The organism is Alginatibacterium sediminis, from assembly GCF_003610775.1.
Lineage (GTDB): Bacteria > Pseudomonadota > Gammaproteobacteria > Enterobacterales > Celerinatantimonadaceae > Alginatibacterium > Alginatibacterium sediminis.
Window position 1 is genome coordinate 57976 of sequence record NZ_RAQO01000007.1, and the last position, 57671, is coordinate 115646.

Here is a 57671-nt window from a genome sequence, read left to right on the forward strand (position 1 = left end):
ATCGATCTTCAGCTTAGATTTATACAGGGTAAAATTTGCCAAACTAGGTTTGATGCCAACGTAGGCTGAATACAAAAGCGCGATAACTGGGGTAACCAACTATCGCGCTTTGACTTAAGAATCACACCTTTGTTATCGGCTTAAAAAACCCAGGTCACACCAAAACGCCAACGTTTTTCTTCTGTAACATCGGGGGCACTAGCAGTACCTTTGTTGATGTTATCTAACAACTGAAATTCTAGGTACGGAGACCATGTTTCAAAGCCTGTGTATTTGGCTTGGAAGGTATGTTCCCACTTGTTGTCTTTCAAACTGCCATCGTTTTTAAAACTGACGTCATCGCGAGCGATGTAGGCTGGGTTATATTCAAGGCTAACGGCCTCAAAAGCATAACCAAACCAAGCATCAAACTGATTGGTATTGTTAGCATCACCCGTAGCGCTTTGATAACGATAGCGCCCTGCAATGTAGTAAGGACCCGGTGACCACGTTAGTTTCAGATAAGGGCGGTACTCTACATGATCACGCCCAGCCCAATAGACGAAACCAGGACTCCAAGTTAAATTATTAGCGGATTTATAGTTGTAGTTAACCTCGGTTTCAAACGCGCTAACACTTTGGGTTTTATCCGAAAATAAATCTTTACCATGACCTTGAGTCCCCTCAAGATGAACTTGCCATGCATCGGCAAAATCTAAACCAGCTCGGGCGCGATGTTCCCATTGCTTAGCTTCGGTTGCGTAGGCACCACGCAAATCCAAGTAAGCAGCTTGCGAGCTAAAAGCGGCAGCGAGTATCGGTGTAATTAGAACGTACTTTAGTGCTTTCATTTTGAACTCCATCTCTTTGCATACAATCAAATAATGATGTCTGAACCTTCTTAAACAGGTGCTTTGACATCAAAATCCAGTCTCAATTTTTAGCATAGGCAGTATATTAGGAAGTTGCAAAATACTTAACAAAAACAATACAGTCTAACTGTAAACTTCATGCTTAAATTGGCGGAGATAGGATTGCATATATTGGGTACGCGCTTTCGCTTCATTACGGCCTGAAACAGTATTCATCGTAGACTCCAAGTTTAGCAACTTGGTAAAAAAGTGATCTAGGGTAAATCTCGAGTCATCTGGATTTCTGTCTTCACAAAACGGATCGTTAACACTATATAGAGGCCGGTCTAACGCAGCGCTTACTTGAATGCAACGCGCAATACCCACCGCCCCTAGGGCATCAAGTCGATCAGCATCTTGCACAATTTGTGCTTCTAATGATTGTGGAGTTACTGCAGCACTATAGCTATGAGCGACAATTGCATGATGTATTTCAGCAATATATTGCTGTGGATAATCCAGGGTAATCAAGAATTGCTGGGCTTTTTTAGCAGCGATCAACGAGCTGTTACGCCGCTGAGGGTGATCTTTAGGGTAAGAGAAGCAATCATGAAGGTAAGCAGCTGGCATAACCACAGCCCAATTGGCTTTTTCAGTTTCACAAAGCTTTCTAGCACTGGCCACAACCCGCCGTACATGATTTAGGTCATGGGCTAGGTCTTGGGTCATTTCTTGCGCTATAAAACCTAATATTTGTTCTTCATGCTTATCAATATCTTGCACAGGAAACTACTCAGTAAACGCGTATTCTGAATTCAATTTACACTGGCATGCCACAATAATCTATCGCTGTACAAGGCTAAAACTCTCGGCTTTTGAGCGAAAACTCTAATACCTAAAAATGGTAATTAATTTCAAAAATAGCTATACATCTGCCGATATAACCAGTACATTACCCGCAGCTAGAAAGAAGTCTCCAATTTATATGCTACATTTCGCTGTCTTATTCGTAATACCTCGTCCTGCAGTTTTTAAGTTTAAGTCTACATTTTTAAGCGATTCAAGCCTCTCGGGGCACAACTAAAAATTATACAGGATATTTATTATGTCTAACACAGTTAAAGGAACCGTTAAATGGTTCAACGAATCTAAAGGTTTTGGTTTCATCGAGCAACAGTCTGGTCCAGACGTATTCGCTCATTTCAGCGCAATCGTTAGCGATGGCTTCAAAACTTTGGCTGAAGGCCAAGCAGTAGAATTCACAGTAACTGACGGCCAAAAAGGTCCTCAAGCTGAGAACATTCGCCCTGTTTAATTGCGAATAATTCTATTGAAAAGCAAATCTTCGGATTTGCTTTTTTTTTGCCTCTGATTTCCCAAATTTGATTGCAAAAAACTTACTGCCTGCTCAAAACAATTCTCAAGTCCCGTAATAAACCAGCTTAACCTTCAAGCTCCGAACTTTAGCTCTGCCTGCCCTTCTTGCCACAAGGGATATTTAGCCATCACTTTGGTAAACATCGGGCTCTGTAAATAGTTGCTGAGCCACAATCGCAGCTTTGGATACGCTGACTGCAAATACCACTGGCGCTCTACCCTTGCAAACTGGCGTATGAACGGGAGCACGGCGATATCAACTAAGCTTTCAGAATCTGACACAATATAAGCATGCTCATTTAAGCGCGTCTCTATTAACTGTAGGTATGGCTCGCATGCACTTCTACATTCAACGACATTCGGCTCTCGGTAACGTTTGGCACATTTGTAGTGATCAAGTACAGATTTAAACTCGGTATCGAATACGCGTATAAAATCCAACATTTCAGCCAAACGACTTGGGTGATCTTGTTGAAGTAAATTGCTTGGGTCACTTTGCTCCAGCGCCCACAACATGACATCTAAGCTTTCATCAATAACCTTACCATTGGCTAATACCAGAATCGGTACGGTTGCTTTCGCTGACGCAGCTAACATGGCTTGGGGTTTATCGCTTAACACAACATCTCGTAACACCACACTCTGCTTGGCTTTAAATACAGCAATTCGCGCTCGCATCGCATAGGGGCAGTTGCGTAGTGAATACAAAATGGGCTTGGTATTAGTAATAGTGTTGGTCAGTTCCATGCTTATTTGTAGCCCTATTTACGTGATAAGAAATGGTAATACCATTCCGATTAATTTGTTGGTCTTTATTAGTCGTATCTAGAATTGCTTAGTTCAAGGAAAAAATCGCAGTTACTCGTTGACCTAATGACACCGCTTTTGACGCTGATATAAGTGATTGTAGTCGGCTAGACTGACTAAATAATTATTGGGATTGGTATAATCAACTTTAGCGGTATTCATCTGCTTAATATATGCGTAAAATCGCTGCTTTAAAAAATAACAGCCTAAATTGTGGGCACTAAGTGAAAATGACTAGCAAAATTGAACTATTAGCGCCAGGTGGCGACATCGAAGCGATTAAAGCTGCAATCATCGCCGGAGCTGACGCGGTCTACTGCGGCTTAGATACCTTTAACGCCCGAAATCGCGCGTCTAACATTTCATTTGACGAACTAGTCGGTGTGATACAGCTGGCACACAATTTTGACTGCAAAATTTTCCTGACCTTAAACATCATTATATTGGAAAGTGAGTTTAAGTCGCTGGCAAAGCTGTTAAGCAAGCTAGCCAATACCACACTTGATGGCGTAATTGTTCAAGACATAGGGCTACTCTATGTGCTTAGAACTTACTTCCCAAGCTTAGATATTCATGCTTCTACTCAACTAACAACTCATAATGTAGGACAAGTTCCTTTCCTTAAAAAACTTGGGGCATCTCGGGTTAACCTGTCGCGCGAATTGAATCTTCGAGAAATCACAGCGATGACAGCGGTTGGGCACCAACACGATGTGTTGACCGAAGTATTTGTGCATGGCTCTTTATGTGTGGCTTTCTCGGGACTTTGTTATTCAACTTCAGCTAGTGCCGGAAATTCTGGCAATCGAGGCCGCTGCAGCCAAGCCTGTCGCGAAGAATACGAAACCACGCCATCGGGCAATAATTTCCCGCTAAACCTCAAAGACAACTCTGCCTTTTTCGACTTGCCCGCATTAATTGATGCTGGTGTTCACAGTTTCAAAGTTGAAGGGCGAATCAAAGGGGCTAGCTATGTGCATACTGTTATTGATAGCTTCCGTAAGCAGATTGACGGCTTTGTTGAAACCGGAGAATTGCTTGAAGATGGAGAGCGCCTCTATAAAGTCTTTAATCGTGATTTGTCTAACGCGTTTTTGCGCGGTGACCTTAACCAATCCATGTTTATTGAGAACCCCCGTGATAATTCCAAATATCACGCCTTAGCCAAAAACGAAGCGATATCGGTGGTACAGATCCACCAGGTAGAGCAAAATCTACAAGCCGAAAAACAAGCTATTAACGCCACCGTCTTCGACAAAATTAAACCGCTGAGTATAGAAAAACGCCACTTGAGTTTATCGTTTAAAGGACAGGCTGGGGAACCACTAACACTTTTAGCCACAAGCTTAGACTTTGCCAACGGTCGTAACCAGCCCACGGAGCAGTCCTTTACGCTTCAATCACAAAGCAAGTTGCAAGAAAGCGACAAAAACTGCATTGATAAAAGCGCTGTTGAAAAGCGCTTCAAAAGCTTTAACAACGCCCATTTTCAACTCACAAACCTTGATCTAAAGGATTTGCCCGAGGGACTCAGCTTAGCCTTTAGTCAACTGACCAACTTAAAAAACGAGCTACATTCACTACTTAATGCAAATACGCCGCTTCAAGCCGAAGTTAAACTTCCTAAGCTGGTTCGCCACCCTAAGCCAAGCGATCGCGACACCAATAGTGCCCAAGAAAAAACCAAAGCCAAACTCTCGATTTTGATTTGCGATGAAACCGACATCGATCTCAACACGCTTACCGATGCCGATATTTACTTTAAGCTCCCAGATGCTTATAAGCGTGGTTGTACCAAATACGTCGGTTTTCTTAAGCAAAACCCTCGACTTATCCCTTGGTTTCCAGCGGTATTGATTGGCAAAGACTTCGATGTTGCGCTTACTATTTTGGAGCAAGTGAAGCCCAAACTAATTGTCACCAATAACACCGGTATCGCGCATCGCGCCTTTGAACTTGGCATCGCTTGGATTGCGGGTCCGTTTTTGAACACCACCAACTCGTATGCTTTGTTGGCTTTAAAAGAAGCTTTTGATTGTGCGGGCGCATTTATCTCCAATGAGATTAACTATTTACAAATGCGCGCTATTGCACGGCCTGAAAACTTCAAATTGTTCTATAGCGTGTATCACCCCATTTTGCTAATGACTAGTCGCCAGTGTTTTTTCCAGCAGAGTGTCGGTTGCGACAAACCACGTATTGATAATGGCTGCATGTTGTCATGCGATAAATCAACCAGCATAACCAACCTTAAAGGCATGTCCTTTGCTATTGATAAGCAAAAAGCGGGCTACCCTAGTATTTACAACAACGATCAATTCTTGAATATGGAGATCATTAACCAGTTATCTGAGTTGTATGACGGCTTTATGATTGATTTGACCAACATTGGAGCTGGAGACAAAGTCACACCGGATAAAGCTCAGCTGATTCGACAATTTGAGTTGCTGCTCCAATCAGATACAGACGCGGGCGACGCTAAGCTTTCAGATACTCAGCAAGCACTTCAACATAGCATCAGCGCTATGGTTACCGATGCAACCAATGACCAATACCATAAGGGTTTGTAAGCCTAACTAAGTACAATTTTGGCAACCTTTTAAGCGCAGTAATTTACTGCGCTTTTATTAAGGACTTATACCATTGCTATTGATTTGTTGATCTTTATTAGTTGTATAAAGAATTGCGAAGGCCAAGGAAAAAATCGCAGTTATTCGTTGACCTAATGACACCACCTTTGACGCTGATATAGATGATTGTCGTTGGCTAGGCTGACGAAATAAGGTATTAACTGCCATGCGCTTGCCACACGCACTCAGCTAAGGTCATATCGGAAAAGCATGCTTCAAATGAGCTTTGCGAAGGACTACAAGCGTAAACACCAAAGCTTACCGCTCGCTTAGTTGCTAAGGGTGGATTAGCTTTTCCCATCTCAGCGGTGGTCTTACCTAAACGATGCAAATGGAAAACTCGCATTTGCTTAAATACGATGCCATCTAAAGAAGACTCAACTAGAAAGTCCGGCCCTCTGCGGCTTAAGCGATACCAGATAGAGCGTGGTAGCGCGATATCAACAGTTGCCCAATCTGAATAGCCCAAGTTAGTGACAACACTACCGAGGCGCGAGTAGCGTTGATTTTCAAACTCAATTGATGCTTTAAACCAATTTTCGCTGTCTAAATAGATAATCAGTCCACATTGGTCAAACTGAGACTGATAGTCAAAGCTAACCTTGGCCGTGAAGGTAAAATTTCGGTTCGAATCCAGCAGCAATGCTGGCGCATTGTCATTTTTGAAACCATAGTAAGAACGTTGCCAGAAATCAGTACCGGGGTCAGTGGTGATGGTTACCGATTCATCAGTCACTTGGTGGCGCTTTGGCTCAAAAATCCAACGTGCTTTAGTAAAATCTAACATCTGAAATTACGTCCTTTGATAGCGTTCAAAGCAATAATTATAGGTGTGCAAGACTATCGACGTCTTCGATCAAATCAAAGTGTGGGCAACAATATAACGATTGCTGACATTTAAGCTTGCGCATTCTTCAACTGCAATAAGCCGACACCCATACCGACAAATAAGCCACCGGTTAGACGATGAAACCATTTCAGACCAGCTTGGCTTAAGAAAGCTTTTTTGGAATATTTGGCCAGGTTTCCATAACTGAATAAGACCAAAAATGAAATACACATAAATAGACTTGTCATGATAAAAAACTGTGGAATAAGCGCAGCTTCTAGGTTTAGAAATTGAGGGAATATAGCGACAAAGAACAATATTGGTTTTGGATTAGTTGCCGCCAATAAAAAACCTTCATAAAAGTAAGAAAAAGGCTTTCTTAGCTTGGAGTTATCGCCATGGGGGTTTGTAAGGCTTATGTTTTTTGATGAGCGAAACTGTTTAAACCCTAAGAAAATTAAATACGCTGCACCAACAAGCTTCACTATCAAGAACAATAAAGACGATGCCAAAATCAGGGAGCCCAAGCCAATAATGGAAACAAAGGACAAGAAGAACAAACCTAGAATATTGCCCAAAGAAGACAAAACCACCGATTTGGTATCGCTACTCATACCATTAGACATTGCTAAAAATACAGCGGGACCAGGGCTAACAACATAAAAGAAAGAAACAACGGTGTATAGCGCTGCGGTATTGTAATCCATGTTTTCAATATCCTTATTTCAACATACGATTTACAGTTTATCCGATATCACAAAAAAGTCTTATTTCGGATATCGCTGACAGTATAAAGGGCTATCAAGCTATAACAATAACGCTTCTTCACGTCAGATAAGTCAGCGCAAATAGACAACATTCAATCGTCTACTTACGCTAAATTGCATAGGCTTGTTTACAAATACTTAATCCAAGCTTGCGTACTCGCACGTTTATAGCGCTCAAAGGCTTTGGTAGGTTTATACAGGGCAAGGGTTAACAGCCCACTGATAAGCCACAATTGCCAGACCTCATCGACACCAAAGTAAACGCCTTTGTTCGGTCCCCAAATGCTATAACAAATCGAATAAGCGATGAGTAAAAAGTACAGATGCACAATGTAGACAAACATAGGGGCGCCGCCATAGACCGACAGAATTTTGTTAGCTTTGGTCTCATAGCGCTCTAAGATCAGTAAGCCTAAGAACATCCCACCTAAGGTAAGCAGTGAAAAGTTCAAGCTGGGCGGGTATTTGGTTAAGTTGAAAAAGGACATTAGCGTTTGCGGTAAGCTTGCATAATGTTGCCACAAAGATGGCTCACCATAGAAATTATTACTACGTAGCAAAACAAACAGCGCTAAACTGCCAAGGCCTAGAGCTAATAGTGCCCGCTGCCGCGTTGAAGCAGCCATTGTTTGTGCATATAAAGGCCCAGCTGCGTAGCCTAATAGGATGATGCCAATCCAAGGTAGGACGGGATAACTAGCGCGGATGTTAAGTAAGTCGGACTCAAGTAACATGCCGCGGTCATGGAGAATTGTCCATACTGGATAAAACCAATGGCCCATTTCAAAACTAATTGGTGACAGCAAATTGTGTCCTGCGACAATAACTCCACCTACGCTTAGCAATAGCCACCTTGGCCAGCTAACACAGCATGCAAGCGCTAGCATCGATAAACCAATGGCCCAAATCACTTGCAGGTATAGAGTTTCGTAGTGCCCCATCCAAGAGAAATTGATAACAACTATTTCTAGAAAAACCAGAAATACACCACGCTTCAACAAAAAGCCACGGGTTGCCGATAGATCATGATCTCTAGATTGGGCAAACAGCCAAGCCGATAATCCCGTTAAGAAGACGAAGGTTGGCGCACAGAAGTGAGCAAGTAAGCGTCCAAAAAACAGGCCTTCGGTGGTAGTTTCTATAACCATGGGGTCAGCTAAAGGAACGTGCAGAAAGACGCGCTCTCGAACATGGTCAAGTAGCATGATGATAATAACGATACCGCGCATAGCGTCGATACTATTAATTCGTTTTCTAATCGTTTCAGATGTCATATTAAGCACTAACATTAAAATTCAGCAATACCTGAAGTTTAACCCACCTCGACACAGCAAGTAACACTAAATTCCAAATTTTTTTAAAAAATAGAACAAAACAGATCGTTATAACTAATAAGCAATCATATATAAGAACAAAAAACCAAAAAAAGCCCATGTGGATCGATTCACATGGGCTTGCAGGCGGAGTTAGCAGTTAACGAGAGTTATTTACTCCAAGCAAACTTCTCAAAAACGCTATCTACAGGTGTTCTTGCAATATGATTAGTGTAGTTACTCATTACTTTTTGTGCCAGTCCAAGTACGATTTCCAGCATCTGTTGCTGAGTATATCCGGCTTCAAAAAACGCGCTAGTTTGAGCATCACTCAGGTTACCTCGACCACGGGTCATTGCCAAAGTGGTGTCATGCAATACTTGCAGTTTTGTGCTTGGCATAGCTGTACTACTGCGCAATGCTTCTGTAAGTAGCGGATCGACGTTCATCATATTGGCAATGCCGGTGTGAGCGGGTACGCAATACCCACACTCGTGCTCTACGTTAATCGTTTGCCATACCACCGTTAACTCTTCAGCGTTAAAAGATGACTCGCTGAATAGTTTATGCAGTACTTGGTAGCCTTCAAATAGCCCTGGCGCTTCAGCCATCACTGCGTGCAATCCTGGTAAGAATCCATTGGCTTTTATAGAGCCCTCAACAAGTGCTTTACTTGCTTGCGGCGCAGATTCTAGGGTATGGGTTTTAAACTGGCTCATTTTTTTATTCCTATTCATTCATCAATGGCATTTCGTGGCTAAGACTGGCAGCTAGTTGTTTTGCCAACTTGGTATGGCGGTACTATAACCAAGCATGAACGATCGTTCAAGAATTATTTTGAGCGATCGTTCAAAATAACTGCCGGACCGAACGTCAAGCGGCTCAATAACTGATGAACTGGACTTAAATGCGCAGTCATACTAAAATTGAACAATCGTTCAGAATATAACTGTGGACAGCATCCGTGAGTAACAATGCAAAATTTGACCGTGAATGGGTCGTTGATAAAGCCACGCAGCTTTACTGGGAAAAAGGCTTCCATGCCACCTCAATGCGCAACTTACAAGATGTCATTGATATGCGCCCTGGCAGCATATATGCAGCCTTTGGTAGCAAAGAAGGTTTGTTCAAAGAAACCTTAGTGCGCTATACCCAACAAGGTATCGATAAACTACAGTCCTGCCGCAAGCAAACCAGCAGCCCGTTGAGCGCGCTTAAGCTATTTATGCGCCAGGTTGTGATTGAAGCGCAAACACAATCTCCTAATGGCATGTGTATGCTGGTAAAAACAGTCTCAGAACTTACCGATGAACAACCCGAGTTGTTACAAGCTGCAAAAGATGCACTAAAAACAATGGAAGCTGAGTTTGAGGCGGTTATTGTTGAAGCCCAAACTATCGGGGAAGTTGCAAACCACAAAAATGCCAAAGCCTTAGCTCGACATATTCAAGTACAGATCACAGGCTTGCGTTCTTATGCGCGCACTACCGATGGCGATGCCCCGCTTGCACAAATGATAGATGAGGTATTCGAACACCACCCCTTTGTCTAAATTAGCCCGCTTTACTCGGCTTTTATAGGGGGTGATTTGATACTGATACTAAATAAACAATCTGGCTCTAAGTCCAAATGGATTAGCCATAAACACTTATAGAGTCATAGGATAATAGGGAAACCAAAATTTGAACTGTTGCCTTTCTTACGTTAGGCCTGTAACAAACTTTTGCAATCAAACAAACGAGAGCTAGTAGTAACAACGCGAACAGCCAATTGTATTCCTAACACCCCCAATAAGAGTATGAGATAGAAGATTGCAGTTGTAATACCAATCCCATTATATTTAGTTATTTTGACCTGTTTGGTGTTTTAGTCAAACAATAGTGATCAAAAAATTACTGTGATTGGTATAAATCTTGAAGATCGACGCAACTAGATACCCCTAACATAAAGAAGTACCTAGCCTAGTTAATAATTACATAGCGTTCAGGTAGGACTTATAGCTGTGTAGACGCACTGCTGCTGCGCCAATGACGTCAATAAATCCAAAAAATGCATGTGGCTTATTAGCTGCTATCCATGCTGATCCGGTTGCCCCAATTGGAATAATTTTGCCTTCTGGCTCAATAATTTCAAGTATGACTGTGCGCCCATGGGTGCTGGTGTTAGACCCCACATGCTGACGTACGCTTTGTGGCCCCTGCATTGGCGATACTGAAGACTCACCTGTACCCGCGGTAAAGCTATGTACCCGAGCTCTAAATATTTCACCAGGATAAGCATCAACGTAAAACTCAGCAAACTGACCGGGCTCCACATAACGAAACGTCTGATCAGGGATCCGCATTTCTAGATACTTACGCGAGGTATCATATATATGCATGTTACCCACTCGGCTGCCATTGGCGACATTAACAACAGCAATCTGACCATCATAAGGCGCGCGTATTGTCTTTCGCTCTTGCTCAAATTCAACGCGTTTATAGTCCGCAAGTAAAGACGCTAGCGAGGATTCAGAGATGCGTAGCTGAGATTTGAAGCTTTCAACATCGCGATTTTTAAAGATCTCCGGCGAGCGTTTAGCCCGTTGTAAATCACGCAACATTTGAGCAATGGATTCTTCTTGGGTAACGATTGCTGATTTGATTTTTTCAAGTTCAGCATTCGAGCTGGTATCTACTAAGGTGTAGATAACATCTCCTTTCTTCACCACTTGGTTATGGTCAACATAGATTTGATCGATCTCTTCTCGCAATAGTGTTGATAACACTGAGTGGGGAGCTTTAATCGTTGATGAATAAGTTAAGTCAACCGGTGCCCACAGCCGTGATAGCACAACCAAAAAAACCAGAATAAATGCGCCACCGGAACAAATCCAAAAAGCACTTCTCATATTCCATTTAATCGCACCAGTTGAAACCAGTATCCACATCAGTAGTACATAGGGGATCATTACTTCTTTCATGATTTAGCCTCCGAGTTATCTGTCGTTTGCACAAGATCGTTTAGTTTGGTTGCTGATTCCAAACGACTGTTACGTATAACAGCGCTAATAGAAGCACCTATATGTTCCCAATTTGCAAAAGCAATCATAATCGCCAATACCCACCATGCTTTATGTAAAAACAGACCACAGAGTGACAAAGCAAAGACCAGTTGGATGTGTGAGCTTTTTTGTTTTTGTGCTTTGTGAACTGCTAGTTCATGGACTTCCCACAACAGGTAAACAACGAAGAGTACTAGAGCGATTGTCACAGAAAACAAATAGCCACTAAAGTATTCAGAGTTAAAAATGAGCATCATTGTCTCATTCGGAGTGTTGGTGAACGATCCCATGTCGATATCTTTGGAGTTAATCGTTCCCATCGGCGCAAGTACATATGCCCCAGCAAGCATGACCAACATAAAGCTGACAAATTTGAATATCACTTTAGATATTGTGAAAAGGACGCGCATAATGCTTTTTATGACGTTCATAATCTTGCCTCAATTAAAAAAAAGATAGCAAAGCTAAGGCTTGTCTCAGCTTGCTTTACTGTGAACTAATGCGTGTTTATCGCTACTGTGAGCATGCTCTGGTTGTTCTAATTCGCCTGCAAATATCTGATAGATATCTATTTGTTTTAAGCTTTGCTTACTAGAGCCTTTAGACACGTCAATTAATTCATCTTCGTTATGGATGTGAGGAATGCTCATTGAGACATCACCCCCACACGCCATTAAATCGAATGACAAACTTAGACATAAATAGGCCAATGACTGGTATTTACTCATCGATTTATTCTCTTTAGCACAAACCCCAGCGTTGCTGCGGTTTGCATAGTTTGTAGTTAGCGCAACGTTACTTTTGGATTTTCAGCTGGCTTGTCGAACATTGAGAAGAAGCTTGCAACTGACTTTACATCGCCATCAATCTGGATATAGCCATCTTGAACCGCTTTAACAAAGTCCACCTTTCCCACCAACAGGCCTAAGAAAATCGGCTTGGTCAAATGCACTGTTGCTTTTGGCTCACCGTCAAAATTTTCGTGGAACTGAGCAACACTTCGACGTATTTCAAGCGCATGGGTTTCATCTGAATCTTCAAAAGCAAATGCAACGGTAAAGTGCTGATCTTGGCTTCGTTGCGCATTCAATCCAAAGCGCATCCCGGCTACCAATTGTGACGGTTCAAATTCGGCCATCAAGTCAGGTGCTTGAAGGTTAATTTTCTTGGAGTAATCAATGGTGCCATCTAACTCTTTAGCTGATGTTAGATACCAGTTGCGCCAATTGTTGTTAGTTTCGCGGTAACCAAGTTCACGAAGCGCTCGCGCTTTAAGTAAACGTGGGCCCATGTCTTCTAAATCAAGGCGGATGATATGGGTGGTGAGCTCAGCTGACCATTGAAAGTCACCTTTATCAAAGGCTTGCTGAGCTATTCGCAACATTTCGTCCCTACCACCTACAAGCTCTACCATGCGCTTAGATGCTTCTACAGAGTGAGTTGGATTTAGTGTGGTAGGGTCACCATCGAACCATCCCATTTCTCCAACAAAGATTTGCTTAGCTGCATGCCGAATCGAACCGTAAAAGTCACCAAGCCATGGGTGGTTTTCAAGATGCTTTGGTAGCTTAATCTTACGAATTAAATCTTCTTGAGTTGCACCGTCGTTTATCGCTTTAATGGACTGGTCATAAGTGAATTGTATGGCATCGCGATACGCAGTTAGCGTGTCATCAACGTGTTTAGCACCAACCACCGGGCGGCCATGAGAGACCATCAAGGTTTCAGCTTGATACTCAAGTAATGTATCAACTCCTGGGAACCATATACTTGGGTCACGGTACTGTGTACCGCGAATGGTGTGTAGGTTAGGGAAACTTTCGCCTTGAATAACTTCAGAACCAAATAACAGCTCAAAATCTGGGAAGTAGGCCGTTATCTCATCAGAGGCTTCTGATGGGACGTGCTTAAACTCAACCTTAATACCTTCAATTTCCATATCCAATTGGCCAAATTTTCCTTCAACAAAGGTATTTGGTGCAATCAAACTGTGCTCCAAAATTTCAAAGTCCGGACCTAAACCACCATTAATACGTCCACCTTCTTCAACTTCAAGCAAGGTACCTAAGGAGTAATCAACACGAAAACCAAGTGCAGGACCGGTTCCGCCCATAGAGCCTTTAACCACGTTAGCCATAAACGTGTCATGAGCGATGATTTTTGCTTGTTCAGCTGCTTCGATTCCGCGAACACCAGCATAGTGATCAGGGTGCCAATGCGAGTACATTATCGCAGCAACAGGTTTTTGATTACCCGTTACTTTGCGAAAATCAGCCATAACAGCTTCCATTTTCTCAACCGATTCAACCGGGTCAAAAATGAGAAGTCCATTGTCGCCATCTACTATCATTGGCGAGGTCAAACCGTAACCGTAGACTTGGAAAAAAGTTTCTTTGTAAGCAAAGATCCCTTTTTCCATCTTCTGTGAATGTGCAGTTAGCTGCGGGTGAACTTTATCTGATACATCAAAATAGGCATTATTCCCGCCAGTAGCTGTCCAGGTCATATCTTTATTGTCACCATGCCAGAAATGGGTAGCACCTGAGCCTTCGCCCAAGTAGTAATCATGGGAAAGGGTTGGGATAGTCACGCTAACATCATCAAAACGATGACCATGGTTTGCACCTGCCTTGGCTGGTAGTGTGAGAGAACTTGCGAGGAGAACTGATAAAGCTAGGATAGATTTTTTCATATTGAACACGATTCACTAACAGAAATTGTTACAGTGATTTTATTGAAGTTGCTCAAAAGATGGCTGATATATGATATAAGATATTTAATATCACGCACCATTATTGATGGAGTTGTAAGTAATGAAGCATTCAGACTATAGCTTGATTCCAACCTTTGTCGCGATTGTTGAAGAGAAAAACTATACCAAGGCCGCGAAACGACTAGGTATCAGTCAGTCAGCAGTAAGCCAAGCGGTGATTCGGCTCAAGGAGGTGTTTAAGGATGCACTGTTTATACGCTCAAGTCATGGTGTAGAGCCAACTCAGTATGCCTTGGATATTTACCCAGCCTTAGCCAGCGCTGTCGAGAATATTGCGTATATGATGCCAGAGTATCAACGCTTTGACCCAAGAGCTTGCGACAAACAGTTTGGAATCTCATCGTTAAGCGTTTTTGGTTTTACAATTTTGCCTGAGCTTGCATCGCTTCTACGTCGCAGCGCGCCAATGGCAAGCATGAAGGTAGAGCCGCTGTATAATAATGAAGTGAGCAGTATGTTACGCTCACAGCATAGTGACCTCGTTATCGATGCGCATTCAAACCGCTATCCACAATTGCGATCTAAAGTCATTATGGAAGACACCTTAAGTGTCATGTGCCGCATTGATCACCCTCGCCTCACCGGCAACTCGATCTCCGTCGAACAGTTTCTAGCGGAAAAACATGTCACTCATTCACAGTTAGACCAAAAATCAGGATACCTAGTTGGCAGGGGACTGAAAGATGAAGCAATTTTAACGAAACGCAGTATCGCTTGGCAGTGCAGTAGCATTATGGAAATGCTACCGGTTGTAGAGCGCTGCGACTATATTGCTGTATTGCCGCAAAAATTGGTCGATCAATACCTGCATGTACACAAGCTAAAACAGCTTAAAGCTCAGTTTTTACTCGAGCCAATTCAAATTGCAATCTATTGGCATTCGTCGCGTACCAACGACCCAAGCCATCGCTGGTTAAGAAGCCAAGTAGAGCTTGCCGCAATGCAATACTCGAATCGTTAAAAGCGGCGATGTTAGATTTGTAAGTATTAGACAAAAATCTTAGCTTGCGAATACAAGACTGCATGACCTGAGACCAATACCCTGCCAGCGTCAATTTTACAGTAAAGCACACCACCGCGTTTTGAAGCTTGGTAGGCAATCAATTCATTTTTGCCAAGTGAGTTTGCCCAATAAGGTGCAAGACCGGAGTGAATGGAACCCGTTACTGGATCTTCATCACCACCACTAGCTGGCCAAAAATACCGCGAGATAAAGTCGTATTGTTCAGACGGACCCGTCACTACAACATCTAAGGGCGCTAAGGTCTTTAAGAGCTCAGATTGGTATTGAACTTTGTTGACGTCATCGGCTGTACTATATACAGCAAAGTAGGCTTGGCGATTTAAAAGCACTGTTTTGGGTGCTATCGATAAGCCTTTAAGTAAGGCTGGTGGAACATCGCTGCAAACTTGCGGGCATTGATTTGGAAAGATCATTTCTATACGTCCATCTTCAAGCTGTTGAACTTTCAGATCACCGACTTTCAAGGTGGAGAAGATTAGGTCGCCACCGCCCCCAAGTTGATTAAAAATCACAAAGGCCGAAGCCAACGTTGCATGCCCACAAAAATCGATTTCGGTAAGCGGAGAGAACCATCGTATCTCATAATGGTTTGGGCCAATAAGCTTAATAAAAGCTGTTTCTGATAGATTATTCTCGACTGCGATATTTTGCATCAGCGCTTCGTCTAACCAGTCATCAATGGGCACAATCGCTGCAGAATTGCCTTTGAATAATTCAGCAGTAAACGCATCGACTATGTATTGATCAAAATCCATTTTTGATTTCCTTTTAGAAAGCATTAGCATCTGGAGAAACACTATATCAAAGTAGCTCATGGCGTTAGTAACATATAGTGTTGCAACAAAAAGTCATTAACTAACTAAGACTCCTTTGCTTAGAAAGAGGTTGGGGGGTTCTTCGAAGTTGCCTTAAAGAGTTAACTGCGCCAGCCTAGACTACCTTTCCCGTTTGAGGCGTTCGCAATACGGCATGTAACCGCATTATTATTAAATCACGCAATTCGTTATTTCAGCGATGTCTGAGACTCCGCTATAAAAGGTCCATCATTTCGCGTAATTTGTCGATAGGTTGAATACCAAGGGCTTGGCTGTGCCACGCAAATTGGTCGCCAATAAACCGAGGGAAAATATGCAAATGATAGTGAGACAGTTCGTTAAACCGACCATTATTTTGTATCAAGGTAATACCGTCGGGTTTAAATTTGCTTTGAATCCGTTTATATAGATCCCTGGCTACCGCGTTTATTTCGCTGTAAATGTGATCAGGTAAATCAATTAGCGATTCATAGGTACGTTTGGGGCAAATAAGTATATGACCGAAATTAATCGGATCGTGATCAGCAAATGCAATAACGTCGTTTGATTCGAAGACAATTACCGCTTCAATTTCACGAGCTACTATCTGTTCAACAATCGTCATAAACCTTCCCTTTTGGGTATGCATGTACCTTTTATTTCAACACCACTCACAACACCCTATGAAGACTGAATATCGAGCTTAAGCATTGCATTGGGTTTGTTATCCACAAAGTAAGACCAAATGTGATCGTAGAGCGCATGTTGACCGGGGAATGGGGTTAAAGCTTTAGCTTGCTCTAGTGAACACCAACGATAGTGGGTGTGCTCGTCATTGAGGATCACAGCTTGATTATCGCGGCAAAGCACCACAAATACCGGAATAAACTGAATGACGTTAACTTGAGGCTCAAAGAATTGCTCCATGAAATGAGCGCTATATAAAGAACCCACTTCAATTTGGGTTTCTTCTTTAAACTCTCGAATAATTGCCTGCCAGCCCAGTTCACTGCCTTCAATTGAACCGGCAACATGACACCAAAATTCGCCTTTCACCCGCTTCATTAATAGCATTTTTGTTTCGCCATCGACACGCGAAAGGGCAACCCCAGATACAATTGAGGTGTTTAAAGGGATCATAGCCTACTCCTTAAGCAATTTGTCTAAACAGGTCAAAACTGGGATGTTTTCTAGGTAACGATTAAATTCGAAAGACTAATATCTAGGATAATACTAGACATTTTTTATATATTAATCAAAAGCTAAGGCTAGCAATAGTAATAGTAGTATTCTTAGTGCTAATGAGATAAGAGTATGTCGATTGATGTGAACCTTACAATGGTTATCTGAACCGAGCTAACTCGAAAGCAGCTGCTGGGAGCGAGTGTAAAGATTGGTGCCAGTGGTGTTTACCGACAGTCAATATAAATAAGCAGCTCCAGTATTCGTTGCTGCATCATCACCGAGACTATTAACGCCACTTGTCGAAGAGTCTTCGTCTGTTGTACCTATGACCAAGGTATTACCATCACCACTTAGGACAATGGAGTAACCAAACAAATCTTGATCGCTTGGATTAGATGCCTTTATAAATGCATTTTGCTGCCAAAGATCCCCACTTCCATCATAAACAAATTGATACACGGCTCCCGTATTTAGGCTTAAGTCATCTTCAATACTATTGATGCCTATACCACTTGAGTCTTCCTGCGTAGCTCCAATCGCCAACACGGTACCGTCATGACTAAGAGCAACTGACTCACCAAACCCATCTCCATCGCCGGTATTACTAGATTTTATGTACGAGTGCTCTCTCCAATTGGAAACGCTTGCATCATATACGAATAGGTAAGCTGCACCCGCATCGCTAGCGGCTTCATCGGAACTACTATTAACTCCTAAAGAAGATGAGTCTTCAGCGAAAGCACCAACAGCCAAAGTGTTTCCTGTGCTATCTAAATCAATCGAAAATCCGAAATTGTCTCCGGCACCGGAATTGGAAGCTTTTATATAAGCTTCTTGGCTCCATAGACTGCTCAACTGGTTATAACGAAATAGATAAACCGCTCCTGAATCAACGGCTAAGTCATCGTCTGTAGAGTTAATGCCGCTACTTGACGAGTCTTCCATAAACGCCCCTACCGCCAGGGTATTGCCATCCAGGCTTAAGGAAACAGCGAATCCAAATAGGTCATCATTAGATGGATTAGATGACTTAATATAGACTTGCTCACTCCAGGTACTGGTTAACGGGTTATAACGAAATACATAGGCTGCCCCAGAGTCAAAATTCAATCCCAGATCAGTTGCATATACACCTGATGAACCAGAGTCTTCACTGTATGCGCCAGCCGCGAAAACAAAGCCATCTCCATTGATAGAAACAGAGAATCCAAAACTATCATTTCCTCCAGCATTGGACGCCTTGAAAATTGACTGTTCACTCCAGGAATTGCTTGATGTATCAAAGCGAAACAAATAAACAGCTCCTGAATCACTGCTAATCGAATCTTCACTTGGCGCACCCACAATCAGCGTATTACCGTCAGCACTTAGCGCCACTGAGTAGCCAAAAAGGTCAGTTCCACCAGAGCTTGAATCTTTGATGTAGGCTTGCTGCTGCCAACGTTTGGTACTGACGTCTAGGCGATACAGATAAACAGCTCCTGAAGGCGGACCTAGATCGTCTGGTATACTATTTATTCCCGTAGAACTTGAATCTTCTAAAGGAGCACCGATAGCCAATGTGCTTCCATCGTCACTGATGTCCAATGACTGAGTATAACGGTTGTTGTCGCCCGGATTGCTGGCTTTAACGTAGCCGATCATTTGGGTCAGTTCATCAGCATCAATGCTTTTTTCAGAGCTTAGTTCAAGATCAGAGCCACTATCAGCCAAAATGAAATAGCTTGCTTCTACCGCTGTGATTAGGTTCACGACTTCAATCGTTGACGAGAGCACATCGCTGACAGTCGCCAACGAAAGACATGAGTTTTGCTGAGATAAATCGCGTTCGCAAATGGTATAGCTGATGCCCGTGATACTAGCGTCAGCCAAGGGGCTCTCCCACGTTAGTGTCATTTGCTTGATGGTCCCGGAGCCATCAATATAACCGTCACTTGCGGATTCTATGCTGACTAAGTTGAAGGCTTGCAGATAAACGGCATTGACGTTTTGTTGTTGAGGATTATTGTCCGAACAAGCGATACACAATAATGCACTCATGACCATCACCAAAATTTGGTGTTTCATCAAAGCCATAAACATTCCCGCCCGAACAAACTGTTATAAAATTGTAACAGAATAACCAAAAGCGCCAAGCAATGACCCTGGCAAAACTAACAGCCCAGGTGAAGCTATCGCCGAGTGATTTGATTACCGGTTAAATACACAAGTATTTGCAGCAAAACCATTACACTTGATAGTCAAAAACCACGATATCGTCGAGCAAAGGCACAAATTTTTTCTTTAAGGCTTCATGTTCAGGGTGTGGCAAATAATTTTGACGCCCTTTTTCATTGGCAAAACTCATCAACACACAATAACTGTAACCTTGATTGAGTGACTCAGGACTGTCATTCAAGCCCCATTCGACATTTACCACTCCATCTATTTTATTTGGAATAGATTCAAATAAGACTTTGATTTTTGCTATGTCATTCGTATCGACAGTAGCCTTAAACTTAATCAGTAAAATATGTCGTATCATACGGTCTCCAAGAGTTGCCTACCAAGGTCAACACACTTAAAAGCGTAAGCTAAAAAATGGTGATGCTCTTGCCCTATCGTTTACGCCTCGGCGTTTGCTTAAGCCTTCACTATACTCGCAACAGCGCGACGCGGTGTATGAGCAGTTTTTGCCGCATGGCCAAGGCGCACTAACATCTGAACGGTGTGATTTTCTGGTATAGAAAAATACTGCTTAAAATCCTCTTGTAGCGGTAACATGTCTTGATACTCTTGTAAGACTTGGCTCATTGGATGCTGTGCGATGCCCATCTTTGTGCTGGTTAAGTTTAACCTACAATATTCCCTACCGACTTGGACTTGTTGTTGGCGGCTATTTCCTGGGCTACTGAGCAAGGCAAAGCTCGCTGTCGATTCACTAACTGTCTTAGTAAATTGAACACTTTGCTCACCGAAGGCGGTGCTGTCTTTCTCTGCGCTTTTGCGCGAAAGAAAAAGCGTTTCAGCCACAATTTTTTTAAATCCAGTCACACCTGAATGCGCTAAACCAAATCCATCTCGGTACTTGGCAATCTCGGCATCATTAAAACGAAATAGAGCAATGGTTTCTAAGTCACGTTGCTTGTTACTAACTTCAATTGCCATCGCCTTCGTCAACACCTCTTGCATATACTGACTGGCTTCAGGTTTATCAATAAACAACAATTGCGATACTGGCTTACCCTCATTACTTCGTAAATTGAACGCGCCTAGTTTTGACTTTTCAGTCTCGCTTAGACGGTGATTGTTGTATTCACGTTTATTGGACTGACGTTCGAGTAAGTAGGGGTAAAGTTCGTCGACCACAGTAGTGTCTTGTTTTACTAAGGTAATCGAAGCAACTGGTTTTTCGAGTGTTTCTTGGTTCGAGTATTCTCCCTCTGGAAAATAGCTAATCTCAGCTTGGTAACCATGACCGCTAGCTGCAATGCTTAAGGTTTCTAAAAATGTCCCCTGCCCTATATGAATTTGGCGGGCTACCGGATCGGTTTGGGGCAAAAGCCGGGTCTGATCGACGTACAAATCAAAGCTAGTATCTGAAGTCATTTTAATTAACCACGGCTGAATGTTATGTGGATTGGGGCACAACATCGCCAAAGCTATTAGTTTTAAGCGGATATCGCTTTGTTCGAGACTTGCTGTACCCCAACCAAACTCAACAGCTTGCTTGTTGTCAGAACAACTAACGATGGAAGAGCCTATAGCTGTTGATGCTAAACCTAGCCCTACAATGCGAATAAATTGTCTACGTTTCATATCTACCTCAAATACCAATTTACATTCCTTGGAATGAATATTAGTATTCCAAGGAATGTATGTCAATACCTATTGAGGTGATAATGGAAAACAGAGATCAAACCGAAGCGCGTTTAATTATGGTAATGGGGATTGTTCAACAACTGATGGACACCCGGAAAAACATCCTGTTCTCAGGCTTTGAAATAAACGTTTCTCAATTTGGGCTATTGAGCCATTTTAGCCATACCCCTTCGCGCAGTTGGACAATCTCAGAATTAGCTACCGTGATGGAAATGAATCAACCGGGAATTACCAAACTGGTTTCAGTTTTATTAGACAAAGGCTTGTTAAGCGCGCAGCTTGATAGTGTAGATAAACGCAAACGCCACCTCTCGATTACGAGCCGGGGGGTGCGCTTATGCGGTGAAATAATGGTAAAACTACAACCTGAAATTACTAAGACATTTAGTGCTCTGCAAGACCAAGAGCTGCAACAAATGCTCACTGTAAATGAAAAGCTGATGGCTTGGTTGGACACTAACCGTCTTTAGTAATGCCTCGCACCTATAATTTCAGCCAAAACCAGGTAAAGTTGTTCGTTAATCCCGGCAAGAAAAGTGGCTATACTTTAGAATGTAGCACCACATGGTGTTAGTCAGACTTTTTATTCTGCGCTTCTAATAGCGCCCTAAACGATTCGAATGGCATGGGTTTATCAAAATAGAACCCTTGGAAGATATGACAGCCCATTTGAGTCAACACTTTGACCTGATAGCTACTTTCCACGCCTTCCGCTATTACATCCAACTCCATATTGCTTCCAATGGAAATCATTGATTCAGTCAATGGTGACTCGCTACCGTCCACAATTTCATCTACAAAAGCCTTATCAATTTTAAGAATATCAATCGGTAAGTCTTTGAGATAGGAAAGCGATGAATACCCGGTACCGAAGTCGTCGAGAGCTATTTGAAAGCCCGCTTGTTTGAGCTTGTGAAATTTATCGATGGTTTCTGTAATATTCTGAAAAAATGCAGCGGTCTCTGTGAGTTCAAGTACGACGTCGCTGGCTTCAACATCGTGTGCTATTAAATGTTTTTCAAGTGATTTAATAAAATTAGGCAGTGCAAATTGCCAAGCCGAAATATTAATAGAAAAATGCCCAGCGTAATTCAACTCAGACTTCAGAACTTTTAAGTAGCTAAGTGACAATTCAAGTATGTAGTCACCTAAAGAATGTATTAGTCCTGTTTCTTCGGCAATGGGGATAAATCTTGCGGGAGAAACCGTACCCAGCTCATCATCAAACCATCTCACCAAAGCTTCAGCACCATAAATACTGCCGTTGGAGCGATATTGCGGTTGGAAATGTACGCTTATACGATTATCCAATAACGCTTTCTTTAAGTGGGTTTGAATTATCATCCTTTCTTTAGCGATGTGTTCCAATTCTTCGTGATAGATACAGAACTGTTTTCTACCGTTCTTTTTGGCTTGATACAAAGCCAACTCGGCAAAGCGGAGCATTCCCAACACCGATTGAGAGCTCTGAGGGACAACGGCCATACCCACTGATGCATTGACTTCTATAACATGGTCTCCAATCACCATGGGTTCACCAAGAACATTCTTGAGTGCTTTAGATAATCTAAACTCACTGCTTTTGATATCAATAATCAAAAACTCATCCCCACCGATTCTAGAAATAAAAATATCATTGGGCAGCTGGCTTTGTAACTCTCTACTAAAACTTCTTAGTACATCGTCACCTATATCATGACCAAGAGCATCATTCACTACTTTGAAGTGGTCTAAATCAATTAAATACAGATGAATAGATGACTCTTCTGTTTGGTTCTGTCTACACAGTTGTTCTAAATATTCGTAAGCGGTGACTCGGTTGGGGAGTTGGGTAAGGTAATCTTCGTAAGCCAAACGCCGAATGGTATTCTCGGCCGTTTCGCGTTCTAATTCGGCGCCTGCACGAGCGGCAAAAATGTCGAGCACATCTAAGGTATGACTTGGGAAATCGAGCGGCTTGGTGTCCAGTAACACTATAATACCGATTTGAACGCCATTTGAGTTACGAATTGGCATACCGATATAGGACTCAATTTCCATATCTACGAGTAGTTGATCCTGAGAAAAGAGCGCCTGGACTCCTTTCCGATAAATGCAGGTTTTATTTTCTAAGACGTTTGCACAGGGGGTGTTTATTAGTTCATATGAAAAGTTAGTTGATATGCACTGGTCTACAGCAAATGATTTGGTACTAACTCTTTTTGAATTTTCACTAACCACCCCAATATAGCAATACTTTGCAGTAAATATTTCTGACAATTGAAGGGTCAGTTTCTCGTAGAACTGTTGGCCAATAGTATAGCTAACCCCTTTAGCTACGGATTCTAAGAGAGCACGATGCTGTTTTATTCGTTGTGCTTGAACCTTACTGTCATATGAAATTTGAAAACTGGTAATGACAACAAAAAAGCCAAACGCATAACCTACAATATAAACACCTTGAACCACACCAGTATCGATTGCAGCCCCATAGAGCATGCCAAATGCACTGCCAAATAAAAATACCCCAAAGCCAAAGGTCAAAAAATTACGTTGTCTTATAAACAGCCGGACGAATGTCAAAGTCCCCCAAATTAAGGTAATTAATCCCAATAGCTGCATCGATAGTCCGTAAGGTGATGGGCTGCCTTTCAACAGTGATTTTGATACTCCTAGTACATCGATTTGCACTAACTCTACCGGTGCACTCATTCGAATAGAGTAGGGTTCAATCACATTAAGAACCGCTACAATTGCCGAAGCGACAAAGAGTAATCCTCCCCAATACCTTGAAATAGTAAGTTTCGCGTAGAAGGTAATAAAAACATAGAGTAATGGGATAAATATGGTGACCGAAAACACTTGAAATTTCATCGCGATAACGGCGTCTTCAACAGATGTACTGTTGAAATAGACATAATTTGCGAGTTGATAAGTTGCAGCCATGAGCGTCATAGCGCCGAAGGACAAATAAAGAGTTGTTTGCCCACTCACTCGGGATTGAATAAGTAAATGTAATGCAGAAAATAACATGACTCCAGCGGAGAGCATGTACCCAATATCTATGATCAATCCTACCCCCAGCTTATTCTTCAAGAAAAATGCTGCGCACTTTTAATACACTACTATAGGAACAGGTTAGAACATAGAACTAAAAGAATAGTAAGAACTTCGTACTAATTGAATAGAAGCTCTAAAATTTGATTCATGAGATCGATATCGCCATTTTAACCATAAGCTTAACCCCATCATTATTTACCAAAGATTAGCTCTAAATATTTTCCACAATCTACTAACAGTATCCGCGACATAGGTGTAAGAGAGGTAGTAACAGCTAAGTATATAAGAAAATGAGAAGGCAAATTTGTGTACAAACTTTATATCGAATTACGACGATTGAAAGCCCGCTAACAATAAGTATTTTGAAATTCACATTGGAATGACTTTGCTAAACAATCACGCCCCCCAAACCATAAGGTTCACGTTAGAGGCGCAAACGTTTATACAACAGAAATTACTTCGAAACGCTTAGTGAGGGTTCACATATCGTTTCTTTAATCATTCTAGCGACGAAGTTTAATTATAAATTCAACAACATACGAGACCTTGAAGCGTTTAAGTACAACTTACTCGTTCAAGGTTAGGATATTTCGTAATCTACATCCCAACCGATTCAGGCCGAGCTCTTCAATTTTTTAAGCCTTTTTTCTTGCTCGCGCGGCAACCAAGCCAAATATACTCAAGGAAAGGATTACAAGTGATGTCGGCTCTGTAACCGCTGTGGGGTCAGTAGCGTCGAAATCTTTGTACAACAACAGATTAATAGGCCTTCCATTACGTCCGGAACTATAAACGTCTAAACTTACGTCAGTAGACCAGTTCTCATAGTCATAAACAACGCCGTTTGAAGTGATTTCGAATAAGGAAATAATATTGGTACCTGTCAATGCTCCAGCTGATGTTAAATATGCGAAGTAGTCAGAATCACTTAAGTAAGACTCGCCAAAATCGCCATCAGACCATCCAACAATTTGGCCACAGAAACTAAAATATGCTACTTGCCCATCACACAAAGAACTGTCAGACCCAAGTGCCGCATTAATGAAGTCGTCCGCAACTGCAGAAGTTGCTATGTTCCAACCAAAATAGGATTCAGATGGTTCTAAAGCTTCGATTGTTTGAGCATAGCTTAAGTCAAAAGTGTCAAAGCGTGTATATTGCCGTCCTGTCGATACCTGAGTGATAACCTTAGTTGTGTCGTCAGTAACTAAGTCACCATGTGTAATTATAGTTGCGTTAGAAACACTAGATAAAACTAACAAAACCCCGGCCAGCAATAACTTCAATTGAATCTCCATTTCCTACCTAAGTCAGTGTGAAAAACTTTTTGCATACTCGTAAACATGCAACAAGAATAAATAAAGATGCAATAATTGAACCCAATAAATAATATCATTTATTTCAATAACTTAAGGCATGCCTTTCCTAAGAACCCAAAGTAATGTAAAAAAAACTGACAGTTTTACCAATAAAAAGGTGGAATCTTCGAGCTCATTACCAATTTCAGATACGTAATAATCTTATTCCGATAGATCCTTGCCACATTTAATTGCATCATTACTACATTATTGAATGACCAAAAACGAAAAAAGCCGCTGATAAATCAGCGGCTTTTTTCTTAATGTGGCGGAGAGATAGGGATTTGAACCCTAGATGGGCTATAAACCCATGCCGGTTTTCAAGACCGGTGCATTCGACCACTCTGCCATCTCTCCGAGCGGGGCGAATAATACGTTTACCGCTTTGGCTTGTAAAGACCCGATTCAGGTTTTTTTCGAAAAAAAACTAGAAAATCAGTCCTTTGATTAGCTTTCGCTCACTTCGAACAAAAACCAATCGATGGTGTGTGCTTATCACTGCAATTTTTAAGATCTGTGCCTAAATGCCTAAGTTTAACAACGTTCAGCAAATGGGTAATTAACACCCGCTTCTGAAAGCACCTGGTCCATCACATGTAAATTACCAATGGTAACATCGGCACTTACATTGTCACTTTGCGTTTGACCAGCTTTAACACAGCGGTTCACCTCATCAATTTGATACTCGAAACCGCTTGCTCGGTAAGCTTGATCAAATGTTTCTCGGTCACCGGAATTAAGAACCAACTCCGCCTTCGTGGCATCCCAGAAGCATGCAGCTACGTTGATCGTTCCAAGGCTGCCAACAATCTGAAATTCGTTGTCTAATTTACTTAGGAAGCTGCAACTAAATTGACTAGTCACATCACCATAATCCATCATGACGCTGCAACGTTCATCAACACCGGTTTCACCAACCAGAACTGAAGAACTCACACTTTCAGGTTGTCTGCCCATTACAAACTCTGATAAGGCTATGTTGTACACGCCAGTATCAAGCATGGCCCCACCAGCAAGCTCTAGGTTAAACAAGCGGTCTTCCATATTGCGTTCTGCTTGAAAGCCAAATGTTGAACGAAGCAATTGAATTTCGCCAATGTTGCCGCTCTCGATCCACTGCTTAACCTGTTGCCAACACGGTAAAAAACGACTCCAGACGGCTTCCATTAGAAACAAGTTTTTTTCGGTGGCAAGTTCAAATAAATGCGTTGCTTGCTTGGCGGTAACGGTTAATGGTTTTTCGCATAAAACATGTTTACCAGCATTCAAACATTGCTCTACAACTTCAGCGTGGTAACGATGCGGATTAGCAATGTAGACAACATCAATTGCTGGGTCCTCAAGTAATTGCGCATAGGAGTTATAGGTATGTTTGATGTCATAGCGAGTCGCGAACTCTTCAACCCGTTGTGCATCTCGACTGGCGACTCCATATAAACAGGCACCGGATACCGCTGCAAAACCTTGAGCAAAATTATTAGCGATACGTCCTGGGGCCAACACCCCCCAATTCAAGATGCGTTCCATATAAAAATCCTTAAAAATCCTGTGGTTAAGCCATAAGCCCAGCTGATTCGTATATAATGCAGGATTTGCATGACGATTAGTGTGTGCTTTGTCTAAAAATCCCATGTAAAACAAAACAAGCATAGCTTTTATAGGTCTAAGCATTACTATAATCTACGTACTAGAATGCATTAGTATAGGGGGGAGTAATGCATAAGGAGCTCGACATAGCTAACTATCAGCAAAGCCTGGCTAGTATTACTCAACATCAAAGCCAACGCATTTTGTTTTATGTTGGACTTCTCTATTTAGCCCTAGCTATTTTTCATTTCTTACTGATTCCTGATCCTGTTATTCGCCAATCGATGACTCTGATTGCATTATTCTCTGCCCTCTATATCGAAATTTTAGTCGTTATCGCACGCAAAGTTGAACAAGACATCTCGATTTTGATGCAAATCAGTACCGCATTTGTCATCACCTTAAATTCCTTTGCGCATATTTATCTCACCGGTGACATTCATCAAACCACCAATTTACTCATTACGATTATGGCGCTAGGTGGAATTGGGGCTCATAAAAACGTTTTCTATGTCTCTATGCTCGTTACCTCTATCTTATGGGTACTTTTAATAAATACTCTTCCGAGTCCTACTCATGACATCGTGCATTTTTCGTTTGCCGTCGCTATTAGTGTCTTTGCTTCGATCATGATATTTAGGCATCGCTTTACAATCTTAGGACAGCTTTTGGTTCAGAAAAGACAGACAGAGTTTATTGCTACTTTTGACCCGATGACCCATTGCTTGCGCCGCCATGCTTTTGACCATAAAGCACAACAACTGGTCGTCAAGTGTGGAAACAGACCCTTTAATTTAGGCTTAATGTACTGTGATTTAGATTATTTTAAACGCTTAAACGACAGCGCCGGCCATGCTCAGGGCGACCTAGCATTGGAACGAAGCGGACAGTTGATCGCACAATTTGCTAATCAACATGGCCTAATTGCCGGCCGCACCGGAGGTGAGGAGTTTTCTATTGTCGGTGAAATAAGTAGCCGCGATTGCCGTAAATTGGCAAATCAACTGGTGAAAACGATTAGCGATGCAAACATCCCCCACCCCGACTCACCTGTTTCACATAACTTAACCATTAGTATTGGATTTGTTTGTCTAGACCAGAGCAGCTTCTCTAATCTAGATCAAATGTCTCAACTTGCTGACAAAGCGCTCTACAAGGCCAAAGACAAAGGTAGAGACCAAAGTCAGGAGTATCTACTTAATTCAGCAACGCAAGCACAAAATATTCATCAATAGTGGGCGATAAGGAGTACATAGTGTGCGTAAGTACTAGCTTCGTCATCGAAGCACTTGTATCCATCACGAGGTTAATTACAATAAGATCAAAGATTAATCATTGCTAGGCAAACGATATTGAAGCCCAAATCGAATAGATTGCGCTATCTACGACAACTGCTATTCATCCTCGCCACATTACCACTTTCGGCAGGTTCTAGTTTTGCGGCAAATTTCGTATTTGCTGTCGACAACTACTTAATGGCAAATAACATCGAATTTTTGTCTCAAGTCCGTAGCTTAATGGCAACGCAAGGACACACCGTACAGCTCCAAGTTATGCCGGTCTCGCAAGCCTTACAGCTGATAGAGAACGGTCAACTCGATGGTCATGCCTTAATGCATCCATATCACGCCCAACAGCGAGCATTAATTCAAATTCCCACTCCCGTTCAAACCCTTCCAATATGGGCCTGGGTCACCAAACTTGACAACTGCCCAAAAACGGCCAAAGCATTTCGTAACAAGAAACCAATTATCATCAAAGGAGCATCCCATTCGGATATGGCGATAGCATCAACTGCCAAGGGCTATCGTCAAGCGAACGATGCTGACCAAGCGATTCTCTTGCTACAACAAAACAAAGGCGATTACATTTTTGCGACTTGGGACCAAATGAGCCTATCCAGTAGTGGCTCCCCTCAAGAACTCAGTGCCTGTGGTAGTCAACCTATACTAAATGTTCCAGTTTTCATGTTTATTCACCCACGTAATCAAGCACTTACTCCTATCCTCAACCAAGCTGCACAAAATGCGCAGTGAAAGGGCTAGACGAAGGCAATAGTTAAGGTAAAATAGCGGCGAATTATTGTTCTAAGGTTGTCCTGCGTTGTTATTCCCCAAGTTGTGGTTAGTACTAATCGTTTTTCTTTCGAGTCTCATTTTTTTTCCCTCTTTAAGTTACGCCGAAAACCATCGTACGGTTGACCAAGTCGTTGATAAATATCAAAATACAAGTTTGCAACGGTTACTGCCTAAGTTTGTAAAAGCAGACGTGGACTACCCCCCAAAACGGGTGATGATGCTAGCGAGTAAACAAGAACAGCGTTTAGAGTTGTGGGCAGATTCTGGTGAAGGCTTCAAAAAAATACACACTTACGCCATTTTACATGCCAGCGGTGTGTCTGGTCCTAAGTTGGTTGAAGGCGACTTACAAGTACCAGAGGGTCTTTACGATATTACTGCCTTAAACCCCAACAGTAACTTTCATCTGTCGATGAAGATCAATTATCCAAACGATTTTGACAAAATGATGGCCAGACAAGATGGTCGACATAGTCCTGGTTCAAATATCTTCATTCATGGTAAAGCCAGTTCTAAAGGCTGTTTAGCGATGGGCGATCAAGCTATCGAAGATTTGTTTATTTTGGCTGAGCGGACAGGAATTGAAAATATTAAAGTTGCCATAGCTCCACGAGATCCGCGACGCACCCCCCTATCTGTTGACGAATACTCGGTTCCGGACTGGACTAAAAGCCTGTATGAAGACATTCAGCAGACTTTTGACCGCTACTAGCAGTCAAATTATTGAAAGCCCTATGCTGCTATGCAAGCATACTTAGTTTCTGTATTTGGCAATAAAACCAGCTGAAAACTTTAACGCTTTTTGCAATAAGACCGGCATTTGTTCATCATCAAGACTATCGAGTAAGTTCTTGACGTATAAACCTAATTCAGTGTCCCCTTCAATTTTCAGGCGCCGTTGAAAGAACAAACTATCAGGGTCTTCTTCTCGGCCCATCATCAGCATTAGATCGTTTATTTGCCCAGAAAAACTAACCGCATGCGTTTGCTCTATAGAACTGACGAGAAATTGGTTGTCGGCAAAACTAATCCACCAACGTAGATCTAAATCGCTTATCTCCAATTTTAAATAATTGTGTTCTAAAAAATCCAAATCTCCGTCTTCTATTTGCTCCACAAATAACTGCCCTAAGCCCTTCTGGATCATAAGCGCTTGCATTTGCAGAGGCATAAGTTTGGCCGCCAATGCAATCATAGACGGGCTTGTTTTCACAATTTTAGAGAACAGCCACTGAGGCTGCGGAGCGTTGGCGATAAAGGTAGTTAACACAGAAGACCTTTTGATAGATGGAAATCAACAAGTTTAACGACTTACAAACTGTATAAACCTGTCTTGGGTCAAAAAGACTTCGATGTTCGCTGCGTAAAATCATGGTCAGTACGCATTAGGGAACAAATTATGGAATTACTTTGCCCAGCTGGTAGTTTACCCGCATTAAAAACAGCACTTAAAAGTGGCGCTGACTCGGTTTATATCGGCTTAAAGGACGACACCAACGCTCGTCACTTTGCAGGACTCAATTTTAATGACAAACGCTTAATCCAGGCCGCTGAGCTTGTGCGCAAGCAGGGCAAGAAATTGAACTTGGCGATTAACACTTTTGCCCATCCAGGTGATGCGAAGCAATGGTATAAAGCGGTAGATTGTGCGGCCGCCAATGGCATCGATGCGGTGATTGTGGCAGATATCGCTGTATTGGATTATTGCGCCCAACATCACCCCGATCTAGAAGTTCACCTTTCTGTTCAAGCCTCAGCAACCAATGCCCAAGCCGTAGCCTATTATCAAAATAACTTTGGGGTCAGTCGAGTGGTTTTGCCTCGAGTTTTGTCTATCCACCAGGTGAAGCAAATAGCGAGAAGTTGTCCGACGATGGAGTTCGAAGTCTTTGCCTATGGCAGCTTATGTATTATGGCTGAAGGTCGTTGTTACTTATCATCTTACTTAACCGGTGAATCTCCCAATACCGTGGGTGCCTGCAGTCCTGCCTCATTTGTGCGCTGGGAAGAAGGTCCTGAAGGCTTAGAGTCGCGCTTGAATAAAATTCTAATTGACCGCTACGCTCCTAATGAAACCACGGGTTACCCAACCTTATGTAAGGGCCGCTTCGATGTCGACGGTCAGGTTTATCATGCCCTCGAAGAACCAACCAGTTTGAATACATTAGAACTTATCCCTGAACTCGCTGAGGCTAATATCGCAGCGGTTAAAATTGAAGGTCGACAGCGCTCCCCTGCATACGTGCAACAAGTCACTCAAGTATGGCGACAAGCGTTAGACCGATATAGTGCTGACCCAAGCCGTTATCAGGTCACGGACCAATGGATGGCACAACTTGCAAGTATTTCGGAAGGCAGTCAAACCACCTTAGGCGCCTACCACAAGCAATGGCAATAGGAGTATTAATCAATGAAGTACGCGCTAGGTCCCATTCTCTATTATTGGCCAAAACAAAAAACTGAAGAATTCTATCAACTGGCCTCTGCCAGTAGCGCCGATATTGTTTATATGGGCGAGTCAGTTTGTAGTAAACGACGCGCCATGCGCCATAACGATTGGATAGCAGTTGCCCGCGACCTTGCCAGTAAGGGCAAGCAAGTCGTTTTGTCATCCATGGCGCTACTAGAAGCTCCCTCAGAGTTACGTAATATTGAAAAGCTTATCGATAACGGTGAGTTTTTAGTTGAAGCCAACGATGTCAGCGCAATTGAAATGCTGCGCCAACGAAAACTGCCATTTATAGTTGGCCCCGCCGTTAACGTCTACAACGCCGACGCACTAAATGTACTGCAGCGCCAAGGCATGCAGCGTTGGGTCATGCCAGTTGAATTATCGCGAGACTGGTTATCCAAAACCCTGCAAGACGCGCAAGACTTAGGTATCCGGGACAGCTTTGAAGTAGAGGTTTTCGCTTACGGGCATTTACCTTTGGCTTACTCAGCCCGCTGTTTTACTGCCCGCTCTGAGAATAAAACCAAAGATGAATGCGAGACCTGCTGCATCAACTACCCTCATGGTCGACAAGTTAATAGTCAAGATGGACAGCCTTTGTTTGTGCTTAATGGTATTCAAACTCTATCCGGTGAAAAATACGATCTTATTAATGATCAAGCCAGTATGCGTGATTTAGTGGATATTGTTCGTCTAAGTCCAAGTGGCGAAGAGTCCATAGAGCACCTTGAAAGCTTTAGGCGTCGTAATCAAGAAGGGCAAAGTAACTACCCTACCCCTGATACTGTAAACGGCTACTGGCATCAAATAGCCGGCATTCATCATAGCGACTAAGACCTAACGCAGCCATCTAACCTAATTCATTATTTGGTTTGGTTGCTGCGTATTTCTTATCACCTTTGGTCACTCAGTCTGGGCAAGTATCCAGATGTCTCAATTGAAAGTGTTGTTCTCATACCTGTTAAAACCAGATCGGATTTGATTTTTTTAGCATCATTCCGCTGAAAAAATAGCCACAGCTCTTGTTTAGGATCAAAAAAAATTAAACCACTGTAGGTGTACTATCAAAAGATGGGCACTGCAATACAGGGAGGTTTACATGCTCATTAAAGCACTAAAATCGTTCTGCATGGGGCTGGTAATGCTTGTCTGCCAGGTCATTGAAGCAAGTGCAGTAGAGAATCACGTCTTGGTTTTACATTCCTACAATGCCGGTTACGAATGGACGCAAGAACTCCAAAATGGCATTAGCGACGCGATACAATCGGCAGATAGACCTATTCACCTTTCGGTCGAGTACATTGATAGCAAACGAGTCAACAGTCCGGAATACTTCGCTAGGCTTCAAGACTACTTATCAACAAAATACCAGAACTACCAAATCGATGGTCTGTTGATTACCGACGACTATGCCTTGCGGTTTCTTAACCAACTAAACCTAAATAACTTTAAAAACCTACCTACGGTTGCAGCAGGGATCAACGATTTTAAAGCGTCTTTACATACCACCACGTCTAAAGGAACCATTTTGTATGAGCGTGACTACATAAAACAGAACTTACAGCTCATCGTTAAATTAAGACCTGCTATCAAACGCCTTTACTACGTCGCCGACAATAGCTTGTCTTCAAACGTACTGAGAAAGTCTTTTCTTGAAGAGTTCTCCCATTATCCAAATATTGAACTAATCGAAGTTAGAGACCAAGATCTGCAGGAGACAAGTCATTTACTGTCATCTATTGATGAGAAAGACGCGGTATTGCTAACTCACTTCAACACCGAAATAAAAAACAATATTTATCACGGCTATACCAAAACGGCAGAAGTCATATCGTTAGCCAGCAAAGCCCCTGTGTTTGTCATGTGGGGTTTTTATCTCAAAGGGGATGTCTTAGGAGGTTATGTGAATCGCTCCTATATGCTTGGACAGCAGATGATCACCATTCTTTCAAAGCAATTACCAAACCCTGTTCGCGTTACCTTGCAATCCGAAAACTTAAATCCTTCAGTTTTCCAATTCGGCGCTCTCCAGAAATTTGGCATAAGCCAAGAACTACTTCCTAGTGACGCCCTTATCTTAAATAAACCAGTGTCATTTTTTACTCGTAACTTTGCACTGATACTTATCTCTGGCAGCATCATCAGCGTATTACTACTCATCATTGTCCTTTTGGGATTTGTGTTAAAACGCAAGAAAGAAATTATTAAGAAAGATAAAAAAATATTGACCTTGCAAGGTCAAACGATGCGCGTCCAAAAAAGCCTTATTCATGTACTTGGGGAGTCAATAGAAACGCGCTCTGGCGAAACCGGAAATCATGTTCGACGGGTTGCTAAGCTCTCGGTGCTGCTCGCAAAATATGCAGGGCTTAGTCATCGCGAACGCGACATTCTTGAAACCATTAGTCCTATGCACGATGTCGGCAAGATAGGCATCCCCGAAGTTATCCTCTCAAAAACAACTAAGCTTTCAAGTAACGAATGGACACTAATGCAAAACCATTGTCGTATCGGATACAAGTTGCTGTATGGCAATGAAGGCGACATTATGCGCCTTGCGGCAATTATCGCGCTTGAGCACCATGAGTACTGGAACGGCTGTGGATATCCAGATGGAAAATCTGGTGAAGGCATTCACATTTATTCACGTATTACAGCGATTGCAGACGTATTTGATGCGCTATTAAGCAAGCGGTGTTACAAAGAAAGCTGGCCTATTCAAGACGTGGTCGAGTATTTTAGATCTGGTTCAGGACAGCAATTTGATCCGAAACTAAGCCAATATCTACTGGAGAACATTGAACAATTCGTTGCTATTCGTCACCAATACCCTGATGAGCATTACCGTTAGCCTACCACCAGAAGAGCCCCCAAAAGCCTAGCAAATAAATGGTGTGCTTTTGAGGAACTGTTACATATTACTGGCTACAGCAATTCTGCAATTTCATCCGTACCTAAGTGACGTACATCTTTTCCACGGACAAAGTAGATAACGTATTCAGCGATATTTTGGCAACGGTCACCCACACGCTCAAAGCAGCGCGCTGCGTTAAGCGCGTCCAAAACATTTGGAATAGAACGTGGATCTTCCATCATATAGGTCATCAGTTCGCGAAACAGGCGCTCGTACTCTTTATCTAGTTTTTCGTCTTCGCGGTGCACAACAAAGGCGGCTTCGTCGTCCATACGTGCAAAACTATCAAGTACGTCATGAAGCATTTTAACCGAATGCTCTCCTAGCGTTTCCAAACTAGCAACCGAGATATTACTGCGTTTACCGAGGCCATTCTCAACCATACGAGCTACGTTTTTGGCTACATCACCAATACGTTCTAGATCCGCAATGGTTTTTACAATCGCCATAATCAGACGCAAATCACTTGCCGCTGGCTGTCGCTTGGCGATGATACGAGTACACTCTTCGTCAATTTTTACTTCAAGGCTGTTCACCTTGTTATCACGACGAGCGACTTGCTGGGCAAGCTCAACATCGTGAGTTGCCATCGCTTTTATCACATCACGTAGCTGTTGCTCGACTAACCCGCCCATGACCATGATTTGGTTACGAACAAAGTTAATTTCAGCGTTAAACTGACCCGAAATGTGCTTATCTAAATTCAACTTATCCATTTTATCCTTCGCCTTAACCGTAGCGGCCAGTAATGTAATCTTCGGTTTGTTTTTTCGCAGGTGTGGTAAACAAAGTATTTGTATCTGAATACTCAACCATATCGCCCATATACATAAATGCTGTTTGGTCCGACACCCGGGCCGCTTGTTGCATGTTGTGGGTCACAATCACAACCGTATAGCGGTCTTTCAAATCATTAATTAGCTCTTCGATGGTAAGCGTAGAAATAGGGTCAAGAGCTGATGTAGGTTCATCAAGTAACAATACTTCCGGCTCAATCGCGATAGCGCGTGCAATCACAACCCGTTGTTGTTGTCCGCCAGAAAGACCAAAAGCATTATCATTCAAACGATCTTTAACTTCATCCCAAAGCGCGGCACCACGAAGTGAACGCTCTACCGCTTCATCGAGACTACGTCGGTCGTTCACCCCTTGTAAGCGTAAACCATAGACAACATTCTCATAGATGGTTTTTGGAAATGGATTTGGGCGCTGAAACACCATTCCGACGTTACGGCGCAATGCCGCAACATCCACTGACTTGTCATATATGTTCTCACCATGAAGTAATATTTTACCCGATACTTTACAGATATCGACTAAGTCATTCATGCGATTGATACAGCGAAGTAGTGTCGATTTACCGCAACCCGAAGGTCCAATAAATGCGGTTACTTTACCTTTAGGGATTTTCATCGAAACGTCAAAAAGCGCTTGTTTCGATCCGTAAAACAAGTTGAGGTTTTGAACCTCAAGGGCCGTATCTTCTTGTGAAAGGTTTTGTAAGTCCAAAACCTTATTGTTTGATTTTTCGGCTGCTAAAGAAATCATATTTTTACCTATCGTCGAGTTCGACTATTGTTCCAGTGTTTTATATTTTTCACGTAGTTTGTTGCGAATCTGAATAGCGGCTAAGTTTAGCCCTACAATCACAGTCACTAGCAAGAATGAGGTGGCGTATACCAAAGGGCGTGCTGCTTCAACGTTCGGGCTTTGGAAACCAACATCATAGATATGGAAGCCAAGGTGCATGAACTTACGCTCTAGGTGAATGAACGGAAAGTTCCCATCCAAAGGCAGTGTTGGAGCCAGTTTGACCACACCAACCAACATTAAGGGTGCAACTTCACCAGCAGCGCGCGCAACCGCTAAAATCAGGCCTGTCATAATCGCCGGGCTAGCCATTGGGATTACGATTCTCCATAAGGTCTCAGCTTTGGTTGCACCTAAGGCTAAGGAGCCTTCACGCACTGAGCTAGGGATCCGCGATAAACCTTCTTCGGTCGAGACGATTACAACTGGCAGCGTTAAAATTGCCAAAGTTAAAGCTGACCAAATAACGCCAGGCGAACCAAAAGTTGGCGATGGTAGCGACTCAGGGTAGAAAAGTTGGTCAATACTTCCCCCCATCATATACACAAAGAAACCTAAGCCAAACACGCCATATACAATAGATGGCACACCAGCTAAGTTAATTACCGCAATGCGGATCAACTTGGTAAAGGAGTTATTCGCTGCATACTCGTGCAGGTAAATTGCGGCGACCACACCTAGCGGCGTCACAATCACCGCCATTAGCATCACCATAAATACTGTACCAAAAATCGCGGGGAAAACACCGCCTTCAGTATTGGCTTCACGCGGTTCACTGCTTACAAACTTGTAAATTTGATGCAGCCAGTGACCCGATTTGGCAATCACTCCCATTTCATTGGGAAAATGGATATCCAGAATATTGTTTAGTGGGATAGTGACTAATTCGCCGCGCATATCACGCACAATCAAGCTATCTCGAGCCGCCTGATCTCTAAGTGCAAACAAGCTTTTTTCATACACCAAATACTCTTGATGTAGCACTTCTCGCTGAGCGTCAAAATCGCTGATCATATCAGTGGTTAACGCGTGTTCAAGCTCCAGTTTTCTCTGTTTAAGACGGATCCGCTCCAAACGATAGTTCACACTACCAATCTCAGACTTTTGCAGAGAATCAGCTTCGTCGATTAAATCGTTGGAACGTCGAATAGAATCAAATACCTGTTGATGGTCATCACGTGACTTTAACTGCTCGCCATCAATGACTACCGCTTCAATGTAGCCATAAAAGTTACCGTTAGTACGTCGCTCTAGTACAGCGATGTTTTCAGGTACTTTTTGAGATAAAATTTGATTCTCTGTTATCCAGCGAAAATCTAGATCTACATATTCACGGTTGCCGGTTTTCAGTAGCAAACGTTCCACAAATTCTCCATCGAGACCAGAGACATCGGCACCCGACTCTTGCAAGCGTTGCAATGGAACCAACTCTTTATCGTAGATTTCTCCAATTACCGTTGTTTGCTGCCCAACAATACTCAAGTCGAATTCATACACTTCACTTGGCCAGAAATAGCTAAGACCACGGACCGCAATTAGGATCAATAATCCAACCACCGCAACCAGACTGATACTCACAGCACCTGCTGTCATCCAGATCCAAGGCGCTCCTGATTTAAACCACTTATTCATGCTAGCGTCCTTTGCTTAAAGCGAACTGTATTTTTCACGCAAGCGCTGACGTACAAACTCAGCGATGGTGTTAAATATAAAGGTGAAAATGAAGAGGACAAATGCGGCCAAAAATAATACCCGGTAATGAGAACTACCGACTTCTGACTCTGGCATTTCAACAGCAATATTAGCTGATAGCGTCCGCATGCCTTGAAAAATACTCCAGTCCATAACCGGTGTGTTACCGGTTGCCATGAGCACAATCATGGTTTCGCCAACCGCTCGACCTAAGCCCATCATCACCGCCGAGAAGATACCTGGGCTGGCAGTTAAAATAACAACCTTGGTTAGGGTTTGCCATTGCGTAGCCCCCAAAGCTAAAGAGCCATTGGTTAAGTGCCTTGGTACTGAAAATATGGCATCTTCCGCGATTGAAAATATAGTTGGAATGACTGCAAAACCCATGGCAATCCCAACGACCATTGAGTTACGTTGGTCAAAATCGATACCAAGTTCGTTGGTGATATACAATCGAGCATCACCATCAAAAAGCCAAAGCTCAAGATGTGGACTCATTTCGAAAGCAAACAATCCCACCATAATAACCACCGGAATTAGGATTAATGAACTCCAGGTATCGGGTATTTTTTGTTGAATGGATTTAGGAAGCTTCGTCCAAAGCCATGCGGTTAACAAAAAGCTTATCGGCAATAAAATTACCAATGCAATAATCCCTGGCAAATTATCTTCTATTAACGGTGCAAGCCACAAACCGGCTAGGAATCCCAAGATAACGGTCGGCAAGGCTTCCATGATTTCTACGGTAGGCTTAACAAACTGACGCACCGGGCCGGACATGAAATATGCGGTATAAATGGCGCCAGCAATTGCAATAGGAACGGCAAACAACATGGCATAGAACGCAGCTTTGATGGTGCCGAAAGAAATTGGAACCAAGCTCAACTTAGGTTCAAACTCGTCACTCGCAGACGTCGACTGCCAAACATATTGAGGTTCGGGGTAACCTTCGTACCAAACTTTCTGCCACAGTGCTGACCAACTTACTTCTGGGTGTTCGTTGTGCACTTTATAGAAACTTAATGCATCTGAGGTCATAGCGAACAAGCCATTCGCACGTGGGGAAAACGCTACGTTATACGTTTTGCCTTGACTGAGCTTCTCGCTAACTAACTTTGAATTACTAGTCGTATGAAAGACCGACAAACTTCCATCAGCAGCAGAAACCGCAAAACCTTTACGATAGTACTCACTGCTAATTTCATTCACACTGGCATCGACCGAGAACTGGCGAATCTCTCGCAGTTGTCGTTTGCGATTCTCTGTGACATCAAACCACTGTGAGATCACCCCGTTATCGTTGCCGATCATGATCGAACTAGCACCTGACATCAACGCCATATCGGTCACATTTGCGCCGTTGGCATTGATAGTCACAACATCACGTAGCGTTGCTTCTTCAGCATCACGAATATCGTAGATAGAAAGCCGATTGCCACTTCGCATATATAAGCTTCGCAAATCGGGGGTCAACAACATTTGGTCAACTTGCTTGGGGATCCCGGGGACGGTAGTTTGCTGGCTAGTCCATTCAATCTCTCCACTGATGAAGTTTTCTTCACCTTCAAAGGTCAAAATGCGAGCTTGGGCGCCATCATCAATCGCAACAATCTTTATAGTGTCGCTATCGCGCTCAAAGGCTAAGCTTTTGACCAAGCTATCACCCATATCTAAAGCCAGCGGCTCTTCACCCAGTGGAAAACCAATCACCGGTGTGATTAAGCGCTTGTCATTTGGATAGCTAGTTTCAAATTTAGCATTGAGTACGTAAACCTCACCATCAGCTGTTGCGTAAGCAACATCACCATGACTAGGAATAGTTTTCGCTGCCGCAACAATGGTTTTATCAAGTTTGAAACCTTCAAACTCACGGCCATCGTCACTTAGGTTATAGAAATCCAGCTGTCCATCTAAGTTAAATCGATAGCCAATTTCGTTTTGTTCTTCTACACCAAGCATCAAAGTGCGACCGTTGTCGCTCAATGGAAAACTCTTCGCTGGAGTAAGATCAGCACCTTTAAAAAGGGGCAAAACCACGTACAGCAAATAGAAGAATATTAGCAATAAGGCAACCAGCACTATGGCCCCGCCTAAGCTAACTCCGTAGCGCGCAAGCTTATCCTTAAAATTACGGCTCTTGCTACTTTTAAATGACACATTCTGCGTCATGAGATCCTCACAATCTTATCGTGTTGGCGGCAGTATATGACTGTTTTATTACACTAATGTGACATCCGGCAGACTAAGTAAATTAGATTTAGGAGTTTTAGCTAAGCTAGATTTATTTTGCATATAAAACAAAGCATTAAATATTCGAACTCAAATTGATCTCAGCACGAATTTTTAGCGGCAAAGCTTGGAAATTATCGGCAGATTGGCTTAATCTTAAAGTATGTCCATATTCGCTTGTCATAAAAATGTAACCATCAATAGGTAGCATGGTTGGGCTAATTTGAGCTTAACTTTGAATGCCTCAAACCCTTAAAGAGGTAGTAATGCAAAAGCATATTGTTTTAAGTGTCATCGCTAATGATCGCCCCGGTATAGTCGAAGATTTATCAAATTGCATTCAGGGTCACCACGGCAACTGGCTACAAAGCAGCCTAAGTGAACTTGCCGGTCAATTTGCTGGTATCGTTCAAGTTGATATTGATGCGGCTCATATTGACGAACTAAAACTCGCATTGAATCAAATAACTGATTTATCCATACATGTGGTTGAATCAATGAATGCAGCTGACGATAAAGCTCCTCGGATTAGCATTACTGTGACTGCAAATGACCGACCCGGTATTGTTCAAGAGCTAAGCCAGGTGGTTGCTAATATTGGTATTAGCCTAATCAAGCTTAAAACAGAGTGTAAGCCTGCGCCAAACTGGGGAGGAAACTTGTTCCAAGCCCATATACAAATAGCAGCCCCAAGCGACGAAAAGCTTTTCGAATTGCAAAGTGCACTGGAGAAACTTGCGGATGACCTGATCGTCGATTTCGCCTAACCATAGATTTATTATGACCGAGGATACGGATGAGCCCACAAGATTTCGAACCGGCGCCAAGCCTATACATCGATAAAGAACTAAGCTGGCTTTCGTTTAACGACAGAGTGTTACAAGAAGCTCGTGATCCGTCAGTTCCTATCATCGAGCGCATGCGTTTTTTGGGTATCTATTCCAATAATCAGGATGAGTTCTTCAAAGTCAGAGTTGCAGACCTTAAGCGTCGAGTATTGTTAAACGAGTTTGAGGGCGGAGATAATAGCTCGCAGCTATTACTCGATGAAATTCTCGCAAGAGTTCAGCGCTCTCAGCAAATTTTCGATGAGACCTACAATGAACTACTCATAACCCTCGCCCGTCGAAATATCTTTTTGGTCAATGATATTCAAATTTCAGAGAGTCATGGCCGTTGGATCCGTCGTTACTTTAAAAACCACGTTCTAGAGCACATTTCACCAATATTACTGACTAAAAGTACCGATTTGGTTCGTTTTCTAAAAGATGAATACACCTATCTTGCCATCGAACTGCAACAACAAGATGACACTCAACACCTTTTAGTTGAAATTCCAACCGACGCTGTACCCCGCTTTGTACAATTACCAGCTGATGGTAATAAGACCAAGAAATACATCGTGGTGCTAGACAATATTATTCGATATTGTCTAGATGACTTATTAAGACCATTCTTTAATTATGAAAGTGCAAGCGCATACTCGATGAAAATGACCCGAGACGCTGAGTACGACCTAAATGACGAAGTTGACCAAAGTCTGCTAGAAAAAATGTCCGAGGGTTTAAAACAAAGGCTGGTTGCTGAGCCTGTGCGCTTTGTCTATGACGAAGATATGCCTAAATCCTTGGTCAAAAAACTAAAAAAAATGCTGCACATTAGTAAACTAGACCACAGTAATGGCGGCGGTCGGTACCATAATTTTAAAGACTTTATTGGCTTTCCTAACGTCAGCTTTAAGTACTTAGAAAACCCCAAATTGGGCGCGTTAAATAGCCGTGTATTCGATAGCCACCCTACGGTATTCGACGCTATTACCCAACAAGACATTTTATTGTATTACCCTTATCACAAGTTCCGCTATGTTGCCGAATTTGTGCGCCAAGCCAGTTTTGACCCCAAAGTCAGTTCGATTCGAATCAATATCTACCGTGTGGCGAAAAATTCGCTACTCATCAACTCACTGATTGATGCATCTAATAACGGAAAGTTGGTCACTGTAGTGATTGAACTTCGCGCACGATTCGACGAAGAGTCGAATATGAGCTGGGCACAACAGCTCACTGACGCGGGCGTTAAAGTCGTGTTTGGAATGCCAAGTCTGAAGGTACATTCTAAGTTGCTGCTGATTACTCGTATAGAAGACGGCAGCAATGTTTACTACAGCCATATTGGAACCGGGAACTTTCACGAAAAAACAGCACGAATATACACCGATTTTTCACTATTTACTCGCGATCAAGAGTTAGGAACTGAAGTCAGTAATGTATTCAAATTTATAGAAATGCCCTACAAACGCTACAAATTTAAACATCTAATCGTGTCACCGATCGACACCCGTCGTCGCTTATTTAGTTTGATTGATTTCGAAATTAATCAGGCTAACCAAGGTAAAAGAGCTGAAATAACCATCAAAGTAAACAACCTTGTAGACCGAGAACTAATCAATCGATTTTATGCTGCAAGTAAAGCTGGCGTGAAAATTCGAATGATCATCCGCGGCATGTGTGCTTTGGTCCCTGGTCTCAAAGGTATTAGCGATAACATCAAGATTATCAGTATTGTTGATCGGTTTTTAGAACACCCGCGCGTCTTTATTTTCCACCATTCAGGTGAAGACCAAACCTTTATCGCAAGTTTTGATTGGATGGCTCGCAACATTGAAAGCCGGGTAGAAGTTGGAACACCTATTAATGACGATAAGCTTAAACAAGTTATCCGCGATATTTTAGAAATTCAATTCTCGGACACAACTAAAGCTCGGATCATCGATCAATCCCAAAGTAACCAGTATGTAAAACGAGGAAATCGCCGAAAGATCCGCTCCCAAGTTTGGATCCACGACTATCTAAAAGCATTCGAATCTAAAGATGCCACTCGAAGAGAGCCTTAGTTTTCTGATCCAGAACAATCTAATAAGCCACTTATGTTGAAGTGGCTTTTTTATGGCGATGTAGCGATTAAATCGAAAGCAAGGTTTGACTACGGCTACTGGCTTCACATTGATCGAGCGCTTTTTGCAATGCAGCTCCTCTAGCAAAATCAGCTTCATCATTCACGCCACTGCGGATACTTTCAACAAAACGTTGATAAATAGTAGGAGTTGGTTCGCAAATGATGCTTTCCCAAAGCCCTGGGTTCACATTCTCCCCGCTACATACCTTAAGCTCATTCCACTCTTCACCTGGCTTAAGACAAATTTCAATTGCCCCTTTATCACCAAATATACTTAGGTTAAGCGTGTTCAAATTACCCGTTGCCCAACGCGTGGCTTGAATAGCAGCTAATGCTCCGTTACCAAACTGGGCACTAATAATCGCCGAATCATTGGCGTCCAATGGATACTCCCCGATTTGATCGTTAGGCGCTTTGGCAAAGGTTTTAAGTTGACACGAAATCGCAGCAAAATCACCGACCGGAAAACTAGCTAAGTCTAAAATATGTACACCAACATCACCTAATACGCCTTTGCTGCCATGTTTAGTCGATAAGCGCCATAACCACTTCGATTCAGATTTCCAATCTCCCCAAGCATTGCTACTTAGCCAGCTTTGTAGATAACTAGCATTAACATGCTTAACTAGACCGATTTCTCCAGACTCAACCAAGGCCTTGGCCTTATGGATTGAGGGGGCATTTCGGTAGCTAAGATTTACCATATTAATGACACCAGCGTTGGTTGCGGCATCACACATTTGTTTTGCATCGGCATAGTTGGTTGCAAGCGGTTTTTCACACAGCACATGTTTTGAAGCGGCTAACACTTTTAGCGTAATCGATTTATGCAGAGCATCGGGGGTCACCACGGATACCGCGTCAATTTCAACCGTGCTTAGCATTTCATCTACATCGCAAAAATAATTTTCGATAGCAAAGCTTTGCGCAAAGTCTTTAGCCGATTTCGGCAAAATATCGCAAACCGCAACCACTTTTACGTCTTTTATTTCTTGGTAAGCTTTAACATGCGCAGTTGCCATGCCTCCTGCGCCAATAATGGCAACTTTTAACATTACTTGAACCCTCCTTCGCCCGGTTTATGTAAGCCTTCACCTTGACTAACGATCTTGTTAGGTGCTTTTTCAACTGGGATTTCAGGGCAATCATCAATCCAACTAGACCCTTCGGGCTGAGCCCATTTGACTGCATTTTTGAGTACGCGTTTGATGTTTGCATCGTAGTAGATTGGATAGGTTTCATGACCGGGTCTGAAATAAAATATTTTGCCATTACCGCGTCGATAAACTAGACCCGAGCGAAAGACTTCGCCACCAGCAAAATTGGAAATAAATATTACTTCATCCGGATTTGGAACCGCGAAGGGTTCGCCGTACATTTCGGTGTGTGGTAATTCAATGTACTTATCAATGCCCTGTACAATAGGATGACCAGGGTTTGTTACCCACAAGCGCTCCATTTCGCCGGCTTCACGCCAGGTCAATGAACAGGTGGTTCCCATTAAGCGTTTAAATATTTTGGCATAATGCCCAGAATGCAATACCAGCAAGCCCATGCCTTGCAGAACTCGTTCTTGTACCCTATCGACAATTTCGTCGGCAACTTCGCCATGAGCGCAATGTCCCCACCAAATAAGAACATCTGTTTGAGCCAAGCGCTCTGCAGTTAGGCCATGTTCGGGATCTTGAAGAACGCAACTACCTGCTTGTATTTCTGGGTCTTCATTAAGTCCAGCAGCAATACAGGCGTGCATGCCGTCTGGGTAGAGTTTTCCAACTATTTCATTCGTATGCTCATGGACATTTTCGCCCCAAACCGTGACACGTACAGGCATTTTTATCTCCTTTGGGTCTAACCCGTTGCAGTGTGCTGCGACAATTTGAGTAACACTGTCTAATCGCTGCAAACCAAAGCTATGGTTGCGGATTCAGACGCTCAAATAAAGCTCTACGCAGTAGTTATAATCGTTTTTTGTTCAAGCTTAACGGTGACAAAATGCCAACGTAAACCTTTACTTATAAATAGCGTAAACCTTTACTCAGTAAATTCAAGAGCTAAATTATCTAAGTTCCAACAAGTAGATCACATTTTAAGAATTAAGCGCTATCGCGGAACTTAAGCGACGTAGGAACACAAACACTGCGTGGATTGCGCCCTTCAATGCTGTCTTGAAGTAGTTCAACCACCGATTCTGCGATACGCGTTAAATCTTGATGGACGGTGGTTAAGTGGCTGGATATTTTAGGCAGGTCATCAAAGCCGGTAACCGCAATTTGCGTCGGCACATCAATACCTAAGTCTTTAAGTGCGGTTACCACACCCAAAGCGATTTCATCATTTGAACAAACAAAGGCATCATTGTCTAAACCCTGTTGTTTTGCCAAGGCCATAACATGACGATATGCATTCATGGTAGCACTCGACTCTCGATGTAGATGTTGCATTTGCGATTTAAGTCCAGCTTCAGCCATGGCTTGTTGATACCCCAGGGCACGTGCACTTGAATAGTTTGCATCGTTATCTTCACCTAAAAACACAAGCTTAGTTCGACCTTGTTCAATCAAGTACTGACTCAATTTACAAATTGCATCTTGGTTATCGATTGTCACCGAATACTCCGCATCAAGCTCAAGGCCAACAAAAGGAATATTTAGCTCGCGCAATCGTTGCGGACGATCATCGATAGTAGCACCGAGTAGAACAGCAGCGCAGGCTTGGCTAGGGATAGCATCAAGCTGGTCATATTTAAACAACACTGGCACCAAGCCCTTAGTATGTAAATGAAGCGTCATTGCCTGATAAAAGTGCACAAAATAAGGTCGCTCAGAAAACTCATGGGGTTCAGGCGGCATGCTTAACGCCACAACCGCTTTGTTACCAACAATCAGACGTCTGGCCATAGTATTGGGCTGATAATTTAGTTCTTCACTTAAATCGACAATCCGTTGTCTTAGTTTGTCACTGATACCAGGTTTTCCATTAAGGGCACGGCTGATTGACGCGATAGACACGCCTGCAGCTTTTGCAAGCTCATGAATTGTAACGATTTTATCAGTCATATATGCTTTACGCCTAAAAGTTAAAACCCTAAATATGCAGACTAGCTTACGGATAAACAATTGAAGTACCTAGCATTTAATCAAGCTGAATGCCGCTTGGCAAGTTATCCAGAGTCTCCTTTAGCCAAACTTTTTATCACCGAAACATCAAAAACAACGATTAACGCACATATTTACACATCCTAATTTGACCAACGTAAACGCTTACTATACGGTTGTTAACAAGAGTAAAGGTTTACGTTATACAAATGTAACACGATTACAAGCGGGTTAGCGGTTTTACTCCTAACAACAATGAAATCAGGTTTAAAACTAAAAATTACCAGGAGGGTAAACAATGACTAGCCGCTCAAAATTATCACTTGCCATGTTAATCGCCGCAGGGACCTTAAGCCTTAACAGTGGTATTGCCAACGCCGCCGAAGTAACCTTTGTATCCGGTAAAGGTGGCAAAGAACTTGAACTGTTCAAAGGTATGGTTAAAAGTTGGGAAGACGAAACCGGACATACAGCTAAAATTATCCCCATGCCTAAGTCTTCAACCGACCAATTCGGTCAATATCGTCTTTGGCTAGCCGCTGGAAACGCTGACGTTGATGTCTATCAAACCGATGTTATTTGGGCTCCACAACTTGCAGAGCAATTTATTGACCTAGCGCCCCATACTAAAGACATCGTTGGTGACCATTTTCCATCAATTATCGAATCACAAACGGTCGACGGTAAGTTGGTAGCTTTGCCTATCTATACCGATGCGCCCGCTTTGTATTACCGTAAAGACTTACTAGAAAAATATCAGCAAGATGTGCCTAGCACATGGGAGCAGATGACTGAAGTTGCTCAATCTATTCAAGACCAAGAACGAGCCGCTGGTAATAAGGATATTTGGGGCTTTGTTTGGCAAGGCAATGCCTACGAAGGTTTAACTTGTGACGCTCTTGAGTGGGTTAAATCCTTTGGCGGCGGACAAATCGTCGAAGCCAATGGCGATATTTCAATCAATAATCCAAAAGCCATCTCCGCTTTGAACTTAGCTAAGTCTTGGGTGGGTAGCATTTCTCCTGAAGGCGTATTGTCGTACCAAGAAGAAGACGCTCGTGGTGTTTGGCAAACCGGTAACGCTGTCTTCATGCGTAATTGGCCTTATGCGTATGCCCTAGGGAATAGCGATGACTCAGCGGTTAAAGATAAATTTGCTGTCGTGCCACTTCCAAGCGGTGGCGACCATGGCGTATCGGCTGCAACCCTAGGCGGTTGGAACGTAGCGGTATCGAAATACTCGAAGCACCCCGACGCTGCAATTTCATTTGCCCGCTTCCTCGCCTCAAAGGAAATTCAAAAGCTGCGTGCTCTAGAGTTTTCACGATTACCAACCTTGGTCTCACTGTATAGCGATAGTGATATCGAAAAACAGCAGCCAATTATTTCACAATGGGAAGACGTGTTTTTGCAAGCCGTTCCAAGACCATCTGCACCAACCCGCGTGAAATACAATGAAGTGTCATCTAAGTTTTTCTCTGCTGTTCATAACACCCTATCGGGTAACGGAAGTGCTGAAGAAAATCTAGAGTTACTGGAATACGAACTAAACGAGCTTAAAGGTTCGAGCTGGTAATCAATGCTGGGCAGCAACACTTGCTGCCCAATTCTCTAGACTAGGATGTCAAAATGGATACTTCGCTGAGTTTGTCCAAGCCAAACACCAAGCTAAAATCTGTGTCTAGCCTACGGCAACAAAAACTACGGGCAGCAATGTGGTTTTTAGCACCGATGGTAACGGTTTTGTTTTGCGTTGCAGGCTGGCCTTTGTTGCGCTCAATCTATTTCTCATTTACTGATACATCCCTCACCGACTTATACGGCGGTCAGTGGGTTGGATTTAAAAACTATTTAACGTGGACCACGCTTTCATCGGGCCGTACCATTTTTTCTGGAACTTTAGCTGATCCAACCTGGTGGAATGCGGTTTGGAATACCATTAAATTCTCTGTCGTGTCGGTCAGTATAGAAACCATTCTTGGTTTGATGGTTGCGTTAGTTCTTAATCAAGAGTTCAAAGGCCGCGGACTGGTGCGCGCTGCAATCTTAATCCCATGGGCTATTCCTACGATAGTGTCGGCAAAAATGTGGGGATGGATGCTAAATGACCAATTTGGCATTATTAATCATATGCTGATGGCGCTAGGGCTTATCGACAGCAACGTTGCTTGGACCTCCAACATCGACACCGCTATGTTTTCTGTGCTGGTTGTTGATGTTTGGAAAACCACTCCCTTTATGGCGCTGTTATGTCTTGCTGGGTTACAAATGATACCTCGAGATATCTACGAGGCAGCCAAAATTGATGGTATTCATCCGGTGCGGGTTTTCTTTCATGTAACCCTGCCCTTGGTACGCCCGGCCCTCATGGTTGCAGTCATTTTCAGAATGTTAGACGCGTTGCGAGTATTTGACCTTATATATATTTTGACGCCCAACTCCAAAGCCACCAAAACTATGTCAGTGGTATCGCGAGAAAACCTAATTGAGTTTGATAAATTTGCGTATGGTTCGGCACAATCAACACTGTTGTTTGCCATCATCGCTATTTTTGTTTGTCTTTACATCTGGCTTGGAAAACTAAACCTTAATGGAGACACGCAACGATGATCAAACGACAGCTTAATTCGGTAGCGTTCTACTTGTTAGTTATATCGATTGTGGTGGTTGCGGTATTCCCCTTCTATTACTCGGTTATCACAAGTTTTAAGACCGGTACCGATTTGTTCTCCGTGGACTACTTTCCAAAGCACTTTGATTTAAGAAACTATCGAGATGTGTTGAACAACGATAACTTCTTGCGCAGTATCTTAAACTCGGTGTTTATTGCATCAACTACGGTCGTTTGCGCCTTGTTCCTAGCGGTGACAGCGTCCTACGCCTTAGCGCGAGTGCGCTTTAAAGGTCGTGGATTATTACTAATGACTATTTTGGCTGTATCCATGTTCCCGCAAATTGCCGTGTTAGCTGGACTATTTGAAATGGTTCGTTTTCTGGGGATATATAACTCGCCTTGGGCAATGATCCTTTCATATACCATTTTTACACTCCCCTTCACGGTTTGGGTACTCACCACCTTTATGCGCGACTTGCCGGTTGAGATTGAAGAAGCCGCTATTGTTGATGGCGCCACGCCATGGGTCATCATTACGCAAGTATTTCTGCCTCTGTTATGGCCAGCGTTAGTCACAACCGGCTTACTTGCCTTTATTGGAGCATGGAACGAGTTTCTATTTGCACTGACGTTTACCGCATCCGAAACCATGCGAACCGTACCGGTTGCGATTGCGATGTTAAGCGGTGCTTCAGACCACGAAATCCCTTGGGGTACGATCATGGCCGCGTCTGTTGTGGTCACTGTTCCACTGATCATTCTAGTGCTTATCTTTCAACGAAAAATTGTCGCAGGCTTAACTGCCGGCGGTGTCAAAGGTTAATGGGGCAATAAAAATGGCGCAAATTCAACTAGCAAACATTTCAAAACACTTTGGAAAAACCGAGGTTATTCGTGAGGTAAATCTCAATATCAAAGCCGGCGAACTGATGGTCTTTGTTGGCCCATCAGGTAGTGGTAAATCAACCCTACTGCGCCTAATCTGTGGCCTTGAAGAAATCAGCAGCGGCGAACTTACCTTTGACGGTGAGTCTATGAATAACAAAGTTCCATCAGAGCGCGGTATATCAATGGTCTTTCAATCCTATGCCCTTTACCCACATATGGATGTGTACAAGAACATGGCTTTTGGCCTCAAATTGGCCAAATCAAGTCCCGAAGATATTCGGGAACGGGTCATGAACGCCGCTAAAATGCTTCAAATTGACCACTTACTCGATCGCTTGCCAAAACAACTTTCCGGCGGGCAGCGACAACGGGTTGCCATTGGTCGCGCAATCGTTCGAAACCCCCGTGTTTTTTTATTCGATGAGCCACTATCAAACTTGGATGCATCCTTGCGCGTCGCGACTCGACTTGAAATTGCCAAAATTCACCACGAGATGAAAAGCGCAACCATGATTTACGTCACCCACGACCAAGTGGAAGCGATGACCTTGGCCGACCGAATTTGCGTACTTAATAATGGCGAAGTCGAACAGGTGGGAACTCCCGAAGAGCTGTATCACAGTCCAAACTCGTTGTTTGTGGCAAAGTTTATCGGCTCTCCAGCGATGAATTTATTAGAAGGCGATTTTGCCAAAGATTACCAATGCCAAACCCTCGGGATCCGCCCTGAGCACCTGGTGATAGACCCCAACGAAGCAACTTGGCAAGGTGCGGTGATTCATACGGAAAACTTGGGATCGGATTTATATATCTACTTAGACATAGGCAGTGACTCGCCACTGCTGGTTCGCTTAAGTGACCAACAAAAAGTAAGCAAGGGCGAAATTGTGGGGGTTCGTCCAAAATGGGATCATTTACATCGTTTTGATCAACACGGAAAACCAATATCAGCACCAATTGGAGCTGAACCATCAACTGTTTTAGAAACTCAAAGCGCTTAAACTAAAACAGCCCAGTGAACTGGGCTGTTCTTTAACGGGTTTCAAACTAACGGATCGGTAAGTCGGTCGAGCTTTCTTTATATTCTGCAACGGGCTTTTTAAGCTCGAAACTAAAGCAACTGCCAAAGCCAACTGTGCTCTCAATTTCCAAGACTGAATTATGCTCAGCAAGTATGTGCTTCACAATACTTAAGCCAAGACCGGTTCCACCAGCATCACGGGTTCTGGCGTCATCAACGCGATAGAAACGCTCAGTCAACCGACCCAAGTGCACAGGTTCGATGCCGGGGCCGCTATCTCGGACCAAGAACTCTGATCCGGTATCGGTTTGACTCCACGAGATTAAAATCTCCCCAGGAGTCTCGCAATATTTAATCGCATTTGAACTCAAGTTAAGGATGGCGCTGAGTAATTGCTCTCGATTACCAAATACCTCAAGCCCTTCATCAACATCATAACTCAGTTTAAGTTCTCGCTCGCAAATCAGGCTGTCGCATTGATCACTGAGCAAACTCAATAATTCGGATACCGGTATCAATTCGTGGTTTGCAAATTGGCTACCCGATTCAATGCGAGCCAGAGTCAACAATTGGTTAACTAAGGACTCCATGCGTTTGCTCTGCTCCGTCAACGTGCGGTGCGCTCGAGGCCATATTGCCGGATTTACGCTGTTCGGTTCTAGCATTTCAAGATAACCGCGCATGACCGTTAAGGGAGTGCGAAGCTCATGCGACACGTTAGATACGAACTGGGTACGCATATTCTCTAAACGCCGCACTTCACTAACGTCACGAACGACAACCAAAAACTGTTGCTCGCTGTAGGGTTCAATTCGAAATTCTAGTGTTAGATTTGGATTAACTGGGCTGGGGATTTCTAGTGGCTTTGCATAGTTGCGGCGGTCGATATAGGTAACAAATTTTGGATCTCGAACCAAATTAACCAGGCGCTGTCCGGAGTCACTAGGCCATTTGAGTCCAAGGAGTTCACTTGCAAGTTGATTACACCACAAGATTGCACCATCAGACCGCAACACCACAAGCGCATCCGGCAGCGCTTGAGCTCCAAGTTTAAAGTACTTGAGCAGTTGCGCCAGCTCTCGCTCTCGCTGCAGCCGGCGCTTCATTAGATTATAGATGCCGTGAAAGACGAGTTCCCAAGAACCACTGCCTACAGGCGGGGTTAAGCGTTTGTCTTTATAAAGCCAGCGCATTAGCAGAGCTTGTTGACGATACAAATACAAAATATGCACAATGGATGCGGCAAACAGCACTTCCAACATGTACCCACTTATCAATCCAATGATGGCAAGCGGTATATACCAACGCAGTGCGCGTTGGATGATATTTAAAGCCGAAAATGCGACATTCATTAAGTTCTAATTCACCCGGGTAGAGAAACGGTATCCAGAACCTCGTACTGTTTGAATCAATTTATCGTGCTCAGCAAATGAAATCGCTTTACGCAATCGGCGAATATGAACATCAACCGTACGATCTTCAACATAGACGTTGGTTCCCCACACATTGTTGAGTAATTGTTCGCGACTGTAAACCCGTTCCGTATGGGTCATAAAGAAATGCAGCAATTTAAATTCGGTTGGCCCCATATCGACGGCTTTATCTTTAATACTCACCCTATGAGAAATAGGGTCTAAACGTAGCTCCATGACTTCAATCACTTCTTCAAGTGATGTTGGCGCGACACGTCGAATAACCGCTTTTACCCGCGCCATTAGCTCTTTGGGAGAAAAAGGCTTGGTTAAGTAGTCGTCAGCCCCAGCTTCTAAACCCAGAACTTTATCTTCTTCTTCGCCTTTGGCCGTGAGCATGATAATCGGTATTTGACGAGTTAAATCGTGGCGTCGCATGGTTTTAATAAATTGAATGCCACTCCCCCCAGGTATCATCCAGTCCAATAAAACCAGATCAGGGTAAGGTTCGACCATCGCATTTATAGAACTATCGTAATCGGCCGCCTCAATAGCAGTGTAGCCGTGTTGTTCTAAAACAAAGCACAACATTTCACGAATTGGTGCTTCGTCTTCAACAACCAAAATCCTTCTTGCCATTTTTCATTACTCTACAATGATTGAGATTGTGGCGATTATGCTGCACTTGCATGACATTAATATGACAAGCGACCCCAGCTACGCAATTTCTAATTTCAGCTCACTACGTCCTGCACCTAAGGGCTGCAAAATTACGCGAGCAGGGATCCGTTCAACCATTGCTTGCACGTGAGAAATAACGGTAACTTGGCGTCCACTAGCTTGCAAATTGTCCAAACATGCTAAGACCATATCTAAACTTTCAGGGTCAAGTGTACCAAAGCCTTCATCAATAAAAAGACTTCGAATCTCGATATTGTCGGCAGATACACTTGCTAAAGCCAAAGCCAAAGCTAAGGACACCAAAAAGGTTTCTCCCCCAGACAAACTTGAGATAGAACGCACCTCATCCCCCATGTCGCGGTCGATCACTTGCAATGCTAAAGCTGCATCAGGGACACGTTGCAATTGATATCGAGGGGCAAGCGAACGCAATTGCGCATTGGCTTCAAACAACAAGTTTTCAAGGGTCAGCTGTTGTGCAAATACTCGGAATTTTGCCCCGCTGGCACTGCCAATCAATACGTTGAGATTCTCGAGTAACTCGAGGCGCTGTATTTGCACCGATAGTTCTTTATGCAGTTCACCGCTTTGAGCTTGGCTACGTTGGTCTTGTTCGATTAAAGAGCGTTTTTGATAGGCTTGCTCTTGTAGCTCAAGACGTTGATGCTCAAGTGCTTCAATGCTTTCCAATTTAAGTTGCTGCAAATGCCCTTTTAGTTGACTGTCTGCATTTATCCACTGCTTATCGATTCGTTTGACTCGCTGACTTAGCTCATGACTTTGACTTGCATTAATTGCGAGTTGCTGTTGATGAGCTTGACTGTCGCTTTCCCATTGCCCTCGCAACTTAGGGTCTAAACTTAACAGTTGTTCAATTTGAGCATCGTCGAGTTCTAGGTTCTGGGCAACTTGTCGCCACTGTTCTTGAGCAAATTTGTAATCGAGTTTTCGCTGTTGTTGCTGTTGGCTAAGTTGCTCAATATTGGTTTGAGCCACCAGCATCTGTTTGGTTAAGCTTTGCATTTGTTGTTGACTAGTGTCCGCTGCCTGTCGAGATTTTTGTACATTGGCATTGGCCAGCTCTCGCCACTGTATGACCGTTAGGCCATCTAATAAACCCCGACGCTCTTGGCTTAAATGCTGATTTTGCAGCAACAAACTGGATAGTTGTTGTTGATAATGTTGTAATTCCTGACCCAATTTCTCCAGGTTTTGCTCTTCGAGGGCAATCTGTTTTTGAGAACTTATATAACGTTCATTGTGCTGCACTTGACGCTCAAACACTTGCTGATATTGATCAACTAAATTAACGATCTGCAAGGCGCAACGCCGCGGTCCATGCTGTGCTAGCCATTGCTCCCATGGCAAATCACCGAGAAGCAATACTAATTGCTGGTATTGATGTTGAATATTGGCTTGCGCCTCTAGGCTTTGCTTCTCAATTTGGGCCCGCTGATTACTGTGATTCTCAAATTGATGCTCATAATTCAGTCGTTGATGATTAAGCTTTTGTAAATGTTGCTGGCTTTCATTGTAGCGAGCTTGAAGCTGTTCTCGCTTAGCATGTTGTGCTTGGTAATCATCCAATTGTTGATTTAGGGATTGTAATAATGACGCGAGTTCAAGGGCACTTTGTTGTTGCTGGTGCTGATAGGTTAATAATTGATCAAGGCTTTGGGGCCATGAAAACCCTAGTGTTTGAGCTTGATGAACAAGACTAGCCAATTGTTGATCAAGTTCTTTAACTAGCGTTTCACTGTCTGATAACTGCTGATCTAACTGCTGAGCTTGCGCGTTTAATTTAGCCAACTCAAGTTCATTGCTACGAAGCTGTTGTTCTAGTTGTTGATGCCGTTGTTCAAGTTGATGAAAAATCGCGCTCACTTCTGGAGTATGCTCAACAAATGGGTGGTCTAAACTTCCGCACAGTGGGCACGACTCGCCATCAACTAATTCTTTGCGTAAGTCATCTAAACTAACAACAGCCCGTGCACTTTGAAATGCGCGTTTTGCTTCCTCGCTCTCAATCGTCAGCTTGGCAACTTGTTGACCCAAATATTGTTGTTGTTCTTGGGTTGTTTGCTGCTGTCCTTGAAGCTGCTTGTATCTATGTTGTGCATGCTCTAATTGTTCAGATAATGCTCTTGCTTGCTCTAAGTAGCGACATAATATGGCTTGTTGTTCAGATTGCGCATTTACTAACTGATACTTTGCCAACACATCCTCAGACTTTTCGTGGCTTACGTTTAACAATTGTTGCGCTAACTCTTGGTCTTGAGCTTGGATTTGTTGAATTTGATTTTGGATCTGCTCAACTTCATGTTTACTCTCCAACATTTGCTGCTGATGTTGCTCCTTTAAATCTATACGTTTTTTTTGCTGCTCTTGTTGGTCCAAATAAACTTGTAAATTACGTTCAATGGCTGAATTTTGATGTTGTAAACTGTGCAACTGTTGATGTTCGCTAAGCCACTGCTTGGCATCGTTTAGTTGTTCAAGCTCTGATTCACATTGCTGCAATGCACGGTGATGCGTATGCTTTACCACCACTATGTTGTCACTTAGCGCAACTTGTTGCTTTTCTAAGTCTTCGCAAGCGCTATGATTCGCATTCAATTCATGGTCTAAACGCAAAGCTCGTTCAATTTCGGGCTCGCGCAAGTGTTGCTGAGTTAGTAATTGCTCCAACTGCGTCTGGTTCAATTCTACCTGCGATTTAGCCAACAAATGTTGCTGTTCATGTTGATCAAGTATCTGTCCTTGCTCGCTTATTTGCAGTGCTAAGCTAGACAGTTCTTGCGCTAAACGACTCAAACTTTGGTGCAATGGGCGGTGCGGCTCTAGCATTCTCAATTGCTGTAAACTGTGACGAACTTTATCAATATCTTGCTGCGCAGCTTCAAGTTGAGCCTTTTGTTGCGCCAAACCATCTTTTTCAAGCGCATTGCTACGCTGTTGTTGTTCAATTTGTAACAAGGTTTGCTGATCGTTACTTGCCAATACAAACCGATCTAATGATTTTTGTAACTCAGCTAAATCACTTACCAGCTGCAGACGTTCTTCATCACTAAGATAAGAAATACGGCCCATTTGCTCTTGTAAAGAAGAGACTCGCTGCTGCTGCTCGCGCGCATTTTGGTAAACTTGCTGCGAAATATTACTGTACAGCTGTGTGCCTGTCATACGTTCTAGTAGGGCCGAACGTTGGTCTTCCGCCGCTTGCAAAAATGCTGCAAAGTCACCTTGTGCAAGCACCACCGCGCGACGAAACTGTTCGTAATCTAACCCCACTAAGGTATCTATTCGCTGCTGGAATTCGCGTTTATTTTCAGAAAATACTTGTTGGTCACTAACATCAATAAGTTCACGAGTACTGCCTTGCCAGCGCCCGTTCACATGACCTCTCGCGCGGCGAGCTTGCCAACGAACTAAATAACGCCGTTGATCATTGGAGAGCAATTCAACTTCTACCCATGCCTCACTTTTGCCGCGACTCACCAAGTGACGAACATCGTTGGCTTTTAGTTTTTGCTGTTCGTTTTCGCTACCTACTTCGACGCTACGTTGTGCGCTACTAAAACGAGGGACTTGTTCGTAAAGGGCAAGACACATCGCGTCAAGCAAACTCGATTTCCCCGAGCCAGTTTTACCACTAATCGCGATTAGTCCCTGCCGCTTGAGTAGGTCACCATCAAACTCTAAGGCAAATTTTTGCGCCAAACTCGCAATGTTTTCTCCGCGTATCGCAAGTATTTTCATAGGTCTGATTGCTCCACTTGCGTTAACACGTCTTGGAAGGCTGCCATTAATTTAGGGTCCAATTGATCCTGATATTGCTGTTGATAACAAAGTTCGAACACCTCTGTTGCACATAACTGGCTAAGTTTTTGCCCCGACTTTGCAAACTGGGTGTCTTGTTGCCCTTGGCTATATTCAATACTTATTTTTGCCAAACGCAGGTTTTTATCTTGAATCGCTTCGAGAACTCGCTCACGGATCTGAGCTTGGGGTTTATCTAGCTTTATGACGACCTCGAGATAAGGTTTTGCTTGCTCAACCCCAGTAAAAGGTTCCAAATCTCGCAATGCTTGTAACACGCTATCGAAATCGGAAGCGGTTTTAGGTACGCGCAGTAAGTCGCATACTCTAGGGACGTAGATCGGCTCAAGTTTTAGTTGGCGTTCTTCAAACTCAACGAGCTTTATTTGATGCTTGTAATTGCGTTCGGAAATCGACAAGGGGATAGGTGAGCCGGAATAAAAGATAGCCGTGTCACTTTTTATTTGTTGTGCTAAGTGTAAGTGTCCCAATGCGACGTAGTCACAACGTTCCGGAAATATCGTCGTCGGAAGTGCGTGCTGTCCACCAATCATGACGTGACGTTCAGATAGCTCAGATATTTGCCCACCGCTTACATGACCATGTCCCAAGGCAATTAAACAATGCTCAGGCTCAAGTCGTTTATCTACCGCTTCACCAAGTTCAGCATACAAACTTTGAATTGCGTTTTGCCAACGCTTCGAAGAGTCTTCGATGCGAGGATCAAGTTGCAAATCGCTGCTACGTAAAAAAGGAGCCGCGATACACCAACCTTGAATTTGTCCATCTCGCGTTTTAAGCGGTATCAGTAAGCGTTCATTATCAAGTTCGCCATTTTCATGGCGCACCACGCTGCCAACAAAATGCAGGTCGAAATGACTGATTAAGGATGACGGGGCATTAAGCTTACTAGGGGAGTCGTGATTTCCTGCGGTAACTATCACCTGTAAACCAGGATTTCTAGTTGCTGCTTTTGCTAAGAAACTATACAACTGCTCCCAGCTCGCAGCG

General features: G+C 43.1%; 49 protein-coding genes and 1 tRNA gene (1 of these 50 running past the window's edge). 17 read left to right on the forward strand and 33 right to left on the reverse strand.

Features of this window, described 5'->3' with window-relative positions; genetic code table 11:
- Window positions 1-140: 140 nt before the first annotated feature.
- The gene (locus DBZ36_RS13275) at window positions 141-830 is read right to left on the reverse strand and encodes an oligogalacturonate-specific porin KdgM family protein (protein ID WP_158589101.1); all 690 of its coding nucleotides are present in this window, start codon (window positions 828-830) and stop codon (window positions 141-143) included.
- Window positions 831-974: 144 nt separating this feature from the next.
- Window positions 975-1613 carry an HD domain-containing protein gene (locus tag DBZ36_RS13280; RefSeq protein ID WP_325049100.1) on the reverse strand — a complete coding sequence of 213 codons (639 nt, stop codon included), beginning with the start codon at window positions 1611-1613 and terminating at the stop codon, window positions 975-977.
- Window positions 1614-1935: 322 nt separating this feature from the next.
- Between DBZ36_RS13280 and DBZ36_RS13285 the strand changes: the two genes are divergently transcribed.
- The gene (locus DBZ36_RS13285; protein ID WP_120355449.1) at window positions 1936-2145 is read left to right on the forward strand and encodes a cold-shock protein; all 210 of its coding nucleotides are present in this window, start codon (window positions 1936-1938) and stop codon (window positions 2143-2145) included.
- A 134-nt stretch (window positions 2146-2279) separates the two neighbouring features.
- On the opposite strand, the gene DBZ36_RS13290 is transcribed toward DBZ36_RS13285, so the two are convergent.
- Window positions 2280-2954, reverse strand: a complete 675-nt coding sequence (locus tag DBZ36_RS13290; protein ID WP_120355450.1) for a glutathione S-transferase — start codon at window positions 2952-2954, stop codon at window positions 2280-2282.
- Window positions 2955-3244: 290 nt separating this feature from the next.
- Between DBZ36_RS13290 and DBZ36_RS13295 the strand changes: the two genes are divergently transcribed.
- Window positions 3245-5584: a peptidase U32 family protein gene (locus DBZ36_RS13295; protein WP_120355451.1), complete on the forward strand. Its 2340-nt coding sequence runs from the start codon at window positions 3245-3247 to the stop codon at window positions 5582-5584.
- Between the two features lie 217 nt (window positions 5585-5801).
- Here DBZ36_RS13295 and DBZ36_RS13300 read toward each other — a convergent pair whose 3' ends face one another.
- From DBZ36_RS13300 to DBZ36_RS13315, 4 genes are all read right to left on the reverse strand, one after another.
- Complete coding sequence (locus DBZ36_RS13300) at window positions 5802-6431, reverse strand: DUF1349 domain-containing protein (RefSeq protein ID WP_120355452.1); 630 nt, start codon at window positions 6429-6431, stop codon at window positions 5802-5804.
- A gap of 110 nt (window positions 6432-6541) precedes the next feature.
- Window positions 6542-7180, reverse strand: coding sequence for a LysE family translocator (locus DBZ36_RS13305; protein ID WP_120355453.1), 639 nt, complete (start codon window positions 7178-7180; stop codon window positions 6542-6544).
- Between the two features lie 188 nt (window positions 7181-7368).
- On the reverse strand, window positions 7369-8514 hold the full coding sequence (locus DBZ36_RS13310; RefSeq protein WP_120355561.1) for a DUF1624 domain-containing protein: 1146 nt from the start codon (window positions 8512-8514) through the stop codon (window positions 7369-7371).
- A gap of 209 nt (window positions 8515-8723) precedes the next feature.
- Complete coding sequence (locus DBZ36_RS13315) at window positions 8724-9272, reverse strand: carboxymuconolactone decarboxylase family protein (RefSeq protein WP_120355454.1); 549 nt, start codon at window positions 9270-9272, stop codon at window positions 8724-8726.
- Window positions 9273-9517: 245 nt separating this feature from the next.
- Between DBZ36_RS13315 and DBZ36_RS13320 the strand changes: the two genes are divergently transcribed.
- Entirely contained in the window at window positions 9518-10105 is a 588-nt protein-coding gene (locus DBZ36_RS13320) for a TetR/AcrR family transcriptional regulator (RefSeq protein WP_120355455.1), read from the forward strand.
- Between the two features lie 420 nt (window positions 10106-10525).
- Here the strand turns inward: DBZ36_RS13320 and DBZ36_RS13325 are convergent, their stop codons facing one another.
- The 4 genes from DBZ36_RS13325 to DBZ36_RS13340 are packed head-to-tail and all read right to left on the reverse strand — an operon-like array spanning window position 10526 to window position 14288.
- Complete coding sequence (locus DBZ36_RS13325; protein WP_120355456.1) at window positions 10526-11515, reverse strand: efflux RND transporter periplasmic adaptor subunit; 990 nt, start codon at window positions 11513-11515, stop codon at window positions 10526-10528.
- On the reverse strand, window positions 11512-12027 hold the full coding sequence (locus DBZ36_RS13330; protein WP_233558138.1) for a magnesium transporter: 516 nt from the start codon (window positions 12025-12027) through the stop codon (window positions 11512-11514). Before DBZ36_RS13330 ends, DBZ36_RS13325 begins: the two co-directional genes overlap by 4 nt.
- A 45-nt stretch (window positions 12028-12072) precedes the next feature.
- Window positions 12073-12324 (reverse strand): hypothetical protein, encoded by a 252-nt coding sequence (locus DBZ36_RS13335; RefSeq protein ID WP_199711873.1) that lies wholly within the window; start codon window positions 12322-12324, stop codon window positions 12073-12075.
- Between the two features lie 56 nt (window positions 12325-12380).
- Window positions 12381-14288, reverse strand: coding sequence for an alkyl/aryl-sulfatase (locus tag DBZ36_RS13340; RefSeq protein WP_120355457.1), 1908 nt, complete (start codon window positions 14286-14288; stop codon window positions 12381-12383).
- Between the two features lie 121 nt (window positions 14289-14409).
- Between DBZ36_RS13340 and DBZ36_RS13345 the strand changes: the two genes are divergently transcribed.
- A complete protein-coding gene (locus tag DBZ36_RS13345) occupies window positions 14410-15330 on the forward strand; it encodes a LysR family transcriptional regulator (protein ID WP_120355458.1) in 921 nt (306 codons plus the stop codon).
- A 26-nt stretch (window positions 15331-15356) separates the two neighbouring features.
- Here the strand turns inward: DBZ36_RS13345 and DBZ36_RS13350 are convergent, their stop codons facing one another.
- From DBZ36_RS13350 to DBZ36_RS13375, 6 genes are all read right to left on the reverse strand, one after another.
- On the reverse strand, window positions 15357-16148 hold the full coding sequence (locus DBZ36_RS13350) for a PhzF family phenazine biosynthesis protein (RefSeq protein ID WP_120355459.1): 792 nt from the start codon (window positions 16146-16148) through the stop codon (window positions 15357-15359).
- A gap of 274 nt (window positions 16149-16422) precedes the next feature.
- Entirely contained in the window at window positions 16423-16812 is a 390-nt protein-coding gene (locus DBZ36_RS13355; protein WP_120355460.1) for an HIT family protein, read from the reverse strand.
- Between the two features lie 56 nt (window positions 16813-16868).
- The gene (locus DBZ36_RS13360) at window positions 16869-17327 is read right to left on the reverse strand and encodes an NUDIX hydrolase (protein ID WP_120355461.1); all 459 of its coding nucleotides are present in this window, start codon (window positions 17325-17327) and stop codon (window positions 16869-16871) included.
- A 279-nt stretch (window positions 17328-17606) separates the two neighbouring features.
- Window positions 17607-19448 (reverse strand): FG-GAP repeat protein, encoded by a 1842-nt coding sequence (locus DBZ36_RS13365; RefSeq protein WP_158589102.1) that lies wholly within the window; start codon window positions 19446-19448, stop codon window positions 17607-17609.
- A gap of 151 nt (window positions 19449-19599) precedes the next feature.
- Window positions 19600-19896 (reverse strand): Dabb family protein, encoded by a 297-nt coding sequence (locus DBZ36_RS13370; protein WP_120355463.1) that lies wholly within the window; start codon window positions 19894-19896, stop codon window positions 19600-19602.
- 98 nt (window positions 19897-19994) lie between these two features.
- A complete protein-coding gene (locus DBZ36_RS13375; protein WP_120355562.1) occupies window positions 19995-21170 on the reverse strand; it encodes an Acg family FMN-binding oxidoreductase in 1176 nt (391 codons plus the stop codon).
- Between the two features lie 83 nt (window positions 21171-21253).
- Between DBZ36_RS13375 and DBZ36_RS13380 the strand changes: the two genes are divergently transcribed.
- Entirely contained in the window at window positions 21254-21703 is a 450-nt protein-coding gene (locus tag DBZ36_RS13380) for a MarR family winged helix-turn-helix transcriptional regulator (RefSeq protein ID WP_120355563.1), read from the forward strand.
- 100 nt (window positions 21704-21803) lie between these two features.
- On the opposite strand, the gene DBZ36_RS13385 is transcribed toward DBZ36_RS13380, so the two are convergent.
- From DBZ36_RS13385 to DBZ36_RS13400, 4 genes are all read right to left on the reverse strand, one after another.
- On the reverse strand, window positions 21804-24284 hold the full coding sequence (locus tag DBZ36_RS13385) for a sensor domain-containing phosphodiesterase (protein WP_147395029.1): 2481 nt from the start codon (window positions 24282-24284) through the stop codon (window positions 21804-21806).
- A gap of 623 nt (window positions 24285-24907) precedes the next feature.
- Complete coding sequence (locus DBZ36_RS13390; protein ID WP_147395030.1) at window positions 24908-25558, reverse strand: hypothetical protein; 651 nt, start codon at window positions 25556-25558, stop codon at window positions 24908-24910.
- A 338-nt stretch (window positions 25559-25896) separates the two neighbouring features.
- A tRNA-Ser gene (locus DBZ36_RS13395) sits at window positions 25897-25987 on the reverse strand.
- Between the two features lie 177 nt (window positions 25988-26164).
- Window positions 26165-27157, reverse strand: coding sequence for a Gfo/Idh/MocA family protein (locus DBZ36_RS13400; RefSeq protein WP_199711874.1), 993 nt, complete (start codon window positions 27155-27157; stop codon window positions 26165-26167).
- A 188-nt stretch (window positions 27158-27345) separates the two neighbouring features.
- Between DBZ36_RS13400 and DBZ36_RS13405 the strand changes: the two genes are divergently transcribed.
- From DBZ36_RS13405 to DBZ36_RS13415, 3 genes are all read left to right on the forward strand, one after another.
- Entirely contained in the window at window positions 27346-28452 is a 1107-nt protein-coding gene (locus DBZ36_RS13405) for a GGDEF domain-containing protein (protein WP_120355466.1), read from the forward strand.
- 117 nt (window positions 28453-28569) lie between these two features.
- Window positions 28570-29253: a hypothetical protein gene (locus DBZ36_RS13410; RefSeq protein WP_120355467.1), complete on the forward strand. Its 684-nt coding sequence runs from the start codon at window positions 28570-28572 to the stop codon at window positions 29251-29253.
- Window positions 29254-29320: 67 nt separating this feature from the next.
- Window positions 29321-30007 (forward strand): L,D-transpeptidase family protein, encoded by a 687-nt coding sequence (locus DBZ36_RS13415; RefSeq protein WP_233558139.1) that lies wholly within the window; start codon window positions 29321-29323, stop codon window positions 30005-30007.
- Between the two features lie 42 nt (window positions 30008-30049).
- On the opposite strand, the gene ubiT is transcribed toward DBZ36_RS13415, so the two are convergent.
- A complete protein-coding gene (ubiT, locus tag DBZ36_RS13420; RefSeq protein WP_233558140.1) occupies window positions 30050-30565 on the reverse strand; it encodes a ubiquinone anaerobic biosynthesis accessory factor UbiT in 516 nt (171 codons plus the stop codon).
- A gap of 129 nt (window positions 30566-30694) precedes the next feature.
- Between ubiT and ubiU the strand changes: the two genes are divergently transcribed.
- The 3 genes from ubiU to DBZ36_RS13435 all read left to right on the forward strand — a co-directional run bounded on the left by ubiU (window position 30695) and on the right by DBZ36_RS13435 (window position 34598).
- Window positions 30695-31693 carry a ubiquinone anaerobic biosynthesis protein UbiU gene (ubiU, locus tag DBZ36_RS13425; RefSeq protein ID WP_120355468.1) on the forward strand — a complete coding sequence of 333 codons (999 nt, stop codon included), beginning with the start codon at window positions 30695-30697 and terminating at the stop codon, window positions 31691-31693.
- 12 nt (window positions 31694-31705) lie between these two features.
- Window positions 31706-32581 carry a U32 family peptidase gene (locus DBZ36_RS13430; RefSeq protein ID WP_120355469.1) on the forward strand — a complete coding sequence of 292 codons (876 nt, stop codon included), beginning with the start codon at window positions 31706-31708 and terminating at the stop codon, window positions 32579-32581.
- A 265-nt stretch (window positions 32582-32846) separates the two neighbouring features.
- Window positions 32847-34598: an HD domain-containing phosphohydrolase gene (locus DBZ36_RS13435; RefSeq protein WP_120355470.1), complete on the forward strand. Its 1752-nt coding sequence runs from the start codon at window positions 32847-32849 to the stop codon at window positions 34596-34598.
- A gap of 74 nt (window positions 34599-34672) precedes the next feature.
- Here the strand turns inward: DBZ36_RS13435 and phoU are convergent, their stop codons facing one another.
- The 4 genes from phoU to DBZ36_RS13455 are packed head-to-tail and all read right to left on the reverse strand — an operon-like array spanning window position 34673 to window position 40112.
- A complete protein-coding gene (phoU, locus tag DBZ36_RS13440) occupies window positions 34673-35377 on the reverse strand; it encodes a phosphate signaling complex protein PhoU (RefSeq protein WP_120355471.1) in 705 nt (234 codons plus the stop codon).
- A 13-nt stretch (window positions 35378-35390) separates the two neighbouring features.
- Window positions 35391-36209 (reverse strand): phosphate ABC transporter ATP-binding protein PstB, encoded by an 819-nt coding sequence (gene pstB / locus DBZ36_RS13445; RefSeq protein WP_120355472.1) that lies wholly within the window; start codon window positions 36207-36209, stop codon window positions 35391-35393.
- A gap of 24 nt (window positions 36210-36233) precedes the next feature.
- On the reverse strand, window positions 36234-37883 hold the full coding sequence (gene pstA, locus DBZ36_RS13450) for a phosphate ABC transporter permease PstA (protein ID WP_120355473.1): 1650 nt from the start codon (window positions 37881-37883) through the stop codon (window positions 36234-36236).
- 15 nt (window positions 37884-37898) lie between these two features.
- Complete coding sequence (locus DBZ36_RS13455) at window positions 37899-40112, reverse strand: ABC transporter permease subunit (RefSeq protein WP_120355474.1); 2214 nt, start codon at window positions 40110-40112, stop codon at window positions 37899-37901.
- Between the two features lie 326 nt (window positions 40113-40438).
- Here DBZ36_RS13455 and DBZ36_RS13460 point away from each other — a divergent pair, with 326 nt between their 5' ends.
- Both DBZ36_RS13460 and ppk1 read left to right on the forward strand, forming a co-directional pair.
- Window positions 40439-40939: a glycine cleavage system protein R gene (locus DBZ36_RS13460; RefSeq protein WP_158589103.1), complete on the forward strand. Its 501-nt coding sequence runs from the start codon at window positions 40439-40441 to the stop codon at window positions 40937-40939.
- A 29-nt stretch (window positions 40940-40968) separates the two neighbouring features.
- The gene (ppk1, locus tag DBZ36_RS13465) at window positions 40969-43065 is read left to right on the forward strand and encodes a polyphosphate kinase 1 (protein WP_120355476.1); all 2097 of its coding nucleotides are present in this window, start codon (window positions 40969-40971) and stop codon (window positions 43063-43065) included.
- A 67-nt stretch (window positions 43066-43132) separates the two neighbouring features.
- On the opposite strand, the gene DBZ36_RS13470 is transcribed toward ppk1, so the two are convergent.
- The 3 genes from DBZ36_RS13470 to DBZ36_RS13480 form a co-directional block, all read right to left on the reverse strand.
- On the reverse strand, window positions 43133-44182 hold the full coding sequence (locus tag DBZ36_RS13470; protein ID WP_120355477.1) for a Gfo/Idh/MocA family protein: 1050 nt from the start codon (window positions 44180-44182) through the stop codon (window positions 43133-43135).
- Window positions 44182-44961, reverse strand: a complete 780-nt coding sequence (locus DBZ36_RS13475) for a ThuA domain-containing protein (RefSeq protein ID WP_120355478.1) — start codon at window positions 44959-44961, stop codon at window positions 44182-44184. Before DBZ36_RS13475 ends, DBZ36_RS13470 begins: the two co-directional genes overlap by 1 nt.
- A gap of 262 nt (window positions 44962-45223) precedes the next feature.
- Window positions 45224-46186: a LacI family DNA-binding transcriptional regulator gene (locus tag DBZ36_RS13480; RefSeq protein WP_120355479.1), complete on the reverse strand. Its 963-nt coding sequence runs from the start codon at window positions 46184-46186 to the stop codon at window positions 45224-45226.
- 337 nt (window positions 46187-46523) lie between these two features.
- On the opposite strand from DBZ36_RS13480, the gene DBZ36_RS13485 reads away from it, so the two are divergent.
- Genes DBZ36_RS13485 through DBZ36_RS13500 form a run of 4 tightly spaced genes read left to right on the forward strand, consistent with a single transcriptional unit; the run spans window position 46524 to window position 50728 of the window.
- Window positions 46524-47801: an ABC transporter substrate-binding protein gene (locus tag DBZ36_RS13485; RefSeq protein WP_120355480.1), complete on the forward strand. Its 1278-nt coding sequence runs from the start codon at window positions 46524-46526 to the stop codon at window positions 47799-47801.
- 53 nt (window positions 47802-47854) lie between these two features.
- A complete protein-coding gene (locus DBZ36_RS13490) occupies window positions 47855-48835 on the forward strand; it encodes a carbohydrate ABC transporter permease (RefSeq protein WP_120355481.1) in 981 nt (326 codons plus the stop codon).
- Window positions 48832-49662: a carbohydrate ABC transporter permease gene (locus tag DBZ36_RS13495; RefSeq protein ID WP_120355482.1), complete on the forward strand. Its 831-nt coding sequence runs from the start codon at window positions 48832-48834 to the stop codon at window positions 49660-49662. The genes DBZ36_RS13490 and DBZ36_RS13495 overlap by 4 nt, the downstream gene beginning before the upstream one ends.
- A gap of 13 nt (window positions 49663-49675) precedes the next feature.
- Window positions 49676-50728, forward strand: coding sequence for an ABC transporter ATP-binding protein (locus DBZ36_RS13500; RefSeq protein ID WP_120355483.1), 1053 nt, complete (start codon window positions 49676-49678; stop codon window positions 50726-50728).
- Between the two features lie 46 nt (window positions 50729-50774).
- Here the strand turns inward: DBZ36_RS13500 and phoR are convergent, their stop codons facing one another.
- The 4 genes from phoR to DBZ36_RS13520 form a co-directional block, all read right to left on the reverse strand.
- A complete protein-coding gene (gene phoR, locus DBZ36_RS13505; protein ID WP_120355484.1) occupies window positions 50775-52100 on the reverse strand; it encodes a phosphate regulon sensor histidine kinase PhoR in 1326 nt (441 codons plus the stop codon).
- A 6-nt stretch (window positions 52101-52106) separates the two neighbouring features.
- Window positions 52107-52799 (reverse strand): phosphate regulon transcriptional regulator PhoB, encoded by a 693-nt coding sequence (gene phoB, locus DBZ36_RS13510; protein ID WP_120355485.1) that lies wholly within the window; start codon window positions 52797-52799, stop codon window positions 52107-52109.
- A 78-nt stretch (window positions 52800-52877) separates the two neighbouring features.
- The gene (locus tag DBZ36_RS13515) at window positions 52878-56600 is read right to left on the reverse strand and encodes an AAA family ATPase (RefSeq protein ID WP_120355486.1); all 3723 of its coding nucleotides are present in this window, start codon (window positions 56598-56600) and stop codon (window positions 52878-52880) included.
- Window positions 56597-57671: the 3' portion of an exonuclease SbcCD subunit D gene (locus tag DBZ36_RS13520; RefSeq protein ID WP_120355487.1), read on the reverse strand. The gene runs 167 nt beyond the window's last position; 1075 of the gene's 1242 nt are visible here — the last part of the coding sequence; the start codon falls outside the window, past its right edge; the stop codon is at window positions 56597-56599. Before DBZ36_RS13520 ends, DBZ36_RS13515 begins: the two co-directional genes overlap by 4 nt.

Excerpts from the sequence above, each read along its gene's own strand:
- DBZ36_RS13335 (WP_199711873.1), bottom strand. The coding sequence starts at position 12,324 with ATGAGTAAATACCAGTCATTGGCCTATTTATGTCTAAGTTTGTCATTC.
- DBZ36_RS13430 (WP_120355469.1), top strand. The coding sequence starts at position 31,706 with ATGAAGTACGCGCTAGGTCCCATTCTCTATTATTGGCCAAAACAAAAA.
- DBZ36_RS13295 (WP_120355451.1), top strand. The coding sequence starts at position 3,245 with ATGACTAGCAAAATTGAACTATTAGCGCCAGGTGGCGACATCGAAGCG.
- DBZ36_RS13310 (WP_120355561.1), bottom strand. The coding sequence starts at position 8,514 with ATGACATCTGAAACGATTAGAAAACGAATTAATAGTATCGACGCTATG.
- phoB (WP_120355485.1), bottom strand. The coding sequence starts at position 52,799 with ATGGCAAGAAGGATTTTGGTTGTTGAAGACGAAGCACCAATTCGTGAA.
- DBZ36_RS13375 (WP_120355562.1), bottom strand. The coding sequence starts at position 21,170 with ATGAAACGTAGACAATTTATTCGCATTGTAGGGCTAGGTTTAGCATCA.
- DBZ36_RS13275 (WP_158589101.1), bottom strand. The coding sequence starts at position 830 with ATGAAAGCACTAAAGTACGTTCTAATTACACCGATACTCGCTGCCGCT.
- DBZ36_RS13515 (WP_120355486.1), bottom strand. The coding sequence starts at position 56,600 with ATGAAAATACTTGCGATACGCGGAGAAAACATTGCGAGTTTGGCGCAA.
- DBZ36_RS13315 (WP_120355454.1), bottom strand. The coding sequence starts at position 9,272 with ATGAGCCAGTTTAAAACCCATACCCTAGAATCTGCGCCGCAAGCAAGT.
- DBZ36_RS13405 (WP_120355466.1), top strand. The coding sequence starts at position 27,346 with ATGCATAAGGAGCTCGACATAGCTAACTATCAGCAAAGCCTGGCTAGT.
- DBZ36_RS13285 (WP_120355449.1), top strand. The coding sequence starts at position 1,936 with ATGTCTAACACAGTTAAAGGAACCGTTAAATGGTTCAACGAATCTAAA.
- DBZ36_RS13290 (WP_120355450.1), bottom strand. The coding sequence starts at position 2,954 with ATGGAACTGACCAACACTATTACTAATACCAAGCCCATTTTGTATTCA.
- DBZ36_RS13330 (WP_233558138.1), bottom strand. The coding sequence starts at position 12,027 with ATGAACGTCATAAAAAGCATTATGCGCGTCCTTTTCACAATATCTAAA.
- DBZ36_RS13470 (WP_120355477.1), bottom strand. The coding sequence starts at position 44,182 with ATGTTAAAAGTTGCCATTATTGGCGCAGGAGGCATGGCAACTGCGCAT.
- DBZ36_RS13490 (WP_120355481.1), top strand. The coding sequence starts at position 47,855 with ATGGATACTTCGCTGAGTTTGTCCAAGCCAAACACCAAGCTAAAATCT.
- DBZ36_RS13340 (WP_120355457.1), bottom strand. The coding sequence starts at position 14,288 with ATGAAAAAATCTATCCTAGCTTTATCAGTTCTCCTCGCAAGTTCTCTC.
- DBZ36_RS13480 (WP_120355479.1), bottom strand. The coding sequence starts at position 46,186 with ATGACTGATAAAATCGTTACAATTCATGAGCTTGCAAAAGCTGCAGGC.
- DBZ36_RS13360 (WP_120355461.1), bottom strand. The coding sequence starts at position 17,327 with ATGATCCCTTTAAACACCTCAATTGTATCTGGGGTTGCCCTTTCGCGT.
- DBZ36_RS13475 (WP_120355478.1), bottom strand. The coding sequence starts at position 44,961 with ATGCCTGTACGTGTCACGGTTTGGGGCGAAAATGTCCATGAGCATACG.
- DBZ36_RS13300 (WP_120355452.1), bottom strand. The coding sequence starts at position 6,431 with ATGTTAGATTTTACTAAAGCACGTTGGATTTTTGAGCCAAAGCGCCAC.
- DBZ36_RS13400 (WP_199711874.1), bottom strand. The coding sequence starts at position 27,157 with ATGGAACGCATCTTGAATTGGGGGGTGTTGGCCCCAGGACGTATCGCT.
- ppk1 (WP_120355476.1), top strand. The coding sequence starts at position 40,969 with ATGAGCCCACAAGATTTCGAACCGGCGCCAAGCCTATACATCGATAAA.
- DBZ36_RS13435 (WP_120355470.1), top strand. The coding sequence starts at position 32,847 with ATGCTCATTAAAGCACTAAAATCGTTCTGCATGGGGCTGGTAATGCTT.
- DBZ36_RS13500 (WP_120355483.1), top strand. The coding sequence starts at position 49,676 with ATGGCGCAAATTCAACTAGCAAACATTTCAAAACACTTTGGAAAAACC.
- pstB (WP_120355472.1), bottom strand. The coding sequence starts at position 36,209 with ATGATTTCTTTAGCAGCCGAAAAATCAAACAATAAGGTTTTGGACTTA.
- DBZ36_RS13305 (WP_120355453.1), bottom strand. The coding sequence starts at position 7,180 with ATGGATTACAATACCGCAGCGCTATACACCGTTGTTTCTTTCTTTTAT.
- phoR (WP_120355484.1), bottom strand. The coding sequence starts at position 52,100 with ATGAATGTCGCATTTTCGGCTTTAAATATCATCCAACGCGCACTGCGT.
- DBZ36_RS13495 (WP_120355482.1), top strand. The coding sequence starts at position 48,832 with ATGATCAAACGACAGCTTAATTCGGTAGCGTTCTACTTGTTAGTTATA.
- DBZ36_RS13455 (WP_120355474.1), bottom strand. The coding sequence starts at position 40,112 with ATGACGCAGAATGTGTCATTTAAAAGTAGCAAGAGCCGTAATTTTAAG.
- DBZ36_RS13350 (WP_120355459.1), bottom strand. The coding sequence starts at position 16,148 with ATGGATTTTGATCAATACATAGTCGATGCGTTTACTGCTGAATTATTC.
- DBZ36_RS13370 (WP_120355463.1), bottom strand. The coding sequence starts at position 19,896 with ATGATACGACATATTTTACTGATTAAGTTTAAGGCTACTGTCGATACG.
- DBZ36_RS13365 (WP_158589102.1), bottom strand. The coding sequence starts at position 19,448 with ATGGCTTTGATGAAACACCAAATTTTGGTGATGGTCATGAGTGCATTA.
- DBZ36_RS13485 (WP_120355480.1), top strand. The coding sequence starts at position 46,524 with ATGACTAGCCGCTCAAAATTATCACTTGCCATGTTAATCGCCGCAGGG.
- DBZ36_RS13355 (WP_120355460.1), bottom strand. The coding sequence starts at position 16,812 with ATGACGATTGTTGAACAGATAGTAGCTCGTGAAATTGAAGCGGTAATT.
- DBZ36_RS13325 (WP_120355456.1), bottom strand. The coding sequence starts at position 11,515 with ATGAAAGAAGTAATGATCCCCTATGTACTACTGATGTGGATACTGGTT.
- DBZ36_RS13460 (WP_158589103.1), top strand. The coding sequence starts at position 40,439 with ATGCAAAAGCATATTGTTTTAAGTGTCATCGCTAATGATCGCCCCGGT.
- DBZ36_RS13380 (WP_120355563.1), top strand. The coding sequence starts at position 21,254 with ATGGAAAACAGAGATCAAACCGAAGCGCGTTTAATTATGGTAATGGGG.
- pstA (WP_120355473.1), bottom strand. The coding sequence starts at position 37,883 with ATGAATAAGTGGTTTAAATCAGGAGCGCCTTGGATCTGGATGACAGCA.
- ubiU (WP_120355468.1), top strand. The coding sequence starts at position 30,695 with ATGGAATTACTTTGCCCAGCTGGTAGTTTACCCGCATTAAAAACAGCA.
- DBZ36_RS13345 (WP_120355458.1), top strand. The coding sequence starts at position 14,410 with ATGAAGCATTCAGACTATAGCTTGATTCCAACCTTTGTCGCGATTGTT.
- phoU (WP_120355471.1), bottom strand. The coding sequence starts at position 35,377 with ATGGATAAGTTGAATTTAGATAAGCACATTTCGGGTCAGTTTAACGCT.